The 57,671-nt window shown below is 34.5% G+C and carries 44 protein-coding genes, 1 other RNA gene and 1 pseudogene (1 of these 46 cut by a window edge); 18 read left to right on the forward strand and 28 right to left on the reverse strand.

Annotation, left to right across the window (positions count from 1 at the left end; translation table 11 throughout):
• Positions 1–244 precede the first annotated feature (244 nt).
• Together rnpB and ACE38P_RS04030 are read right to left on the reverse strand one after the other, a co-directional pair.
• An RNA gene (rnpB, locus tag ACE38P_RS04025) (RNase P RNA component class A) lies at positions 245–594 on the reverse strand.
• Positions 595–751: 157 nt separating this feature from the next.
• A complete protein-coding gene (locus tag ACE38P_RS04030) occupies positions 752–2,893 on the reverse strand; it encodes a hypothetical protein (RefSeq protein ID WP_374699551.1) in 2,142 nt (713 codons plus the stop codon).
• An 85-nt stretch (positions 2,894–2,978) separates the two neighbouring features.
• On the opposite strand from ACE38P_RS04030, the gene ACE38P_RS04035 reads away from it, so the two are divergent.
• Positions 2,979–4,436, forward strand: a complete 1,458-nt coding sequence (locus ACE38P_RS04035) for an IS4 family transposase (RefSeq protein WP_374699293.1) — start codon at positions 2,979–2,981, stop codon at positions 4,434–4,436.
• A gap of 5 nt (positions 4,437–4,441) precedes the next feature.
• Here ACE38P_RS04035 and ACE38P_RS04040 read toward each other — a convergent pair.
• The 6 genes and pseudogenes from ACE38P_RS04040 to ACE38P_RS04065 all read right to left on the reverse strand — a co-directional run.
• A pseudogene (locus tag ACE38P_RS04040) lies at positions 4,442–5,291 on the reverse strand (IS630 family transposase); the annotation flags it as partial.
• A gap of 283 nt (positions 5,292–5,574) precedes the next feature.
• Positions 5,575–5,997 (reverse strand): hypothetical protein, encoded by a 423-nt coding sequence (locus ACE38P_RS04045; protein ID WP_374699552.1) that lies wholly within the window; start codon positions 5,995–5,997, stop codon positions 5,575–5,577.
• Positions 5,961–6,800, reverse strand: coding sequence for an ankyrin repeat domain-containing protein (locus ACE38P_RS04050; protein ID WP_374699553.1), 840 nt, complete (start codon positions 6,798–6,800; stop codon positions 5,961–5,963). Before ACE38P_RS04050 ends, ACE38P_RS04045 begins: the two co-directional genes overlap by 37 nt.
• Before the next feature lie 176 nt (positions 6,801–6,976).
• The gene (locus tag ACE38P_RS04055) at positions 6,977–7,555 is read right to left on the reverse strand and encodes an RlmE family RNA methyltransferase (protein WP_007302033.1); all 579 of its coding nucleotides are present in this window, start codon (positions 7,553–7,555) and stop codon (positions 6,977–6,979) included.
• A 75-nt stretch (positions 7,556–7,630) separates the two neighbouring features.
• Positions 7,631–8,146: a PopZ family protein gene (locus ACE38P_RS04060; RefSeq protein ID WP_010402496.1), complete on the reverse strand. Its 516-nt coding sequence runs from the start codon at positions 8,144–8,146 to the stop codon at positions 7,631–7,633.
• Positions 8,147–8,156: 10 nt separating this feature from the next.
• Positions 8,157–9,380 carry a TolC family protein gene (locus tag ACE38P_RS04065; RefSeq protein WP_374699554.1) on the reverse strand — a complete coding sequence of 408 codons (1,224 nt, stop codon included), beginning with the start codon at positions 9,378–9,380 and terminating at the stop codon, positions 8,157–8,159.
• A gap of 119 nt (positions 9,381–9,499) precedes the next feature.
• Here ACE38P_RS04065 and rplM point away from each other — a divergent pair, with 119 nt between their 5' ends.
• The 3 genes from rplM (at position 9,500) to ACE38P_RS04080 (ending at position 10,855) form a co-directional block, all read left to right on the forward strand.
• Complete coding sequence (rplM, locus tag ACE38P_RS04070; RefSeq protein WP_006014941.1) at positions 9,500–9,958, forward strand: 50S ribosomal protein L13; 459 nt, start codon at positions 9,500–9,502, stop codon at positions 9,956–9,958.
• Positions 9,958–10,407, forward strand: a complete 450-nt coding sequence (gene rpsI / locus ACE38P_RS04075; protein ID WP_010402504.1) for a 30S ribosomal protein S9 — start codon at positions 9,958–9,960, stop codon at positions 10,405–10,407. Before rplM ends, rpsI begins: the two co-directional genes overlap by 1 nt.
• Positions 10,408–10,552: 145 nt before the next feature.
• Positions 10,553–10,855, forward strand: coding sequence for an HU family DNA-binding protein (locus ACE38P_RS04080; RefSeq protein ID WP_019236673.1), 303 nt, complete (start codon positions 10,553–10,555; stop codon positions 10,853–10,855).
• A gap of 1 nt (position 10,856) precedes the next feature.
• On the opposite strand, the gene ACE38P_RS04085 is transcribed toward ACE38P_RS04080, so the two are convergent.
• Positions 10,857–11,564, reverse strand: a complete 708-nt coding sequence (locus ACE38P_RS04085) for a pyridoxine 5'-phosphate synthase (RefSeq protein ID WP_010402508.1) — start codon at positions 11,562–11,564, stop codon at positions 10,857–10,859.
• Positions 11,565–11,936: 372 nt separating this feature from the next.
• On the opposite strand from ACE38P_RS04085, the gene ACE38P_RS04090 reads away from it, so the two are divergent.
• Positions 11,937–12,392, forward strand: a complete 456-nt coding sequence (locus ACE38P_RS04090) for an Hsp20/alpha crystallin family protein (RefSeq protein WP_017532141.1) — start codon at positions 11,937–11,939, stop codon at positions 12,390–12,392.
• An 857-nt stretch (positions 12,393–13,249) separates the two neighbouring features.
• Here ACE38P_RS04090 and gltX read toward each other — a convergent pair.
• Positions 13,250–14,602, reverse strand: coding sequence for a glutamate--tRNA ligase (gene gltX, locus ACE38P_RS04095; RefSeq protein WP_265022600.1), 1,353 nt, complete (start codon positions 14,600–14,602; stop codon positions 13,250–13,252).
• A gap of 151 nt (positions 14,603–14,753) precedes the next feature.
• Here gltX and ACE38P_RS04100 point away from each other — a divergent pair, with 151 nt between their 5' ends.
• Both ACE38P_RS04100 and ACE38P_RS04105 read left to right on the forward strand, forming a co-directional pair.
• Positions 14,754–15,413: an ankyrin repeat domain-containing protein gene (locus ACE38P_RS04100; RefSeq protein ID WP_264375789.1), complete on the forward strand. Its 660-nt coding sequence runs from the start codon at positions 14,754–14,756 to the stop codon at positions 15,411–15,413.
• A gap of 61 nt (positions 15,414–15,474) precedes the next feature.
• A complete protein-coding gene (locus ACE38P_RS04105; protein WP_374699555.1) occupies positions 15,475–17,454 on the forward strand; it encodes an acetyl-CoA carboxylase biotin carboxylase subunit in 1,980 nt (659 codons plus the stop codon).
• Here the strand turns inward: ACE38P_RS04105 and ACE38P_RS04110 are convergent.
• From ACE38P_RS04110 to ACE38P_RS04135, 6 genes are read right to left on the reverse strand one after another with little or no spacing between them, the layout of a single operon-like run.
• Entirely contained in the window at positions 17,437–18,432 is a 996-nt protein-coding gene (locus ACE38P_RS04110) for a COX15/CtaA family protein (protein ID WP_374699556.1), read from the reverse strand. The genes ACE38P_RS04105 and ACE38P_RS04110 overlap by 18 nt on opposite strands.
• A complete protein-coding gene (locus tag ACE38P_RS04115; protein ID WP_374699557.1) occupies positions 18,414–20,003 on the reverse strand; it encodes a glycosyltransferase family 2 protein in 1,590 nt (529 codons plus the stop codon). Before ACE38P_RS04115 ends, ACE38P_RS04110 begins: the two co-directional genes overlap by 19 nt.
• Before the next feature lie 5 nt (positions 20,004–20,008).
• Positions 20,009–20,485, reverse strand: coding sequence for a hypothetical protein (locus tag ACE38P_RS04120; protein WP_374699558.1), 477 nt, complete (start codon positions 20,483–20,485; stop codon positions 20,009–20,011).
• 7 nt (positions 20,486–20,492) lie between these two features.
• A complete protein-coding gene (locus tag ACE38P_RS04125; protein ID WP_007302046.1) occupies positions 20,493–20,972 on the reverse strand; it encodes an ATP synthase F0 subunit B in 480 nt (159 codons plus the stop codon).
• 3 nt (positions 20,973–20,975) lie between these two features.
• Positions 20,976–21,203 carry a F0F1 ATP synthase subunit C gene (locus ACE38P_RS04130; protein ID WP_006014985.1) on the reverse strand — a complete coding sequence of 76 codons (228 nt, stop codon included), beginning with the start codon at positions 21,201–21,203 and terminating at the stop codon, positions 20,976–20,978.
• 59 nt (positions 21,204–21,262) lie between these two features.
• Positions 21,263–21,988 (reverse strand): F0F1 ATP synthase subunit A, encoded by a 726-nt coding sequence (locus tag ACE38P_RS04135; RefSeq protein ID WP_007302047.1) that lies wholly within the window; start codon positions 21,986–21,988, stop codon positions 21,263–21,265.
• A gap of 216 nt (positions 21,989–22,204) precedes the next feature.
• Here ACE38P_RS04135 and ACE38P_RS04140 point away from each other — a divergent pair, with 216 nt between their 5' ends.
• From ACE38P_RS04140 to tnpC (ACE38P_RS04150), 3 genes are all read left to right on the forward strand, one after another.
• Positions 22,205–22,474, forward strand: a complete 270-nt coding sequence (locus ACE38P_RS04140) for a hypothetical protein (RefSeq protein WP_010402566.1) — start codon at positions 22,205–22,207, stop codon at positions 22,472–22,474.
• Positions 22,475–22,584: 110 nt separating this feature from the next.
• Complete coding sequence (gene pheT / locus ACE38P_RS04145) at positions 22,585–24,924, forward strand: phenylalanine--tRNA ligase subunit beta (protein WP_374699559.1); 2,340 nt, start codon at positions 22,585–22,587, stop codon at positions 24,922–24,924.
• A gap of 78 nt (positions 24,925–25,002) precedes the next feature.
• Positions 25,003–26,385, forward strand: a complete 1,383-nt coding sequence (tnpC, locus tag ACE38P_RS04150) for an IS66 family transposase (RefSeq protein ID WP_374699286.1) — start codon at positions 25,003–25,005, stop codon at positions 26,383–26,385.
• A 26-nt stretch (positions 26,386–26,411) separates the two neighbouring features.
• Here the strand turns inward: tnpC (ACE38P_RS04150) and ACE38P_RS04155 are convergent, their stop codons facing one another.
• The 3 genes from ACE38P_RS04155 to miaB all read right to left on the reverse strand — a co-directional run bounded on the left by ACE38P_RS04155 (position 26,412) and on the right by miaB (position 34,217).
• On the reverse strand, positions 26,412–29,243 hold the full coding sequence (locus ACE38P_RS04155; protein ID WP_374699560.1) for a hypothetical protein: 2,832 nt from the start codon (positions 29,241–29,243) through the stop codon (positions 26,412–26,414).
• Between the two features lie 44 nt (positions 29,244–29,287).
• Positions 29,288–32,458, reverse strand: a complete 3,171-nt coding sequence (gene ileS / locus ACE38P_RS04160; protein ID WP_374699561.1) for an isoleucine--tRNA ligase — start codon at positions 32,456–32,458, stop codon at positions 29,288–29,290.
• A 436-nt stretch (positions 32,459–32,894) separates the two neighbouring features.
• Entirely contained in the window at positions 32,895–34,217 is a 1,323-nt protein-coding gene (gene miaB / locus ACE38P_RS04165; protein ID WP_353281360.1) for a tRNA (N6-isopentenyl adenosine(37)-C2)-methylthiotransferase MiaB, read from the reverse strand.
• 666 nt (positions 34,218–34,883) lie between these two features.
• Between miaB and recJ the strand changes: the two genes are divergently transcribed.
• Together recJ and tnpC (ACE38P_RS04175) are read left to right on the forward strand one after the other, a co-directional pair.
• On the forward strand, positions 34,884–36,623 hold the full coding sequence (recJ, locus tag ACE38P_RS04170; RefSeq protein WP_264704581.1) for a single-stranded-DNA-specific exonuclease RecJ: 1,740 nt from the start codon (positions 34,884–34,886) through the stop codon (positions 36,621–36,623).
• An 81-nt stretch (positions 36,624–36,704) separates the two neighbouring features.
• Complete coding sequence (gene tnpC / locus ACE38P_RS04175; RefSeq protein WP_374699286.1) at positions 36,705–38,087, forward strand: IS66 family transposase; 1,383 nt, start codon at positions 36,705–36,707, stop codon at positions 38,085–38,087.
• Between the two features lie 141 nt (positions 38,088–38,228).
• On the opposite strand, the gene ACE38P_RS04180 is transcribed toward tnpC (ACE38P_RS04175), so the two are convergent.
• On the reverse strand, positions 38,229–39,401 hold the full coding sequence (locus ACE38P_RS04180) for an NADH-quinone oxidoreductase subunit D (RefSeq protein WP_264685566.1): 1,173 nt from the start codon (positions 39,399–39,401) through the stop codon (positions 38,229–38,231).
• A 263-nt stretch (positions 39,402–39,664) separates the two neighbouring features.
• Between ACE38P_RS04180 and ACE38P_RS04185 the strand changes: the two genes are divergently transcribed.
• The 6 genes from ACE38P_RS04185 to ACE38P_RS04210 all read left to right on the forward strand — a co-directional run bounded on the left by ACE38P_RS04185 (position 39,665) and on the right by ACE38P_RS04210 (position 48,459).
• The gene (locus tag ACE38P_RS04185) at positions 39,665–40,186 is read left to right on the forward strand and encodes a cytochrome b (protein WP_213863969.1); all 522 of its coding nucleotides are present in this window, start codon (positions 39,665–39,667) and stop codon (positions 40,184–40,186) included.
• Positions 40,187–40,191: 5 nt separating this feature from the next.
• Positions 40,192–41,187, forward strand: a complete 996-nt coding sequence (locus ACE38P_RS04190) for an NAD(P)H-dependent flavin oxidoreductase (RefSeq protein WP_010402622.1) — start codon at positions 40,192–40,194, stop codon at positions 41,185–41,187.
• A 132-nt stretch (positions 41,188–41,319) separates the two neighbouring features.
• The gene (locus tag ACE38P_RS04195; protein WP_374699562.1) at positions 41,320–42,696 is read left to right on the forward strand and encodes a DUF350 domain-containing protein; all 1,377 of its coding nucleotides are present in this window, start codon (positions 41,320–41,322) and stop codon (positions 42,694–42,696) included.
• A gap of 104 nt (positions 42,697–42,800) precedes the next feature.
• Positions 42,801–43,166, forward strand: a complete 366-nt coding sequence (locus tag ACE38P_RS04200) for a hypothetical protein (RefSeq protein ID WP_010402638.1) — start codon at positions 42,801–42,803, stop codon at positions 43,164–43,166.
• A 54-nt stretch (positions 43,167–43,220) separates the two neighbouring features.
• Positions 43,221–45,575 carry a type VI secretion protein gene (locus tag ACE38P_RS04205; RefSeq protein WP_264375800.1) on the forward strand — a complete coding sequence of 785 codons (2,355 nt, stop codon included), beginning with the start codon at positions 43,221–43,223 and terminating at the stop codon, positions 45,573–45,575.
• Complete coding sequence (locus ACE38P_RS04210) at positions 45,556–48,459, forward strand: hypothetical protein (protein WP_374699563.1); 2,904 nt, start codon at positions 45,556–45,558, stop codon at positions 48,457–48,459. The genes ACE38P_RS04205 and ACE38P_RS04210 overlap by 20 nt, the downstream gene beginning before the upstream one ends.
• 55 nt (positions 48,460–48,514) lie before the next feature.
• Here ACE38P_RS04210 and tnpC (ACE38P_RS04215) read toward each other — a convergent pair whose 3' ends face one another.
• The 8 genes from tnpC (ACE38P_RS04215) to mnmG form a co-directional block, all read right to left on the reverse strand.
• Positions 48,515–49,897 carry an IS66 family transposase gene (tnpC, locus tag ACE38P_RS04215; RefSeq protein WP_374699286.1) on the reverse strand — a complete coding sequence of 461 codons (1,383 nt, stop codon included), beginning with the start codon at positions 49,895–49,897 and terminating at the stop codon, positions 48,515–48,517.
• A 115-nt stretch (positions 49,898–50,012) separates the two neighbouring features.
• Positions 50,013–51,395 (reverse strand): IS66 family transposase, encoded by a 1,383-nt coding sequence (tnpC, locus tag ACE38P_RS04220; protein ID WP_374699286.1) that lies wholly within the window; start codon positions 51,393–51,395, stop codon positions 50,013–50,015.
• Between the two features lie 300 nt (positions 51,396–51,695).
• On the reverse strand, positions 51,696–52,724 hold the full coding sequence (locus ACE38P_RS04225; RefSeq protein WP_374699564.1) for an ankyrin repeat domain-containing protein: 1,029 nt from the start codon (positions 52,722–52,724) through the stop codon (positions 51,696–51,698).
• Between the two features lie 90 nt (positions 52,725–52,814).
• On the reverse strand, positions 52,815–53,594 hold the full coding sequence (locus ACE38P_RS04230) for an SDR family oxidoreductase (RefSeq protein WP_374699565.1): 780 nt from the start codon (positions 53,592–53,594) through the stop codon (positions 52,815–52,817).
• Between the two features lie 5 nt (positions 53,595–53,599).
• Positions 53,600–54,244, reverse strand: a complete 645-nt coding sequence (locus ACE38P_RS04235; RefSeq protein WP_374699566.1) for an alpha/beta hydrolase — start codon at positions 54,242–54,244, stop codon at positions 53,600–53,602.
• Positions 54,245–54,341: 97 nt separating this feature from the next.
• Positions 54,342–54,707, reverse strand: a complete 366-nt coding sequence (locus tag ACE38P_RS04240) for a hypothetical protein (protein ID WP_264730177.1) — start codon at positions 54,705–54,707, stop codon at positions 54,342–54,344.
• Between the two features lie 94 nt (positions 54,708–54,801).
• Entirely contained in the window at positions 54,802–56,598 is a 1,797-nt protein-coding gene (locus tag ACE38P_RS04245) for a M24 family metallopeptidase (RefSeq protein WP_374699567.1), read from the reverse strand.
• A gap of 1 nt (position 56,599) precedes the next feature.
• Positions 56,600–57,671, reverse strand: the 3' portion of a protein-coding gene (gene mnmG / locus ACE38P_RS04250; RefSeq protein WP_374699568.1) for a tRNA uridine-5-carboxymethylaminomethyl(34) synthesis enzyme MnmG. Its footprint extends 977 nt past the window's final position; only the last 1,072 of its 2,049 coding nucleotides appear in the window; its start codon lies beyond the right edge, outside the window; the stop codon is at positions 56,600–56,602.

Below are 57,671 nucleotides of genomic sequence, written 5' to 3' on the forward strand. Positions count from 1 at the left end.
TTGCAGCAAAAAATAGAAAAGTTGGAAGCTAAGCTAAAAAGTTATAGGTAAGAAAATAAGGTTTTAGAGATAGAGAATGACGAGTTAAAGGAAAAGCTCGGTTAAAATTCAAGCTTTGTTAAGTTCAAAAGGAAATAAAAAAAGAGATAAGCCAAGAAGTAAAAGGAATATAGGTGGTCAAATTGAGCGTACAGGATATGTGAAATGTTTGATACATTTACATAGTATGGCTGACATTCATGCATTGCCTAGGTGAAATATAAGCCGAGTTCTGTTTATGTAGCTATTTATCTGGAGTAAATGTTACCATTTACTTCATGCGATTTACCCGAGTAGATATGAGAAAAACATAAAATCTACTTCTATTTAATCTTGCTCCTAGTGTTGGTTACTTGACTACCAATGTTGCCATTGTTATGGTGCGCTCTTACCACACCTTTTCACCCTTACCTAATAATATTTTAGGCGGTAATTTTCTGCAGCCCTATAACTGGAGTTACCTCCGGCGGGCGTTACCCGTCACTACCTTTTCTTGGAGCTCGGACTTTCCTCTGCTGTGTTTATCACACAACAGCAGCTACTTATTTCACCTAGAAATTATACTTTAACATTAAAATCACAAAAGCAAAAGAAAATTTCCTAACAGTCTACATACTAAAAACATTCAGACAAATAGCTAAAGGTGATATTCCGGTACATCATCGCTATCCCAAGATAAGCTTTTTTCACTTTTAGACTCTAGCTCAGTCAGTCAAGATCCTGGTCCACCGCTTGAAGACGATGAGCTACTTCTTGACCGACTACTACTCTCCACCGATATACTGTTTAGCACTGTTTCAGATTGATCCATAGTTCGCATAGATATATGTCTCATTCTGTTATTAGCGATAAAAATTTCTTCATCGCTATTGCCACTTGAAGATGATCGCCTTCTATCATTGAAATTAGTTAGTTCTAACACAGGAGCAGCATTACGACCCTTAACATATTTGTATGCTATGAATCCTATAATTCCAGCAATACTTATTATCGCTCCAACCAAAGACCCACCTATCATTCCTGCCCTATTAGACTCTATAGCAAGCTGAGTGGGCTGTGGTGAAGGAGTAGTTTGAGGAAGTAAAGTTGTAGTGAACAGAGGAATTGTTACCTTTGTTCCAGTATTTGATATAGTGGACACTGTTTGTATAGTTTTCTCTGAGTTTGTTGTTGGCGCATTAGTTGGCATTGTAGTAATCATAGTTGCTTGTGAAGTCGCAATAGTTTCAGCTACTGTTGTTGGTTCTGATGACGTACTCATCTTAGTTGTTAATTCTGTTAAAGGCTTACTCATCGTAGTACTGCTTGCTGTAAAAGTTGACTCAACAGTCGCTGCTGTAGATTTTACAGTACTTGTCTCAGTTTCCGAAGGCACACTAGTTGACGTTTTAGCAACCGTGGTCGTTTGTGAAGTAGAAGTTGTTTTTGCTACTGTTGTTGGCCCCACTGTTACTGTACTTGTTTGAATTGTTGACTCTGTTGAAGGCCTACTCGTTGTAGAAGTAGGTGCAGTGGTAGTTGATGCTACTGTTGTTGACTCCACTGTTACTGTACTTGCCTGAGTTGTTGACTCTGTTGAAGATTTACTCATTGTGGAAGTTGGTACAATGATAGTTGATGCTTCTGTTGTTAATTTGGTAGTCTTTACAGTGTCGGTTTCTGTTGTGCTAGTAATTGCAGCAGTCGTCGTTTTCTTAGAAGTCACAACCGTCTCTGTAACAGTTATAGGAGCCACAGTACTGCTGGAAATAATACTAGGCATCAATTGGCCGTTAATGATATTAACAAAATCACTGAGAGCTTTGATACTGCTTGTCGGTATTATCGTTGCTTCAGAAGATTTTCCAGAGCTCTCTCTATTAAAAGTTATAATACTCTCTCCACTTACCGCAGTGACGATAAAACCTCCTTGGCCATTGTCTTTAACGTACAATTGTTCTATAGGATCTTCACATTCACAAACAGTAAAATTTGATTTTGGTCCTTTCTTAGCAAGGCTTACTAAATGCAATTCTTGCGTATTAGAAGATTGTTTTTTTGCAAGAAAAGCAACCTGATCATCGCCTTCAGTTTGTTTCACATACTGTAAAAAGCTTATTTCATATTCTCTGGAAAGAGATAGTGCTTTATTATCTATCTGACATCTCTTACTAAGCAAACATTCATCTTTCTTTCCACTTTTTAGATCCTCAACCACTTTGGCCATATCGAACTTAAAAATATTTGTTCTTACCTCTTGATTTTCAATACTATTTTTTCCCACTTGCGAATAAAGCATCGTATTTTCATCTAGTACTAATTGCCCTGGATTATTAAACTTGAATAATTTTCTTTCTATGATGCCGTTTGCTCCAGATAAAGCTTTAAATTTTCCATTCGTGTCTGATTGTAAATACCAAGAAACTAAAGCTTGATCCTTTAAATTATGAGCAACTACAACAACATTACCATTACCAACTTTCACTGCTTTTGGTTGAAAGTAGCTATTGCCTTTATTTGCATCATTATGGTTATTAATGTTTTTTTGTAATTTTACTTTTCCTGAATGCTCAACTAAGGGAGCATTCGTTGAATGCTTGATTTCGTAAGTGTTGAATGTTAAGCCTTTGATGCACTTTCTTTCTTTGTTAGTTTCTTCTGTAGGAAAGATAACTCCAACTTTATCTACTTCAGCTGAATTTTCTATTAGTGCGGGAGATAATTGGCCCTTAAATTCATTTGCTACGTTGACACCTGTATCACACTCGTATGTTTTTGATTGATATAATGGACTAATAAGTAACTTTACTCTACTGCTTCCATTGCCGTTATCTTGATAGCTGAGTCCATAAGTAACTCCATTTCCTTCAATCAACCCTACGTTTACTGGGTTAAAACCTCACTTTTACCCACAAATAAAAAAGTGAGTAAAATGGATACCAAATAAATTTGGGATTAAAATGAGTGAAGTAAGTACAAATGTGCAATATACTGATGGCTTAGGGGATAAATGGCTGGAAAGAGAGTTAAAACACGTTAATTTAGGAGATACAAGACTTAATAAGAGACTTATTAAAACAGGCTATTGTATAGAGGGTAAGGCGTCTGGATCAATTAATCAAAGCTGTAGTGGATGGAAAGAAGCTAAGGGTGCATACAGATTATTTAGCAATGAAAAGCTTAAGGATAAGGAAATTTATTCTTCCCATTACAAAGAAACTATGGAGAGAATGAAAGGAAATCAGTTTGTTTTTTCAGTTCAAGATACAAGTTATTTGGATTTTGACTCTCATATAAAAACTAAGAGGCTAGGTAGTATTTCTAAAGCTTATACGAAGCATAAAATGGGTTTACTGTTGCACAGTGCCTTAATAGTCAGCAAAGACGGATTGCCTTTAGGTCTATCTTCTCAACAATGTTGGGCACGTTCTATTAGGGAAAAAGAAACGTCACAAGAAAAAGCAAACAGGAAATACCGTACCTCCATAGAAGAAAAAGAAAGTTATAAGTGGATAACAGCTCTCAAAGAAAGCATAAACAACCTTCCTGCAAATGTACAACTTGTTACCCTTGGTGATAGAGAGGCAGATATCTTCAAATTTTTATGGATCACTGAGACATTAGGTAGTTTTTATGTAATCCGTAATCGAACTAATAGAAGATTTATCTGTACTGAAATTGGAAAAACAGATTTGCAAACACGCATCACTCAACTGCCAGTAAAGAAGAAAATTTCTCTAGAAGTTAATAAAGGTGGAAACCAAAGATCAAGGAAAGCTAATATTGAAGTTAAGTATATGAAAGGCTATATACCTATCAGATCTTCTTCAATTTATGGATCAAAAGACACAGTGCATAAAATAAGTGATAAAATCCCTGTATATGTGGTAAGTGCAAAAGAAACAAATCCTCCTGAAGGATTGGAAGCTATTGATTGGACTTTGCTGACTAATGTACCAGTTAATAGCACTTTAGATGCTATAGAAAGGATAAATTGGTATAAGCTAAGATGGAAAATTGAGGAGTATTTCAGGGTTTTAAAATCAGGATGTAAAATAGAAAGCTCTCGTTTAACTACAAAGGAAAGGCTACAGAAATTAATTGCTATAAAGAGCATTATTGCATTTAAAATTTTATATTTAACAAAAGTCGCTTTATCAAATCCCATGGAAACCTGTACTAAAATTTTAAGCAACGAAGAGTGGAAGGCCCTTTTCATACGTGAGCATAAAGTAGCTACATTGCCAGAAGAACCTCCAAACATAAAACAAGCTATTATTTGGTTAGGAAAATTAGGTGGATTTATGAATAGAAAAAGTGATAATTTACCAGGGGCTATGACTCTATGGCGGGGCTATGAAAATCTTAAGGAGAGCATAGTTATGCTTCACATCATGACCTCTCAAAATTGTGGGTAAAAGTGAGGGTTCAGTTCAGGTGAGTATGGAGGTAAATAAATTATAGTAATATTTTCTGGAATTTTTAGACTTTTTGACTTATGCCAACTGGCACAATCCATGATAAGAAAGGCCTCTTTGTTTCCCAAGCTTTTCGACATCTGTTCTAAAAATATGTTCATACAGTCGGTATTTACATATGGAAAAAGTAAGCTACAGTCCTCTCCGCTCCTGTAATTTACTGCGCTGTAAAGATAGAAATTTTCCCTACCAATTTTTACTTTAATTTGTGTTCTTGATCCCTTTTTAAACCATCCGTGCCCAACTTTCGAGTGTGTTCCAAATCGCGATTCATCGAAGAAAAATATCTCCTTTTTTGGGTTCTTCTGTACAATTTTATTGAGATTTTTTTTTGTACTCTTCTTGCTTGTTTTTGTCTTGTTTATGGTGCACTGGACGTGGCGTGATGTAAGAAAACTTCATCTTTTGTACTTCACTGTGTACTGTAGATTTACTAATATTTAAAGCAAATTCTTTCTGGATTTTTAACCTTACTTCCTTGATAGTAATGTTTGGATTTTTCTCCACCCACATCTCGATTTGCTTGCGTTGACTCTGGTTTAATATACTTTTTTTTCGCCGTTCAGGTGGGACAAACAATCTTTCTACCCTTCCAAATTTTAAATGTTTTATCCATTCTTTCAGCGCAGTTCTTGAGATACACCATACCCTTGCTACCTCTGATATACTATATTTTTTCGCTGCAATTACAGCCTGTAATTTTTTTGAAACATATGCGTTATTTCTCACCTTTTTTAACATTTCTTTTGCCAAGTTTACAACTTTTTCATCTAATAATTTTGACCTTAGTGCCATTCTTAACCTCAATGATTATACCTGCTTGAGTATAACTTCATCACACATATTGTCTATTTGTTTGTTTTGTAACTGGAGTTGGTATCAGTTTTCTGAATCCCAGTATTGGAATAACAAGAAAGAGGGCGCTGGGATGACACCATTTGCTGTCTTCAAAATGAATGTTAATACACCTAGGATGTTTAAACCTTAATTCTGTTTTGGTGTTAAGCAAGGTATCTAGATACCTTGCTAAATAAAAAATTGGAAAAAAAGGAAGAAGAGACTTCTTCCTTCTACTTAACTACACTGTTGCGCCTAACTCTGAAGAAACTTCTGATTGTACATCAACTTCATTTAGCTTCTTACCAGGACTTGACGTTGCTTGTGCAATAGCCTCCTTTAACTCATCACAAGGCTTCAACACTTCATATATAATGCCACCAGCAACAAGTCCTGTGAGTACAGCAGCAGCCACAGCTATCCCAGCCATAGCACCTACTGATAATGATACACCAATAAAATATGCAGAAGTAACTATTATCGCAGCTACAACAGATGCAATAACAAATATACCAACACCCGAGATTATTGCTAGCATAATTGCTTCTTTAGTAAGTTCTTTATCTAGAGTTTTGTTATCACGATTATCTAATAAAGGATCAGCACCTGCTTTTAATAGAGCTCTTACTATCTTTTTATGATGTCCCCGAGCAGCAACGGACAAAGGAGTGTGTCCATATTCATTTGGAAGATTATAATACTAGGGTTCTTATCTAATATAGCCTCTACTATCTCCATTTTGCCTTTCTCAGCAGCAAGATATAAAGGAGCGCTTTCACTGCTATCTCGCAAATTAACATCTATACCTTTTACTGCTAATAGAGCGTTTACTATATTTTCATCACCTTTTCTAATAGCCAAATGTAAAGGAGTGCTTCCACTTTTATCTGGCAAATTAACACTAGCCCCCTTATTTAATAGAGCTTTTACTATTTTTTCGTCACCTTTTTCAATAGCCAAATGTAAAGGAGCTTTTCCATATACATCTTTCAAATCAACACTAGCCCCCTTATTTAATAGAGCTTTTACTATTTTTTCGTCACCTTTTTCAATAGCCAAATGTAAAGGAGCTTTTCCATATACATCTTTCAAATCAACACGAGCCCCCTTATTTAATAGAGCTTCTACTATTTTTTCATTACCTTTTTCAATAGCCAAATGTAAAAGGGTTTTGTCCAATTGATATTGGAAATTAACATTTATTCCGTCTACTGCTAATAGAGCTTTTACTACATTTTCTTGATTATCTAGAAATGCTGTACTTAATAATGTTGATTTTTTTTTGTCAGAATAACCATTATGAATAAATTTATAATTTATATCAAAATTTTTGTTGCTCCATTCTTCATAAGTAGATGAGCATCTTTCTTTTATTTGCCCTTTTATTTTTTCAACTATGTTATTACCATTCAAATCATTTTCACGATTTACTATACTTAATATCTGTTTCAACAATTCTAAATACATATCAAACTCTCCTATAAAAATAATAATATACTTTAATTATTATATACTTAAGTAATAAAGTCAAGAATTTTATTAACTATCATAAACACTCAAGCAAGAAAAAGGGGCTTTTGTGCGAGCGTTATTAATCTTCAGTTTAATAGGATAAGATTCGTCAACATTTCTGTAAGTACCTTCTATACAGAATAGTTGCCACCAATAAAGCCTAAACTTACTAAATACATTTCTGTAGATTCAGATCTACTTGACTTTGGTTTGAAGTATCTTACTGTTTTAAACATTTTTTTTAGCTCATTGCAGAAATCTTTATCAGACTCTCCTTGAAAAATTTTTACTACAAATTTGCCATCATGATTCAAAAAATGCTTTGCAAAATTGAGCGCTGCTTCGCATAAAAGCATAATTCTGATATGATCTAACGATTTTAAACCGCAAGATTCTGGTGCCATATCAGATAAAATTACATCAAATTTGTGATCCTTGAATTTTTCTCTTAAAATTTCAAGTTCGCTGATAATATCACACTGTATACACTCTACTCCACTAATTGCGTTTATTGGTTTTATGTCAACAGCAATCACACTCGCTCCTTTCTTAGATGCAACTTGTGACCATCCACCAGGAAAAGCGCCAAGATCAATAATTTTTTGCCCTTGTTGGAGTAGTTTAAATTTATCGTCTATTTCTATTAACTTATATGCCGAGCGCGATCTATAACCGTCCTTATTGGTTTTTTGCACATACTGATCATTCAAATGGCGATGTAGCCATCTTGTTGAAGATAACTTTCTACCTCTAGCTGTTTTTACTCTGGTCTTTATACTAATAACCTACTTATTATTGATTATATCTTTGAGCTCTTTTTCAACTACTTCTTTTACCAATGCATGTAGATACTTATTCAGCCACTCTGAAAGCTGAGGTTTTAAAAGAGATACAACTAATTCTTCAACAGTAAGATCCGCTCTTTTTTGTTGTTTATGCCGTAGTTCGCTTTGCATCTTTTCAAGCAATGTTTTAATTTCCTCCATATTTTCTTTTAAAACTAAATGCTCGTTACTTTGTTCTTGATAGCTCACTTTGTTATTACTCATTTGGATATTATCATACAAATTTTTCTCTTCTGAGTTGTAACTATTAAATTGGTTATTCATTTTCTCACTTTGACAATCATTCTCTTCTTCACTATTTTCTTTTTCTTCGATGTCTTCTGGGTACTCCTCTTCAAGGCATAGTACATCATCATCTTCATCGATTACTTCTGCTTTATCAACACTTGCATTTTTACCCGATATAGCTTTTTTTATATCTTCTAGGATATCTTTTACAGATTGATTATCGCTCATACCATTAAATTTAAAGGTTTATACTATTTATCATAAAAAGCAAGTTGTAAACACTAATTACATAATTGCTTTTTGCTCCAACCAGATCGGAGCGTGCTTTAAATAATGCATCTTCAGTGTCCAAAAGGTCAGATGTACTCTTTAAACTTAAGTTTACCTCTTGCTTAACTCCTTCCAATGCTAAAGCTGCTGCTTTTTCCGCTTCTTGACTTGCTTTAATAATAGCTTTTGCTGTCAGCACGTTATTCCAAGCATTTACAACTGCTCCTTCTATATTTTTTACCGTTTCATAATAATCGTAGGTAGATTTTTTTGCATCCATTTTAGCTTTACTGACACCAAAAGCATTCGCTCCTTTTTTAAAGATTGGAACATCAAGAGTAAAAACTATATGAACATTTTCTAATAGCTTGTCTAATTTTACACCATCTTTCCCAAAATTTTTGTTTGCTCTTAGATTTAAAGAAGGAAGCCACTTGGAACTTTCAGCGATCACTTCCATTCCGGCTGCTCTTTTTTGATAAACTGCTGCTTTTAGAGATAAATTATTGGTTTTTGCTAATTGTAAACATTCATTTAGCTCTGGGACAGAAGGTAGTTTATCATTAGCTTCAGAAAGTTCATCAGCATCTTCGCCAATCAAATGATAATAAGCAATATTTGCCAATTTTAATTTACCTTCAGCATCAACTCTTTCGGATATAGAAGACGAAAATTTTGCTTTTGCTAGCAAAACTTCAGCATTAGTAACTTCTCCAAGGGAAAAGCGTTTTTTCATAGCTGACAAATGTTCTAAAGAAACGCGTTCTCTATGTTCTCTCAGTTTTAATATTTCTACCTTTTGTAAAACATTAACATATGCTTTCACAGCATTAAGTGCAAGCTCTTGTTTTGACTGCTGAAATTGCATTTTTGCTGCTTTGAGAAGATTACTTGATCGACTGAATGTAGCAAAGGTGCCACCACCATCTATTATTCTTTGACTTAATATTAGATCCTTTCCAGAGTTTTCCAGGCTAAAACTACTATCGAAATTATATTGTAAATTAATGTCAGGTAAAAATCCAGCTAACCCAGAAGATTTATAATATTTTTCTGCGCTTTTATATTGGTAAAATTGAGACTTTATTTTTGAGCTATTTTTGATAGCTTTGCTTATAGCCTCTTCCAAATCGATTGCATAGCAATCTATAGCACTAAAAGCGATTACAAATATAATAATCAATCGAAACATTTTGCTTTCTAGAATATTATTAAAATTATTAGCATAAATTACTTTAATAATCAATAACTAATGTTGTTGACACTATCAAGCAACTTAGTATATCATAATCTACTGTTATGTATTGATATATGAAAACTTTTTTCTTAAAAGAGAAACAAGTCGATAAAAAATGGCTTGTTATAGATGCAGAAGGATTAGTAGTAGGAAGGCTTGCAGCGTTTGTAGCAGCGCTATTGCGTGGAAAGCATAAGCCTGAATACACACCTCATATGGATTGTGGAGATAATGTAATTATTGTTAATGCAGAAAAGGTACATTTTACCGGAAAGAAACTTAAAGATAAAATCTACTATAGGCATACAGGTTATTCTGGTGGTTTAAAGAAAACTACTCCAGATAATATTTTAAATGGCAAATTCCCTGAGCGTGTGATAAAAATGGCAGTAAAAAGAATGCTTGATGATGGTCCTATGGCACGTAGACGGTTTGAAAATTTGTATGTTTATTCTGGTTCAGAACATAAGCATCAAGGACAGCAACCTGAAAAAATAGATTTTGCCTCTTTAAATCGTAAAAATAAGAAATAATGGAGCAAAAAGTGAAAATAAATAATAATGATCAGCCAAAAAAGGCAATGATTGACTCACTTGGTCGTTCATATGCCACAGGTCGAAGGAAAGAATCTGTAGCAAGAGTATGGATAAAGCCAGGAAGTGGAAAATTTAGTGTTAATAAAAAAGATGATTTAATTTCTTATTTTAAAAGAGAATCAGTGTGTCAAATGATTAAAGCGCCATTCATAGTAACTTCTATGTTAGATAGGTATGATGTGTTTGCAACTGTAAAAGGTGGAGGACTATCTGGCCAAGCAGGTGCCTTAGCTCATGGAATAAGCAGAGCTTTAAGTAGTATAAGTCAAGATCTACACTCTATATTACGTAAGGGTGGATTCCTAACTAGAGATTCACGTGTTGTTGAGCGTAAGAAATATGGTCAACATAAAGCTCGGAAAAAATGTCAGTTTTCTAAGAGATAATTGTTTCATAATGGTATTTTTTTGTAAATATTATACAAGTTCTTACAAGGGTTTATGACATTTTCTCTTTTTATGACGAATTTAGTTGACTATTGGCATTAGCATAATATGCTGTTTATGTAATTTTTCAATATTAAGGTAATTTATGAGTAAAGAAGATATAGTAAACCAACTGAGTCAAGAGTGCTCTAGTCAAGGTATAGATATAACAAAAGCTAGTTTGGGTAAGCTTCATGATATTTTTATGGAAACAATCAAGAACGATCTAAATCGTAAAGGTGAAATACGTTTGCATGGAATAGGGACATTCTCTACTGCTATAAGTAAGGAAAGACAATGCCGTAATCCTCAAAATGGTGAGATTATGACCGTTCCTGAAAAGAAAAGAGTAAGGTTTAAAGCAAGTCAAGCTCTTTCAAGTACTTTAAATACCAAAGAGAAAGTATAAGCTACTTAGATATTGTCATTTTCATCTTTTTAGTTACACTATGTAAGCCATGAAATATAGCCTCGCTGATTAAAGAATGGCCTATATTAAGAGCTGAGATGTGAGGTATCTCTTTTATTCTTTTAGCATGTTTATAATTTATGCCATGCCCTGCGTGGCATTCTATTCCTAGCTTATTAATGTATTCTGCAGAGTTAGTAATAAGTTTTAATTTTTCTTCTGATGGATTATCACAGTAATCCCCTGTGTGAATTTCTATTATGTCAGGCTTTCTTTCTAGCTTCTCAAGATATTTTAGTTGATTAATATTTGGATCGATAAACAGTGAGACTTTTATGTCAAAGCTATGCATTTCCTCTATTATACCAGAAAGTTTACTGTGCATATTCACGATATTCAGGCCACCTTCGGTTGTTAATTCTTCTCTTTTTTCTGGTACTATACAAATCGAATAGGGTTTTACTTCTTTTGCTATTTTGAGCATTTCTTCCGTAGCTGCGATTTCAAGATTTAACTCAGTGCTAATGTTTTGTTTTAGATTGAATACATCCTCATCTCTGATATGCCTTCTGTCTTCTCGTAAGTGTACGGTGATAAAATCTGCTCCAGCATCAATAGCTATTTTTGCTGCTTTTAATGGATCTGGATAAGAAGCTCCACGTGCGTTGCGAAGGGTTGCAACGTGATCAATATTAACGCCCAATTTCACAATTTACCTCAAAAATTATTTATAAATTATACATATTATTAGATCTTATGCATGTCATTGTTTAATGCCATAGCTGAAAGACGGAGCTAGCAGTTATACCAATTCTCATTGTTGGCAAGTCAAATAAGAAACATTCAAAATTGTTTGATTGTGGAAGTGGAAAGAGAAGTAATAAATTTGCATACACTTGCCCTTTTTTACAGTTAATCTAGTTTATAGAACTACTCGTGGTAATCCAAACAAGATTTTTTCTCATAATCAAGTTATAGTAAACGGGGAAAATTTTTCGCATCTAAAAAATTTTAGATTTAGGATTGAAATTAATAAGTGGAGTGATTATGTAATGCATGTATTAGTAAAAGGAGGTACAACATGAGTAATATAGTTCATTTAAATAAAAACAATAATCGTGATAATTTTAGTGTAAGAGGGTTACAAAGAGCCGTTGATGACATATTTGATAGCTTCTTTACAGGATGGAACCCAGAGCTTTCCAAAAGAGGCAGTAGTCTACTACCAGTTTGTGATTTTTATGAAACAAAGGAAAGCTATTGCCTATCATTAGAGTTACCAGGTATTCCTAAAGAAAGCATAGACATTAGTATATCTGGCGATAACTTAATAGTGAAGGGTGAAAAAACATGTAATAATGAATCAAAAGATAAGCAGTTTTACCATAAAGAAAGGTACTATGGTTCTTTCTATAGATCTATTCAACTTCCAACAAATGTAGAGCAAGATAAGGTATCTGCCAACTTTTTAGATGGAGTATTGCATGTAACCATACCTAAATCAGAGAAACACATCAAGAAAATTGATGTAAAGTAACCAGTAAGTAATAGCAGGCTTCTGACCTTGAGGCTTGCTATTTTAATATCTGTTCAGCAGAGTGGCAAAATAAGGTAAACGAGAAAAGACAACTAAATGAGTGTCATGAAAGTAGCTGATGCTGGCTCCCTTATGAAGGTGTCATCTTAGCACCCAGACACTGATTTTTTAATTGAAAATGTTGTCTTGTTTGTGATAAATTTTGCTCGATGCCAGTGTCGAGCACTGGCATGACATTATAGAAGCTGGAATTACAGTGTCAGCTACTTGAATGACAATATTTGCTGTGTAATTTACCTTAAAAAATGAATATTCCTACAGCTACGTGTAAGCTACTTTCATGATACTCATTTACTTGTCTTTTTTGCCACTTTGCTGAACAGATATGTAAAATATTAACTTAGCAATACAAAAAATTATCTATAGATTAGACACACCATTAGATCTTATGCATAGTCATTTTTTAATTCCATAGCTGAGACGGAGCCTGCTCCCCTTATCATGAAACTGAAGTCTATATGGTACCACAGTATAATGATATAATAAAATATGAAAAAAATACCAATAAAAAAAGGCAAAAAAAGCCCGTATTAACTTTAACAATTTAAAATGATTTAATGTGAAAACCATAGGCGCCAATTGTTTTTTTAACTTAAAAATAAAAGTCAAGTATCAGGAATTCTAGACATAAACCCTCCTATATGAATAAAGAGCTAGCAAAAATAAACTTATATATTTTTTGCTGAAATTTGATTATTTGGTGAAAAAACCTGCAGGTGAAGATAGATTTTGGATCCTAAAAAATCTTCATTCTCCACTATAATGAAGCTACTAGAGTCTGTCAAGCAATTTTTTATTTAAATTGCTTGCAATCTTTTTATACACTCATCTTTACCAAGAATTACCATGATATCGATGATTCCAGGCGCATCCATTATTCCAGTTATTGGGGCGCGTAATGAGTGGTATATATCGCTCATTTTTATATTATGTAATTTTGAAAATTCCTTAATCTGAGAAGATAAAAAATTCTTATTCCAATCTTCACTACCTACACTCGAAAGAAATGATGCAAGTAACTTAATTACATTGAGGTTAGATTTGACAATTTGCTGAGCTTCTTCACTAAAATCAACTTGAATATAAAATTTTGCTAAGTCCAATAATTCGGTCAGATAGTTTGCTCTTTTTTTCAGCTCTGTCAGTCCCTGCAGTAAATAGCCCTTTTTTTTGTCAGTTAGAGTATTTTCTCTAAGCATTAGAGTCAGAATATCTTCATTGCTCATATTACTAATATAGTGGTTATTCAAATGCTCCAGTTTTTTGAAATCGAGCCGTGCAGGTGAGCGACCGATGCTTTCTAAATTAAACCACTCTATTGCTTGCTCATCGCTAATAATCTCATCGTTGCCATGACTCCAGCCAAGTCTTAGCAAGTAATTACGCATTGCCTGTGGCAATATTCCCATCTTTTCATAATCGCAAACACTTGTTGCACCATGTCTTTTAGATAGCTTATTCCCATCTTCTCCATGAATAAGCGGTACATGTGCAAAGCGTGGGACATCAAAATCAAGAGCCTGATATATTAGTAATTGTTTGAAGGTATTAGTGAGATGATCAGAGCCACGTATAATATCGGTTATTCCGGCATCATGGTCATCAACCACTACAGCAAAAATATATGTTGGAGTATTGTCAGAGCGCAAGATTACTATGTCATCAAGCTGATCGCTACTTATTGTAACTTGGCCGTATATTTTATCGTCAACAACAATATCTTCTGAGTCTGGCACTTTGAAACGGACAACAGGGTTTGCGCTTGATGTCGAATGAGTACACTTATGCTTATATATTTTTCCTTCTTCTCTTGCTCTTGCCTTCTTTTCTGCAACTTCATCTTCAGGGCAGTAACAGTGATACGCCCTACCCTTTTCAACTAAAAGATTTGCAACTTCAATATGTCTAGCTATTCTTCTCGATTGGTATATTATTTCTCCATCATAGTTTATTCCAAGCCATTTTAGCCCATCCATTATTGCATCAATTGCTTCTTGTGTTGAACGTTTTCTGTCAGTGTCTTCAATCCTTAGCAAAAACTCCCCACCATGACGCTTTGCATAGAGCCAATTAAATAACGCAGTACGAGCTCCTCCAATATGTAAAAATCCTGTTGGTGATGGAGCGAATCTAGTGACTATACCTGGCATATTTGTCTATTGTGATAACGTAACCGATGATAACTAAAATTTGCACTTGCAACAACGTGGAACTATAGTAAATTTGAAAGATCAATTTACATTTATTTTTAACAAACTGCATTGTATAATTTAATATTAGTGAATGCAGTGAGGTGTATATATGGATAATTTATTTGAAATTGCAAGAAAAGGGAATGTGGATAAATTTGTCGATTCTTGCAAGGAAAGAGTTGCTTGTGTAGCTAAGCATAGAATTGATGAAAATGGAAACCCATTTCATATAGCAGCAAGTAAAGGGTTTCTATTATCTGCGTTACAGGGGATCATAAAGTATTTAGAAAAAGATACTGAGAGCAAAGTCAAGAAAGCAAAAGAAGCTAAAGATTGGGAAAAAGTAAAAAGATTAGAAAAGGAATTTAAGAATAACAAGAAATATATTAAGGAAGCACTCCTCGATAAAAGCTATATTAAGGATAATAAGGCAGTATCACCTCTTTACTTCTTGGATCCTTCAGAGCAGAAGGAAGTTAAGCAAATTGCAGATATAAAATGTGGCTTTATATGTAATAAGAAGTTTCATATATGCTTATATATAGTAGGAGCTATAGTGTGTGCTACCGCTATGTGTGTATCTTTGTATCTTCTATTTTCGGCTTCTCAATCTCTTGCATTGGCTTCAATAGCGACAATAGCTTCTGGAGGGTCTTCATATCTGTTATTTAAGGCATGTAACGAGGTATATGGCCTCTATAACGAAAGTACTATAGTGACAGATCCTAATGTTATGCAACTTTTAGAGGGTGGTTTAGCCCCAACATGAAGTACTTGCAAGGAATAATATAGAAATTTACTTTCTTAACTTAAGAAAGTATACTGATAAGATGATAAGAAAGAAGTATAGTAAAATTTTAATAGCAAATAGAGGAGAGATTGCTTGCAGGATAATCAAAACTGCGCGCAAGATGGGTATATCTTGTGTATGCGTATATTCAGATGCAGATGTAAATTCTGTGCATGTAAGGCAAGCAGATGAGTCGAAGTACATTGGTCCTTCACCTTCTTGCCTGAGTTATTTAAATATTGAAAAAATATGCGAGGTGGCAGTTGAAACAGGTGCTGAAGCGGTTCATCCTGGCTATGGGTTTTTAGCAGAAAATCCAGATTTTCCCCGTGCTCTGGAAAAACATAACATAGATTTCATTGGTCCAAGTGCAGAAACAATAGAAGTTACAGCCAATAAAATAACAGCAAAAGAAGAGGCAAGAAAAGCTGGAGTAAATGTAGTGCCAGGATATATGGGTAAGATCGAAGATGCTGACCACGCATCCATGGTTGCTGAAGAAATTGGTTTTCCCGTTATGCTCAAAGCTGCATCAGGTGGTGGTGGCAAAGGAATGCGAATTGTACATTCCAAAAAAGAAATTGAACTAGCATTTACATCAGCAACAAATGAAGCAGAGAAAAGTTTTAAAGATGGCAGTATTTTTATAGAGAAATATATAGAGCTGCCAAGACACATTGAAATACAAATCATAGCAGATAAATATGGCAATATAGTGTGTCTTGGAGAGAGGGAATGCTCGATACAAAGGAATAACCAGAAAATAATGGAAGAAACTCCAAGTCCATTTATTAGTGAAGAAGTAAGACAAAAAATGTATGCCCAATGTGTTTCTTTGGCAAAGCAAGTTGGTTATTTTTCAGCAGGTACTGTCGAGTTTGTTGTAGATAAAGACCAAAACTTCTATTTTCTTGAGGTAAATACGAGATTACAAGTTGAGCATCCAGTAACAGAATTTATAACTGGAATAGACATAGTAGAAGAAATGATTAGAACTTCCTGTGGAGAAAAATTGAGATTCAATCAGGATGATATTAAACTTACTGGTTCTGCAATAGAAAGTAGAATTTGTGCTGAAGACCCATCAAAGAAATTTTTTCCTTCCAGCGGAAGAATCAAATATTACGACAAACCAGATGAAAATGGTCATGTAAGAATAGATGATGGAGTAGCTAGCGGTTCAGAAATCAGCATGTTCTACGACTCAATGATTGCAAAAATTATAACCTATGGAAAAGATAGAATAGAGGCGATCAGCAGAATGCAAAAAGCTTTGTCTGAGTGCTATATAGGGGAAGTAATAAACAACATAGAATTTCTAGAATCCATCTTCCATAATCCAAATTTTATTGCAGCAAAACTCCACACAAGATTCATTCCAGACCATTATCCCAGTGGGTTTCAAGGCGATTTTATCACAGAGGAATATATTAAAATATTTATTTTTGCTGCACTGTATGTTCATTTAGAAAATGAGGGAAAGTATTACAGTAAGTCAATAGATGAAGCATTCATAGTGAAAATAGACGATAATGAGTACTCCGTAAATGCAAAATATCAAGATAACACATTAACAACAGTATATAACCACAATAAATACTCTGTGGTAGGTAAGTGGAAACCAAGTTACAGGTTGTTATATATAACAATTAATGATGATACCAATATAGCACTTAAAATAGAAAGGCAAGGCAGCAAATACTTTATAAGACACGCAGGTATGAAAGCTAAATGTTGTGTATTGAAACCTCATGTAGCTAAACTAAGCAAATTAATGCTAAACAACAAAACAGAAGGGATTTCAGTAGACACTGTGAAATCTCCAATATCTGGTTTATTAGTTAAATTACACGTAAATGCTGGAGATCAGGTAGAAATAGGACAACCTCTCTTTGTTGTGGAGGCAATGAAAATGGAAAATATCATATGTGCTGAATCAGAAATGGTGATAAAAAATATCCCTGTTACAGAGGGGAAAAATGTACAGGCTGGTGATTTGGTATTAGATCTGCTTTCTTAAATAACACAAGAAATATAAACCTGACCCAAATAAGATAAATGAAAACATTTGATGGGCTATGGCAATGGCCATTGGTATATGCAGCAACAAAGTGACTACTCCTAAAATTACCTGAATAATGACGGAGAGTAGCATAATATATGCTGGTTTTACACTAGCATTTTTTATTGTGAGTATTGCTGTCAGAACTAATATCAGCAATGCCAATGCCCGGTGTATGAATTGCACTGTTACTCTATTTTCAAAGATATTTAGCCAAGCAGGCTGTAAGTAAAATAAATCTTCCGGAACAATTTGTCCATCCATTAGTGGAAAGGTATTATAAATTAAGCCAGCATTTAATCCCGCAACAAATGCACCGAAGATTATTTGTATTGTAACTAGGATTAAAATTATCCATATGTAACATGTAATGTTGCTATTAATTTTAATTATCTGTTTTGGTTTGATTTGGTAATCAAAAAATTGATATGACAATAATGCAAAAATAACCAATGCAAGCAGTAAGTGAAGTGCGAGCTTATAGTGACTAACATGAGGATTAGATACCAAACCGCTTTTTACCATATACCAACCAGCAAAAGCTTGTAAAATTCCAAATAATAGTGCTGTAGATAACCTTATTACTGCATTTTTAGGTATTCTTTTTTTTAGTGTAAAGTATATAAATGGTAAAATAAAAACTAAACCTGTCAGCCTTGCAATCAACCTATGCACATACTCTATTAAGTATATGGTGCGGAACTCTTCCATACTCATACCATAGTTAAATGCTTTATATTCAGGTGTAGCTTCATATTTTGATTTTTCTTTTAGCCAGTCTTGTTCACTCAGCGGTGGCAATGTTCCGGTGATGGGTTTCCATTCCGTGATTGACAATCCTGCTTTTGAAAGTCTGGTAAATCCACCAATTCCCACCATGCAAATCACCATGAGAGAGCAGAGAAAAAGCCAAATAGCTACAGGTTTTGCTTCCATAATCCATGCTGAGTTTTATTCCATTGCTGAGGGTGAATAACAAATTCCCACAAAGCGAGAAGAGCTGCAACGCTATGTAGTAGACTATAGACGGGAAAAAATATTGATACTATATAAAAATAAAAAGGCATTTTTTGTTGTCTGATAGCTATTATCAAAAAAATCAAGTTAATACCGTATACTATTATAAAATAATATAAGAATAATTCATTCAAAATTTGAGTCAGCACCAATGAAAGTAACAAAAAAGGAGTCGTGAAAAATATAAAAGCTGAGGAACCAACAAAAAGGTTTAATAGCAAAACTCCCTTAAGCCCAGTGTGCTTAAAAAGTAATTTTATATTTTTTAAATGAACGATATAAGTTTGCATATAACCTTTAATCCAGCGTGCTCTTTGTTTGATCCAAGCAAACACAGTAGTTGGTGATTCTTCCAATGTTTCTGAATCAATAATCCTGGTTTTATATCCCATTTGCGCAAGTCTCAAACCAAGGTCAGCGTCTTCAGTGACATTGTAAGCATCCCAAAAAAGCACTTTCTTTAAAATTTCCACTGAAAAATGGTTACTGCTACCACCCAAAGGTATTGGCATGTTCATTTTTTGAAATCCAGGCAAAAAATATTGAAACCAGTTCATATACTCGAGAGAAAAGAATTTTGTAAGAAAATTGCAACCAAAGTTATAGTAATTTAATTTCGCCTGTACACAAGCCAACTTTTCGTCGCCCTTATTAAATTCAATTAGTGCTTTTTTTAACTGCAACGGATCTGGCTTGTCATCTGCATCATATATTACCACATACTTTCCTCTAGCAAAGCTCATAGCATAATTGCATGACTTAGCTTTTGTTCTAGGCAGAGAATGAGGCACTTTTATTACTTCAAAATACTGTGGTAAAGTGCATTTTTCTATAGCTGCCAACATTTCTTGATCATCGCTCTCTATCACAAGCTTTACATCTAATTTTGATTTTGGATAATCCAAACTTTCAATGCTCTTAATCAATTGCTTTATAACCGCATTCTCTTTAAAAGCAGGCAATAAAATAGTATATATAGGTTCATTCATCTTATCATAATCTGCTTTTTGGTTAGAAATTTTACGCAAGCCAAAAATTTTAGTTACAAATTTGAATAAAGAACTAGAACATCCGATTATAAATATCAACACCAAAGCAAAATATGCATATTTTTTTGTCAGTGTTAAAGTCGAAATCATAACAAAGAAAGAGGAAAAAAAGATTGAACTGAGCCTAATGCTTTTAGCTGAAAAATTAGGATTCTTATAATATAAGTAGTTACTTGCGAATTCTGAAATACCAAAGTGTGAGTTAAGAAGATTTAAAATCTGTTTGCTATCTACTTTTATCAATACATATTCAATACCGTAATGAGATTCGACCCAAAGGTTGATATCTTGGCTTATGTCTTCAACCATAAAAAAAGTAGTATCATTTAATTTTTGCCAAGGAATTATATTAAACCTATAGTAGAAAAGTTTCTCTTGTTCTTTGCATAAACTAGAATCAAATTTAATTTTTTCTACATTATCAGTTTGAAGTACAGGCATTAAACTTAATGCAACTTTTTGCTCAAGTCACGTGAAAACGAAGATAAAACCTCACTACTACGCTTATCATCTTTACGTTCATGCATTATTTTTTTTACAGCATCAGCAGCTATACTCGCTGTGTTAGCTTGTAAATCCCCAAGAGCTTTTTCAACTTGGTCAGTAACTTTCTTCAAATTAGAATGGGCATTTTCATCTAACGTTTGATCGAGTTGCTGTCTATTATGCTTAATAATACTATTAGCCTTATCAAGTGCTTCATTCATCATTTTGTTAACTTCTGCATCTAATTTTTTGTATTTTTCAGAAGATTTTTTGTAATACTCCAACATATCTTTTCTGAATTTTTCAGTTTCTTCACTTGAAAACTTGCTTTTGTTACGTTTATTGTTAAGCGCGTTTTTTATTACCTTCCTTAGCAATTTATATGAGAGGATAAAACCTACTAAAAAAGCAAGGCTTATAACTAGTAATGTAGACATAAAAACCCTAAAATTCTTTTGACACCAAGTCAGCAACAAATTCCTCTTCAATCTCAGAATTAGTTAACTTAGTATAGTAAATCAAAGCAATACTAGTAGCCATTTGTTTTAATTCACTAATATACTTAGATTTAAATTGTACTACCTTTTCTTCAACAAGTTTAATCATCTTCTTGTCTTCCTCTTCCAATATATCCTTAACATTCGCTCTCATTTCTTCTACTTGAGCAAATGCATCATCTATGATTTTTTTTGCCCGTACTCTAGCTTGATTTAAAGCTGCATTATACTTGGCAATTTGCTCTTCTGTAAGTCTTAAAAGGTGAATAGAACTATTAAATGAATCTAACACTTCTTTACTTCTAGTGCTTATTATTTCATCTAACTTCGGTAAAAACAAACAACTCACTACAAAAAAAAGTGAAGAGAAAAAAATTAAAAACCAAAAAATTTGAGAAGAGAAAGTTGAAACATCAAGCTGTGGCATCTGTTAAGCAGCAAATATTAATAACATTGCAAGTACAAACGCAAGCAACCCCATGATTTCAACCATGGCAGCACCAATATAAACGTAACTTTTCATTTTACCTTCTGACTCAGGATTTCTCGCAATCCCATTTAACATAGCAGAGAAGATATTAGCTATACCTAAACCAGCACCGAGCATTCCAAATACAGCCAAACCAATTGCTATAAATTTTAAAGCCACTAAATCCATATATTACCTTTAACTATTTCTTTATAATATAATTGTAAAATATTCTGCAAGGAAGTCAATTACTTTACTGCATCTGACAAATATACACATGTTAATATAGTAAATATATAAGCTTGCAAAACTGCAACAAATACTTCAAATCCTATTAGTGCAATTATAAACAAAAAAGGTGCAGGTGTAAAAAATATGTTCATATTTATGACGAATCCTGCTATCACTTTGATGATTGTATGACCCGCAATCATATTTGCTGCAAGCCTTATTGATAAACTAATCGGTCTTACTAAATAAGCAAATAATTTAATAATGATGATTATAGGTGCAAGCCACGAAGGAGTTCCTTTTGGTAGCAATATGCGTAAAAATTCTACTCCTCTTTCTTTAAACCCAACAATCGTTATATAAGTAAAAACCACCATTGATAAAGCGAAGGTAACTATCACATGACTTGTAACTGTGAAACTATAAGGAAGAACACCAACTAAATTACACGATAAAATGAAAATAAATACTGTAAATATCAAAGGAATGTGCTCCAAACCTTTGCTTCCAGTGTTACTTTCTATTATTGAAACAACAAAATCATATACATATTCAACTGCAGCTTGCAAATATCCTGGTATTACTGCACCTTTTCTTATTCCAAGGAGCAAAAACAGTACCATTAATATCACCGAGATCATCATAAAAAGAGATGAGTTGGTAAAGTTTATGTCATACCCAAATAATTTTGGTAGTTCTATTATTGTATATACTTTAAATTGTTCTAGCGGATTTAACGCCATTTTGACCCTGTATACTTAAACTGCAGCAGTAAATAAAGTATAAATTTTATAAAATAAAGTCAAGAATTAAGATAAGGAGCTCTGTATTATTATAGCATTAACATATTAACAAAATATACAATTAAAATGCAAATTATAGTCAGCTACCAATCTTATTCTAAATTCTTGACTTAACATCTTATTTTAACTATAATTTAGTTTTAATATGAGGCAATTATGAACGAAATAGATTTTACTAATCCACCTTTAAATTTAGAACAGGAATGTGGTAACGGGTACATCAAGTTTACAGATTATTCTTCTAACTCAGACACTGGTCTTTTCCACATGGCAGGTGAAATGCTAAATGAAAGCCATGATGTTATAGGAAATTTCACTGGTGATGCTTACATTTATAATTTCCATATAGATGATCACAATATGAACATTCAACTCTGCATGGAAATGGACTGCAAAGGTGATATAAAGAAAATTCTTTCTTTGTAGAAAGAGTAGGCTTCTCTGTTGTTTCTTGCAATATAGAAGCCACTTATTACAACAAACTTTAAAAACATCACATTTTACATTACTATGAATTTTTGTTTCTTGTTAGATAGATGAAATTCACATTATCTTGGTTATTAGAGTACTTAGAAACCAATGCTAGTTTAGAGGAAATTACTGATAAATTAACTCACATAGGGTTGGAAGTAGAGAATGTGATCGACAATTCCAGATTGGCCGGGTTTGTTGTTGCAGAAGTATTAGAAGTCGCACCTCATCCAAATGCTGATAAATTAAAATTATGTAGAGTAAATGATGGAAGTAAAGTTCTGCAGATAGTCTGCGGAGCAAAAAATGTTAAAGAAGGCATGAAGACTGTACTTGCATCTCTTGGTAGCACATTGCCAGAAAGCAACTTTACAATTAAGCCTACAAAAATAAGAGGAGTGCTAAGTGAAGGGATGCTCTGCTCTGCCTCTGAGCTTTCGCTGACTCAAGATGAAAGTGAAGGAATAATCGAGCTTTCTGATGATTATAAAACAGGAGATAAATTTTTCAATTGCGATCCTGTAATTGACATAAACATCACTCCAAACCGTGGAGATTGCTTAGGTGTTTATGGAATAGCACGTGATCTAGCAGCAACTGGAATTGGAACGTTAAAGACTTTAATCATTCCACAACTTACCGCTTCTATGAACTCACTAATAAACGTCAAAGTCATCGATGGGGAGAGTTTTATTAGTGGAGTATATATCACTAATGTAAAAAATAAAGAGAGTCCAAAATGGCTAAAAGATAGTCTGGAATCGATAGGAATGCGCTCCATTTCTGCAATAGTTGATATTACTAATTACATCATGATATCCTTTAATCGCCCAATGCATACATATAATGCAAAAAAAATAGAAGGAGAGCTCACAGTACGTAAAGCAAACGATGGAGAAAAATTTATTGGTTTAAATGATAAAGAATACTCATTGAACAAAGACATAAGCGTTATTTCTGATGATAAAAACGTTCAGGCAATTGCTGGAATTATGGGCAGTAAGTACAGTGAATGCACTCTTGAAACTACTGATATCTTTTTAGAGTCTGCTTGGTTTGACCCCATCTCCATCACTAAATCTTCAAGGCAGCTAGGCATCTCCACAGACTCAAGTTACAGATTTGCACGTTCAATTGACCCTGAATTTACCCTTGATGGACTCAATCTTGCAGCCAAAATGATTTTGGATTTATGTGGCGGAGAAGTGTCAAGCATAGTGTCTGCTGGCAATTTGAATAAGGCTTATACCAAGATAAATTTTGATTATCAGAATGCAAACAAACTTGGAAGTGTATCTGCATCACCTAATGAGGTATTCGATATTTTAACAAAGCTAGGGTTTAGTATCGATAAAAAAACCGAAGGTAATTGGAATATACAAGTACCAAGCTGGAGACCGGACGTAACCATACCTGCTGACTTAGTTGAAGAGGTAGTAAGAATATACGGCTATGATAAAATAAAGGAAGAGCAACTAGCAGAAGACGTTACAGTAGAAGAAGAGACACAAGATGATTTGCGCATTTTAATGACAAGCAGAGGGTTTCATGAAGTGATAACTTGGTCTTTTATGAGTGAATCAACAGCTAAGAAGTTTGGTTACTTGAATAAATTATTTATTATCGACAACCCATTTAATAATGACTTTAATATAATGAGACCAAGCATCATACCAAATTTGTTAAAAGTTACTGCAGATAATACTGCCCATGGTACACCTGATTTTGCAATTTTTGAAATTGGGCCAATTTATAATAACGAAGCTCAATCTAAGTACGTTTTAAGTGGAATTAGATCAGGAAATAATTCGCCGAAAAACCACTATAACACTGATAGAAAAATAGATATTTTTGACGCAAAGGCTGACCTCATAACAGCTTTGGAACTTTTTAATGTCAATTGTGATAATTTAGCAATAGAGAGAGCAGAAAAAGAATATTATCACCCAGGAAAATCAGGCTCCTTATCTTTTAGAAGTAAAATAGTTGGTTATTTTGGAGAATTGCATCCGAGTATATTGGATTTTTTTAACATTAAACAAAAAATTGTAGGCTTTGAGTTGATATTAGAAAATATCGAAAATTTACCTATAAGTAGAAAAAAATTTATCGATTATAAATATCAAAGTGTAAAACGCGACTTTGCATTTATTGTAAATAAAGATGTAGCAGCAGGCAGTATAATCAATATGGTGAAAAAAAGCTCAGAGCTCATCACAGAAGTTTTGATATTTGATGTATATCATGGAAACAATATAGAATCGAATAAGATGTCTATAGCATTTTCAGTTACTTTCTGCTCTCCAACTCACACTTTAACTGAAGAGGAAATCCAAAAAGAATCAAATATGATAGTCAACTTAGTGTGTGAAAATACTGAAGGAACTTTGAGAGCTCATTATTAGTGTCCGTTCAGCAGAGCGGCAAAATAAGGTAGACAAAGCAAGATAATAAAGATAATCATAGGGTAAATATGAGGTAATATGGTAAACCTTTTAGAACTCTGCAAAAATTTACAGCAAAAAATAGAAAAGTTAGAAGCAAAAATAGAAAGATTGGAAAGAGAGAATGAAAGTTTAAAAGCAGAGCATGAGGCTTTAAAGATAGAGAACGCTGAATTAAAGGAAAGGCTAGGTTTAAATTCAAAAAACTCATCAATTCCCAATTCAAAAGAATTATACAAAATGAAAAAGGAAAAGCCAAAAAGCGAAAGAAAGATTGGTGGTCAAGTTGGGCATAAGGGTAATTATCGTGCTAAAATGGAAGCAGATGAGGTGATAAAGATAGAGTTGTCACCTACTTGCGAATGCGGAGGGAAGATTGCAATATGCGAAAAACCTTATATTCATCAGAAAGTAGATCTTCCGGAGATTAAGGCTTATGTAATGGAATATCAGTTGGAACATGGCCGTTGTCAGAGATGCGGAAAAAGAAGAAGTAGCAAGTTACCAGAGGGTGTTACGCCAGATACATTTGGCCCAAGGGTTAAGTCAGTAGTTGCAGCACTCAGTGGGTTTTATAAAAATTCAAAGCGCGAAGTAGCTAGCATCATAAATGATATCTTCAATTTGAACATAAGCGTCGGTAGCATATCAAATAGTGAACATAGAGTTGCTTCAAAATGCAAAAAAATGTATGAGCAGATCGAACAAGAGATAAGTAGGAGTAAAGTTCTACATATTGATGAAACGAGCCATTATAACAAAGGTAAACTCGCTTGGTGTTGGATGTTTGCAAGCAATACGGCAAGTTTTGTGAAGTTGACAGAGTCAAGGGGAATGAAAGTTTTAAAAAATAGTGTATGCTGCAATCGTAATAGCTTGGTAGTAACCGACAGATATGCAGCATACAACTACTTTGCTGATGAAAGAAGGCAAATCTGTTGGGCACACTTAGCAAGGGATTTTGAAAGATTAGCGCATAGTTGGAAATTTGAAGTTAAAGTTCTGGGCTGTTACTTGAGAAATGTAGCCACTGAGTTATTTGCACTGAAAAAAGCTTTACTAAAAAATGAGATAGATGTTTCAAGATTTATTAGACGTGCCAAGAAATTGCGAAAACGTACAAGGTATTATTTGAAGGAAATATCTCGCTTACCTGAAGCAATTGGAGCGTCTCGAGTTGCAAAGAATATTTTGAAATCTGAAAGAATGATGTGGAAATTTTTAGATGACCCAGAAAATACTCCGCTGACAAATAATCACGCTGAACGGCAAATACGGCATTATGTCGTTTATCGCAAAAATTCATATTTTACACAATCAGAACGAGGAAACTCATTCCTTGAGCAAATAATTTCGTTATACTTAACATGGAAACAGAGGAGGCTAAACCCTTTTCACAATCTTCTATCTATCGTTTCTTAAACCACTCTGCTGAACGGATACCATTATTAAGCCGTAATCGCCGTTTCCTGATTTTGCTGTGTCACGTTTACTTCATCCAATTTATTCCCTATCTTGAATTCAATATCCTTGAAAAACCTATCCCACATTCCATGCAAATGCTCTTCTACTTTAGGCCATACATCATTTTTAAATGTCGTTCCATCATCAGAAAATAAATTACCCAAAAAAACTCCTACTTCCTCATAACTTGATTGAAAATGTTGAAGAAATGTTTCTACTTCCTTATGAGTATCATGTGCCACACTCAACGCTTTTCCTTCTGTGCTCTTATCCCCACGCATTGCAACGGCAAGACCTGTTTGAATATATCCCAAGCCTGTCCTAATAGCTTTTATAGGCTGCAGCCATGAACTCTTATCACTTTTTGGTACATTATTTACTATATTTTCCACCAACCTATTTATTAAAGGAGACAATAAATCTTGACAAAAATGTTTGATATTGTCTTTTGTCTTAATCACAGGACTTTTTATGCACTTTTCTGCCAAATAGTACTCAAGTTCTGCTCTCTCTAGTAACTTCTTAATTGCTTCTTCATCAAAAATTTCATGCTCGAATGCTTTAAGTAAATCATCTTCTATTATTGCAAACTTTATTTTTTCGCGAGATTCCAGTTCTTCTCTATAATCATTTTTTGTTTCTTCATTTATCAATAATCCTTCTTTTTCTAATTTTAACTGTTCTAATGCTTTTAGAATTTCTTTGTTATTTTCTAAGTGCTTCTGTATTAGCTTTGTATTTGGATGCTTTTCTCCTTTTCTCTTTCGCTCATCTTCTAAGTACTTATTTAAATCCTCACTTTCTTCTATTACTTCTATTACTTCTCTTAACGATATAGGTTGATCTAAGCATTCTGCAATTTTCACTCGGTGCACATTAATCCTCTGTACTAAATCCGGCTCCTTTTCCTCTAACAGCTTACATGAATTCTCTATACCCTTTGCTTGACTTTTAAACAAATCTTGCGTTTTACGTTTCGTTATTTCTAAATACATCTTTGCTATAAAATCATTCACTTTACCTGAAGCTTCTTCTAAACTTTCCCCATTCAAAGGAACTTTTATCTCCTCTTCTAAATCTCGAAACTGGTCTATTAAGCTTAGTATTCCTAACAGGCTTAACTCACCCTTTGCTTTTCTCATTACTGATTTTACTAGCCTTCGCTCAACTTCTTGATCACCATACTCGAACTTAAAAAGACCTTCTAATTTCCTTTTTAAATCATTGTCTGTTAAGTTATTTTTTCCTTCATCATATATTGCTTTCAATTTTTCATGTATCCTAATATATCTTTCCTGTCCTTCTTTTTTTAAACACTCAATCTCTCTTTTAGTGTTATCTAGAGCTTTCTTCGTTTCTTGAGGATATATATCCTTATAAACATCAATGATTGTACTCTTAGCTATTTTCCCTTCTTCTTTAAGTCGTTCCCACTCTGCTTTAAATACAGGAAGTGCATCATCACTTATATCTCTTGTTATCCCACCTACTTTTCCCAATGCTTCTAATCGATCATCTTCATCAGCTAAATCAAGTGCCTCTTTATTTTTCAGTTTTTTTATATCTCCTATTATCATCTCTTTCTCATTTGGTAATTCCTTACCTTGACTTTCTAATTTCTGTTTCACTAAAGTATTTTTTATCTCATCCTCCAGTGAAAAATCTTCTCCCCGTCTATTTTGCTGAAACTTAATTGCTTGTATGAAGGCAACTTGATAAGCATTTTCTATCAAATGAGTTGTCAATTGATGGCCTATACTATCTACAACTTTCAGCCTGAATTCGTTCAACAATTCCTTCAGTTTATCATGTGTAATATCTTTCTTTTCTAGCTTCATCAGCTCTTCCATAGTTCTTGCGCATTCTTGAATCGAAGTTGCAAGCACACTCTTGATTTTATTACGCAAGGGCTTAAGACCATTTTTTAAATTGATGTTAGTTGACAATTTCAGTACAATATTGCGCTCTGAATCCCGCGTTACACTAAACCACTGATTATTTTCATTATCGCATAAATCTCTAAGTAATTGTTTAAATTGCAGTGGAAACTTTATTTCCATATCATATGCAATGCTTGACTCAGAAACCTCCATTTCATGAAAAGATACCTCTATATTTTGGTGCTTATTAGAATACTGCCCCATACTTATTCTAAGAGCAGCAACTAAAGAGTGAGATAACTCTCTATTTAAAAGATAAAAAGTAGCCAAAGCAACTGTTGCAGGAACGATTAAGGCTACAAGCACAGTCACATTAACAAAAATTGCCATTGCAGCAAGAGCGCCATATGCCAATCTTTTTGGCACACCTGTTTCACTCTTTTTTGTCTTATCTTCCACTACACCTTCTTGTGTCTTGCTATTTGCTTTAAATCTACTGTATATGACTAACCCCAGTGCAGTAAAAGCAATATAAGGGAGCATTAAAACTGACAGAGCTAAATTTAATATTTTCTTCTCTGGGCAAGCTCTGTTTATCTCTTTCAATATTTCGCTTGACATATTATACCAGGAGGTAAAAAAGTCAGAATTATAATCTTTATAATGAAATATACTGAGCGGAACATTAAAAGCAGCTATTTGTTTAATTAACCAATCCTGCTTACTTACAGCATCAAAAAACTCTTCTTCCTCTTCTGAATTAGCAAGACCTAAATCATTCCCTTCTTCTACATTAGAAACATCTTCCATAGCATCAAAAAACTCTTCTTCCTCTTCCAAAGCAACATTGGAAATAGATTCTACTTTACCTAAACCATCACTATTGTTATTTAAATCAATAACTTCTCTATGACCATCTGCAACAACTTGATTCATATCACCACCCTACTTAAAGCAATTTAAGTATAGCATAAACATTACTAACTTTGCAACTTTATTAACTTAATACCAACTGTCAAACCTTGGTATTCCTTAGAATAGAAATCGGCCTCGATCTCTTTATTAGTGTCCAAAGATAAGGCAAGGGTCTGATCTTTTATATATTCAACCCATGTATTTATTGCTTCCTTAATTTTCTCATCTTCTGCTTTGATTATTACTCTGATTCTATCTGATATATAAAAATCAGCCTGTTTTCTAGTTTCTTGAATAAGCCTCACAATATCTCTTGCCAGCCCTTCTAGAATTAGTTCATTATTTAATTCAGTATTTAGAATAACAACTCCTTTGTTATTATCAAACACAGCAGAATATTCACTGTTTGCTTTTAATAATAGTTCATATTCACCTTTTTCCATAGTATAGCTCTCTGTTTCATCTCCCAAAAATATCTGTTCGTTTTCAACTTGCTTCCACTTTCCTTCCTTAACGTATTGAACTAGTTTCTTGATTTTGTCTGGAACTTTTCTTCCAAGCACAGGAAAATTTAATTTTAACTCTAGTGATGCAACCTCTTTCAATTCACTTACTATTTCTAGTTCTTTTACATTCACCTCATCTCTTACCATCTCTTGATATTCATCTTCAAGAAAATTGCAGGAAGACTTATGATAAATAGTCATGCTACCAAGTGGCTGCCTTATACGTATGTTAAACATGTTTCTAATAGAGAGTGCAGCATTACATATTTCCCTTACCAAATCCATCTTGGCAATGAGTTCACTATTATATCTATCTAATTGTGGAAAATCAGCCAAATGAACAGATGTTTCTTTATACTTCAGCCCCTGCCATATAGTCTCTGTTATAAGTGGCAACAAAGGAGCTGCAGCCCGTAGTATGTAATAAAAAACTGTGTATAGAACATTATAAGCGTCGGTTTTATCTTGATCTAAGTCACTTTTCCAAAAACGCTCGCGACTGCGACGAATATACCAATTATTTAGCACTTCAAAAAAATCTGTCAAGATTTTGCAAGCTTCCTGAGAGTTATAGTTGTTCATAGAAGCTCGCATACCTTCCACAGCTTCAAAACATTTTGAAATCATGTAGCAATCAATAGTATTCTGATAATCCCTACAAATCTCAGCTTTAATTCCATCTGCATTTGCATACATAGTAAAAAAGTGATAACTGTTCCAAATAGGTTTTATTACGTTTTTCAGAACATCACGCACTAAATTTCCTTCTTTGTCGAGTAGTAAATTACCACCGCAGACAATGGAACCAGACAGCATAAGAAAACGCAGCGCATCAGAACCATATTTGTCAAACACTTCCATTGGGTCCGCATAATTATTCAGACGTTTGGATAATTTCTGCCCTTTCACATCAAGAACCACACCGTGGCATATGCAGTTCTTAAATGGCTCACTGTCAAATAAAGCAGTGGAAAGCACAAAAAGCGTATAGAACCATCCTCTTGTTTGTGCTATATATTCAGTGATAAAATCCGCAGGGAAATTTTTCTCGAACCATTCTTTATTTTCAAACGGATAGTGAACTTGCGCGAACGGCATCGAGCCAGACTCAAACCAACAATCAAACACATCAGGCACACGACGCATAACTGATTTTCCTGTTGGATCATCAGGATTTGGTCTCGTCAAAGTATCGATAAACGGTCTGTGCAAGTCATCTATCTTAACATTAAAGTCTCGCTCTAGTTCTGCTATTGAGCCATACACATCCACTCTTGGATATTTTGCATCGTCTGATTTCCACACAGGAATTGGAGTACCCCAGAATCGATTGCGTGAAATAGACCAGTCGTGCGCTCCTTCAAGCCATTTTCCAAATTGACCATCTCTTATATGATTTGGCATCCAATTAACTCTCTTATTTAGCTCTGTCATTCTTCCCTTAAACTTTGTCACAGCAACATACCAAGAAGGCATAGTGCGGTAGATTAAAGGAGTGTCAGTTCTCCAGCAGTGTGGATAATTGTGAATATATTGCTCAGTTTTAAACCAGCTCCCCTGCCTTTTTAATTTCTTGATTACTGTATCATTGGCATCAAAAACATGAACTCCTGCCAAATCTGAAACTTCAGTAGTAAATTTTCCAGCGTTATCAACTGGACAAACAGCTCGAATATCATGGCTTTGGCAAAGGTAAAAATCTTCTTCACCAAATCCAGGAGCAGTGTGCACAACACCAGTACCATCTTCTCCTGTAACATAATCAGCAATGAAAACACGGAACGCATTCTTTGTATCTTTAAAGTAATCAAACAGTGGTTTATAGGAAAGACCTGCAAGATCACTCGCTTTAAGTTTTGTATTACAGTTTTCATATTGAATATTGCTTTGTTCACAGTGGCTGACAAATTTCTCTAAATAACTTTCAGCAAAGATGCAGACTTCACCATTTACTAACACCATACAATACTCAATATCCTCCCCTACTGCCAGTGCAAGATTGCTCGGCAACGTCCAAGGCGTTGTAGTCCAAGCAAGTAATCTACATTTTTGTTTAAATTGCTTTGGATTTTCTAAAAGTTCAAAAGCAACAGTTACAGCTTTGCTAATTTTTTCTCTATATGCATTATCAAGCCTTGTTTCAAAATTAGAGAGTGGAGTTTCGCACGCCCAGCTATAGGGAACAACGCGTATTGATTCATACACCAGACCTTTATCATAAAGCTGCTTAAATGCCCACATGACCGACTCCATGAATGACTTATCCATAGTCTTATAGTCATTGTGAAAATCTACCCATCTTGCTTGTCTATTTACATACTTCTCCCATTCTGATGAAAATTTCATCACAGAAGTACGGCAATGATTATTGAATTTTTCAATGCCAAACTTCTCTATCTCAGTTCTGCCAGATATTCCAAGCTCCTTTTCTGCACCCATCTCAGCCGGTAGCCCATGGCAATCCCAACCAAATCTACGTTCAACCCTTTTTTGCAGCATAGTTTGATATCTTGCAAATGCATCTTTTATAAAACCGGTAAGTAAGTGTCCGTAATGCGGAAGTCCATTTGCAAATGGAGGCCCATCATAAAACACAAAACAATTATCCTTGGAACGTTTCTCGACTGACTGCTCAAAAATTTTATTTTCCTGCCAAAATTTTATGATTTCCTTTTCTAGCAATGAAAAATCAGGACTGCTGCTTGTATCAGGATAATACTTCATATTCATTTTAACTGGATAAAATCAAAGAATATAGAGCTTTCTGGAAAATTACAAATCCAAAAACTCTGTTTTTATAAACATTGATAGGTGTTGACATTATTATACAGCATATTAATAAATCAGACTTATTTACTTAAGTTAAAGATGAATAAAGACAATAACAGTTGGCCTTATCAGAAATTTCACAATGCTAACAAAAATAATAGTAAAAGCAGCGTTATTTGGAGATCGCTTTCTTATGAATATAATAATTCTGGAAAGGTTGAAAAAGTACACTATCAGTGGGAAAAGAAAAAAAATCCCGCAAATCTATTATATCAAGTCTCATATGATTGCGTAACAGAGAGTTGTAGTCCTTTAAGGATTAAATCTAGATAGCTTATAAACTTATAAAAACACACAAAGTGCTTCTACATGAGACCATGGGAGCACTTTTCTCTAATTAGGCAGCGCATCCCAACAAACTATTTTGCCGAGCTTCCAATATCCTTACATTTACTATTTTATCTTTGTATTTATCGTCAGGATCATCAACGCATACTGATTGCATGTATGGGCTTTTACCAATAATTTGATTTTGGTGTTTACCTTTTTTATCACTGAATAGAACAGGAATAGTTTTTCCTATCATACTCTGATTAAATTCAAGTTGTTGCTTGCTAATTAATTCCTGTAAACGAAGAAGACGCTCTGTTTTAACCTCTTCTGGTACTTGATCTTTTCTTTCCGCCCCTGGCGTTCCTGGCCTTGGGCTATATTTAAAACTATAAGCCTGAGCGTACTTTACTTTTTCTACTAACTTCATAGTTTCCTCAAAATCTTTTTCAGTTTCTCCAGGAAAACCAACAATAAAATCAGAAGAAAATTCGATTTCAGGTTTCAATTTGCGCAATCTGTCTATTATTCCCAAATATTCCTCTGCCGTGTGTTTTCTATTCATTGCATGCAATATTTTATTCGAACCTGACTGCACAGGTAGGTGAACAAACGGCATGAGTTTTGATTCCTCCGCATGTACCAAGTAGAGAGATTCGTGCATATCTCTTGGATGAGAAGTTGTGTAGCGGATTCTTTCTAGCTTTTCAATTTTAGCAATGTGACTAATTAATTTTCCTAAATCCCACACCTCTCCTTCGCACTCTCCATGATAAGCATTAACATTTTGACCGAGCAAATTGATTTCCCTTGCCCCATTTGCAACTAACTTCAATGTTTCACGGAATATTTCATTTACTGGTCGTGAATACTCAGCCCCGCGTGTATATGGTACCACACAAAACGTACAAAATTTATCACAACCTTCTTGTATGGCAAGAAACGCAGAAGACCCCTGGCTATTGCCATAGCATTCATCTGGCAATTTATCAAACTTCGCAACTTCTGGAAAATCAGTATTTATTACATGACCTTTACTTCTGCTTGCTTTGACTATTAACTCCGGTAAAGCAGAAATACTCTGCGGACCAACAACAATATCAACAAAAGGAGCCCTTCTGAACACTTCTTCTCCCTCTGCTTGCGCTACACATCCAGCCACCACTATGGTCATTTCCTTATTTTTTTGTGATGAATGGATTCTTCCAAGCTCTGAGTAAAGCTTTTCTGCTGCCTTTTCTCTAATATGACAAGTATTTAATATCACCAAATCAGCTTGTTCTGCATCACTAACAACGTTGAACCCTAAAGGCTTAACTATATTCTCCATTAAAATGGAGTCATAAACGTTCATCTGACAGCCGTAAGTTTTAATATATAGGCCTTTCATATTTAAAATTCTTCACACAAATTCTAGCAAATTATACGAAAAACTGAATTCTAGTACAACAGCCAATAAAGATTGCTTGACAAACCTTCTCGCTTTCCTTACTCTAACAGTAGAGGTATTTTAAGAGCTCAAAAATCTATCTTCGTCTGCAGACTTTTCAGTCAATTTTTCAAAAAAAAACGTAGTGTATCTTCTTCAGCACGTGTTCAAATTCTGTTGTATATGCGCTGCATTTTCTTTCTAATCTTTCAGGAGGATTTTATGTCCAGAATTCCAGATACTTAACCTTTATTCTTAAGCTAAAAACCGATTGGTACCTATGGTTTTTATAAAGAAAGTGCAAAAAATACTTTAAAGAATATGAAATAAAGGTAGAAAAGGTTTGAGTAACCAAAAACTGTTTCCAGGCATAAATTTGTCATGTATACCAAAAAGTAATTACACTAATATAATATTCACACTTATATGCTAATATAGATATAATACTAATTAAAGAGCATGTTATGCAAGAAGAAGTATCAGATTTTACAGATGCTCTTTGTCAAAATAAATGTGATTCCTTTCGAGTGACACTCTCCTATATCTTTCTTTAGGTTATACAGAAGTCTAACACAATTATAGAACAAGCGTAAAAGTTCTGGTAAAGTAGTTTTATTTACAAAAAATATGCTACTTGATATTGAAAAACGCAGCATAACAAATGCACTGTGGAAGTTACAAGAAGCAGATCAAAGGGAGATTTTTACTCTTATACAGAGATTTGAGTTGCCAGAAATATTAGCAAGAATATTAGTTGCTCGTGGTGTTAACATAGAAAATGCACATGACTTCTTACACCCACTAATCAGATCGCTATTACCAGATCCCTTTCACCTCCTTGATATGGATAAAGCTGTTTCTCACATAATAAAAGCAATAAACAATAATGAGAATATTGCAATATTTGGTGATTACGATGTTGATGGTGCAACGTCATCAGCATTGATTAATAGGTACCTAAGAGCGATTGGAACACGCTCTATAATCTATATTCCAGATCGTGTTGATGAGGGCTATGGATTGAACACAGATGCTTTATTACAACTTAAAAAGAATGGTATTGATTTATGTATTTCTGTTGATTGCGGTACGCTTGCATATCAACCAATAGAAGATGCAAAAGTCTTTGGACTTGATATTATAGTTGTCGACCATCACCTTGGAACAGAAAAATTACCAAGTGCTGTAGCAGTTGTTAATCCCAACCGCCTTGATGAGAGCTCTCCTTATAATAACTTAGCAGCAGTTGGAGTGTCATTTCTGCTAATTGTTGCTCTTAACAGAATCCTACGTGAGCAAGGATTTTTTACCAACAAAAAAGAACCAGATTTATTTGATCTACTGGATTTGGTTGCTCTTGGAACTGTTTGCGATGTTATGCAGATTACAGGCCTAAATAGGGCTTTTGTTTTACAAGGATTAAAAGTTATGTCAGCAAGAAAAAATGTTGGCTTACGTGTTTTGTTTGACGCTTTGGGAATCCTTGAAAAACCAAGTGTTTCACGATTAGGGTTTAGTATTGGGCCATGTATAAATGCCGGAGGAAGAATTGGAGAAGCATCGCTCGGTGCAAGGTTGCTTTCCACCGATGATGATGATGATGCACATTCAATCGCGCTAAAACTAATAGATTTGAATAATGCAAGAAAAATGCTAGAAAATGAGGCTATTTTGGAAGCCACAACACAAGCGGAAAATTTTGCCCACTTAGGTGTAAATTTTATAATGGTAAGTGGTAATTGGCACCAGGGAATAATTGGTATCATTGCATCAAGACTAAAAGAGCAGTTTCACTTACCAACGATAGTGATATCTTTAAACAATGGAATAGGAAAAGCAAGCTGTAGGTCAATTTCTGGAGTAGATATTGGTGCTGCGGTTCTTTCTGCAAAATTTACCAACCTAATCATTGAAGGTGGTGGTCACAGTATGGCAGCAGGATTTTCGATTGAAGAAGATAAAATAAGTGATCTACATGATTTTTTTACTGAAAGATTTGCAAACTCCACAAACGATAAAACTATAAAAGCTGATGGTATAGTAACAGCTAAAGCAATAAACTTATCCCTTTGGAATCAACTGCAGCGCTTAGAGCCATTTGGAGCTGGCAATCCTGAACCAAGATTCATCATTCAAGGAGCAAAGATAAGAAAGCCGGAAGTTATAGGAGTTGACCATATAAAATGTTTTATTGCTGACGATAATGTTATGGTCAAAGCTATTGCGTTTCGCTGTGCAAATACTGAGCTCGGCTCTGCTATTATGCAGGGTAATGTTAAAGCCATTTTGGGTAAAATCTCTATGAATTACTGGAATGGCAATGAATTTATACAATTTATGATAGAAGATGTCTTAACCATTAGTTAAGTGTGTCCGTTCAGCAGAGCGGCAAAATAAGGTAGACAAAGCAAGATAATAAAGATAATCATAGGGTAAATATGAGGTAATATGGTAAACCTTTTAGAACTCTGCAAAAATTTACAGCAAAAAATAGAAAAGTTAGAAGCAAAAATAGAAAGATTGGAAAGAGAGAATGAAAGTTTAAAAGCAGAGCATGAGGCTTTAAAGATAGAGAACGCTGAATTAAAGGAAAGGCTAGGTTTAAATTCAAAAAACTCATCAATTCCCAATTCAAAAGAATTATACAAAATGAAAAAGGAAAAGCCAAAAAGCGAAAGAAAGATTGGTGGTCAAGTTGGGCATAAGGGTAATTATCGTGCTAAAATGGAAGCAGATGAGGTGATAAAGATAGAGTTGTCACCTACTTGCGAATGCGGAGGGAAGATTGCAATATGCGAAAAACCTTATATTCATCAGAAAGTAGATCTTCCGGAGATTAAGGCTTATGTAATGGAATATCAGTTGGAACATGGCCGTTGTCAGAGATGCGGAAAAAGAAGAAGTAGCAAGTTACCAGAGGGTGTTACGCCAGATACATTTGGCCCAAGGGTTAAGTCAGTAGTTGCAGCACTCAGTGGGTTTTATAAAAATTCAAAGCGCGAAGTAGCTAGCATCATAAATGATATCTTCAATTTGAACATAAGCGTCGGTAGCATATCAAATAGTGAACATAGAGTTGCTTCAAAATGCAAAAAAATGTATGAGCAGATCGAACAAGAGATAAGTAGGAGTAAAGTTCTACATATTGATGAAACGAGCCATTATAACAAAGGTAAACTCGCTTGGTGTTGGATGTTTGCAAGCAATACGGCAAGTTTTGTGAAGTTGACAGAGTCAAGGGGAATGAAAGTTTTAAAAAATAGTGTATGCTGCAATCGTAATAGCTTGGTAGTAACCGACAGATATGCAGCATACAACTACTTTGCTGATGAAAGAAGGCAAATCTGTTGGGCACACTTAGCAAGGGATTTTGAAAGATTAGCGCATAGTTGGAAATTTGAAGTTAAAGTTCTGGGCTGTTACTTGAGAAATGTAGCCACTGAGTTATTTGCACTGAAAAAAGCTTTACTAAAAAATGAGATAGATGTTTCAAGATTTATTAGACGTGCCAAGAAATTGCGAAAACGTACAAGGTATTATTTGAAGGAAATATCTCGCTTACCTGAAGCAATTGGAGCGTCTCGAGTTGCAAAGAATATTTTGAAATCTGAAAGAATGATGTGGAAATTTTTAGATGACCCAGAAAATACTCCGCTGACAAATAATCACGCTGAACGGCAAATACGGCATTATGTCGTTTATCGCAAAAATTCATATTTTACACAATCAGAACGAGGAAACTCATTCCTTGAGCAAATAATTTCGTTATACTTAACATGGAAACAGAGGAGGCTAAACCCTTTTCACAATCTTCTATCTATCGTTTCTTAAACCACTCTGCTGAACGGATACATAATTTCGTTATACTTAACATGGAAACAGAGGAGGCTAAACCCTTTTCACAATCTTCTATCTATCGTTTCTTAAACCACTCTGCTGAACGGATACAGTTAAGTTACTATTTTAAAATAATTACCTATCAATCTCACCAAAGACTATGTCGAGTGAACCGATAATTGCTGCAATGTCAGCAAGCATGTGTCCTTTTGCCATGAAATCTAAGGCCTGTAAATGCGCAAAGCCAGGTGCTCTTATTCGACATCTATAAGGTCTATTGGTACCATCTGAAACTATATATACTCCAAACTCACCTTTTGGCGCTTCAACAGCCACATATGCCTCACCTTCTGGCACATGATATCCTTCTGAATAAAGCTTAAAATGATGAATCATAGCCTCCATAGATTCTTTCATTTCTGCTCTTGGCGGTGGAGAAATTTTTCTATCTTCAGTTTTTATTGGCCCTTTAGGAATTTTCTCTATGCATTGCTTCACCAAGCTAATAGATTGCCTAATCTCCGCCATTCTTACTAAATAACGGTCATAACAGTCACCATTTTGGCCGATAGGTATATCAAAATCTAACTGATCATATATCTCATATGGCTGGCTTTTCCGCAGATCCCAAGCAAGCCCAGCAGCACGGAGCATTGGTCCACTAAAGCCCCAATCAAGCGCCTGTTTTATTGATATTTCACTAATTCCTACAGTGCGTTGCTTCCATATCCTATTTTCCGTTAAAAGTTCATCAACATCATCTATATACTTTGGAAATTGCTCTATAAATTTTGCAATATCTTCAATCAAACCTTCTGGGATATCTGCTGCAAGTCCACCTGGCCTTATATAAGCTGCGTGAAATCTTGCACCTGAGGCCCTTTCATAGAACTCGAGTATTTTTTCTCTCTCTTCAAAGAGCCATAAAAGAGGAGTCATCGCCCCAACATCAAGTGCTTGGGAAGAGATATTTAGTAAATGATTTAGTATTCTTGTCAGCTCACAAAATAGAACACGCAAATATTTTGCCCTAATCGGAACTTCGCACTGCAATAATTTCTCTACACATAACGAATATGCATGCTCTTGTGACATTGGTGACACATAATCAAGGCGGTCAAAATAAGGCAGAGCTTGAAGATACGTTTTATGTTCTATTAACTTCTCAGTGCCACGGTGCAAAAGCCCAATATGGGGATCTGCCCTCTCGATCACTTCACCATCCATCTCTAAAACAAGACGTAACACCCCGTGTGCAGCTGGGTGCTGAGGGCCAAAATTTAGCATCATTGTCTTTAGATCAGGCATGCTTTGGTAGCTTAAGGTATTGGAATTGTATAGGGTAAAATGTGCTTAAAGTCAATAGGCTTCTTGTACAAGCTATAACTCATCGTTACAATAGAAAAACTCCTTAAAAGTTCACCATCTCCTCATGATCTGATAGACAATATTTATTTGAACTACAATTATTGCACTTATGTTGATCAAGGCAGCGAAATTATGTATAGATAATTTTGATTGAGAAATAGTTTTTCTACTATATAAATTCTACTTTAGAGTAATCAAAATTAATGAAAGACAATAAATATAGTTTAGGTTTAAGGATCATTCATTGGTTAATGTCTGCTTTTATTATTGGCATGCTTTGTTCTGGGCTGTACATGAAAAGTTTGCCGATTAGCAGTGAAATTAAATTCAGCATATACGCTGTTCATAAGGCTTGTGGTATCACCGTTCTTGGATTAATTATAGTACGTATATTTTTTCGCGTCTTTACTTATGTTCCGCCATTACCAGCCAATTTTTCTCGATTTGTAATCAATGCGAGCAAAACGATACACTTTGGTTTATATGCTTTGATGGTGCTAATGCCACTATCTGGTTATGTCATGTCTTCTGCTTCTAGCAAAGAGATCAAATATTTTTTCCATATCCCTTTATTAATTAACCATAATGAAGATCTAGCTAGTGCAGCTAATCAGTTACACTCGATACTTGCATATTTTATGATACTCTTTATAGCCTTGCATATAATTGGTGCTTTAAAACACACATTTATAGATAAACAAAACATTTTTAAACGTATGATATAGGTTGTATGTTAAGTAGCCTCTGGAAAAAAGGAACAAATTTTCTCGGTAGTGAGTTTGCCATAATGGGTGGTGCTATGAGCTGGGTTTCAGAGAGAAATTTGGTTTCAGCAATCTCAAATGCTGGTGGATTTGGCGTGATTGCTTGCGGTGCAATGTTTCCAGACTTACTGAAAAAAGAAATCATAGAGACACAGAAATTAACTAACAAACCATTTGGTGTAAATCTAATTACTATGCACCCAAAGTTGAGTGAGTTGATAGATGTGTGCATTGAAACGAAAGTAAGCCATATAGTGCTTGCCGGTGGACTACCAACGAAGCCTAATATAGAAAAAATCAAGAGTGCGGGCATTGAAGTTATGTGTTTTGCACCAGCATTAAGCCTCGCGAAAAGGTTAGTAAAAATGGGAGTAGATGCGTTAATAATAGAAGGTATGGAAGCAGGAGGACATATCGGTCCTGTTAGCACTTCTGTTCTCGCACAAGAGATATTACCTCATTTTAAAAATGAGAAAACACCGGTGTTTGTTGCAGGTGGAATAGGAAGAGGCGAAATGATAGTGAACTACCTAGAAATGGGAGCAAGTGGCTGTCAAATAGGTACATTATTTGTCTGCACGAATGAGTCAATCGCTCACAAAAATTTTAAAGAAGTATTCATCAAATCAGCTGCGCGTAATGCTGTATCTTCTGTGCAGATTAGTGCTGATTTCCCTGTAATTCCAGTAAGGGCTATAGTTAACAAAGCAAGTGACGATTTTATGGAGCATCAAAGAGACATTATTGATAAATATCAAAATGGAGAAATCTCAAAAGAAGATGGGCAGCTTGAAATAGAAAAGTTCTGGGCTGGAGCTTTAAGAAGGGCAGTAATTGATGGAGATGTTGAAACAGGATCTTTAATGGCCGGTCAAAGTGTTGGCATGGTTGATAGAGAAAAGCCTGTAAAAGAAGTGATAGATATGTTAGTTCAACAGGCAAGCAATTATGTTGAAATGTAAAATCAGTAATCAGCAAAGAAAATAGTTAGCAAATTGCTATAATTATCCGCAATAAGGCATAACTGCCCAGTTTTAATGTAAAATTAACGCTAAAGAGGTATTCATACATTTTGTTATGTATGGAGAAATGTTATGCTAAGTCGTTTTGCAAAACATCAGAAGAGTGAAGATATTAATCAACAATTGTACAATGCTATATACAAAAAGGTCACAAAAAAAACACATAATCATGGAAATCTAAAAAAGGGAGATGGAACTATCGCAAAATGCATAGAGTTGTTTAACAAAGGAGCTGATCCCAACGTATTAATTGAATTAGAAAAGTCATTGAGAAAACAAGAAGAATATTATAAATATTATATTGACAACTTCCTTCCAGCATTGAAAACAAAAGTGATAGAGTCAGAGGAATTAATGAAATCTTCAGTACTTAACAATGAAGAAAAATCATCACAAAGATCACCAACAAGAAGAGGAAAAATATTAGAAATAATTTTAGAGATTACAGGGATTACTAATAAAAGTAGTGACAAAGATCATTCTAGTAGCACTATTCAAAATCAGAAAAGTCTTAGAAGTAATCAAGCAAATAGACAAAATAATACTATGGAACTATTTAACAAACAAATTCTTTCTGGTGAAGTTGAAATTCCCAAAAATTCAGGTATTAATCCTCTGGAAAAGGATTCTTTAGCTAAGGGTGTAAGTGGAAAAGGAATCTCTGGAACATATAATTCCTTGAGAAGTTTAGATAGTTATGATGCTTCAACAATTCTTACATCAAAACAATCGCAAGCAAGAAAGAAGATCACACAATCACAATTGAATAGTCAATCTGATCTTTCGATTGATAGTAAAGATTTAAAAAATGAAAAGCCTAATATAACTGTGAATGCTGTAGAAGTGCCAAGTGGTGCAAATACTTCTAAACTCAGTAGTAGTAGTAGTGATTTAGATAGTCGAATAAATTCATCTAGCTTGGCATCAAGTAGCAGAAGGAACAGCTTAACTTCAGTAACAAGCATTTCATCTGAGGAAAGTGTACACTTAAAATTAAACCCTGCTGAGGAAGATAATAGTTTGCAACTAGAAGATGAAGGAAAAACAAAATTAGCACATCCGAACAAAACAAGGCCCAAAGGCCCAAGCGGAAGAAGATCCCCTTCTAAACATTATAAGAAGACTGAAGAAGGGCCTCATTGTGTGATCTCAGTGACAGGCAGTAAGGTAAAAGATACAATGCAATCCAATAATTATGAAAATAATAGTAAAATCAAAAACAAAAATCTTCACGTCGCACTTGTAACAAGTTCTGCTCTCTTAGCAATAGGGTGCATTTTTGCAGGAGCAATGACATCAGGATTAGTAGGAGCAGGACTGTTTGTGGTGGCTGCAGTGTTTGCTACAGCTGCTGCTGCTGCTGCTGAATTTTGTTCAAATATTCTGTCAAGTAAATTGATATCCATTAGTGTGAGTCCTCTTGTTGATAATAAAGGGCTAACACAGTGATAAAAGTTAAATATGAGTTACTTATGGTGAGCAAGTGAATTCGGTTCTTGCCTATTGATGTAAAAATTGTTACAGTTAAGGAGTATCTTAAAGGTATTTAGCTGATGCGTATTCAATTGGGTAGAGTTTTTGCTATTGTAGCCCTGTTAAGTTTTATCTTCATGTCATGTTCTAGCAAAGCAAGTGATGAATTGAAAAATATACCAGGAACGTTGAAAGAACTTATTTCTTCATTTTCAGTTAAAGATACTATGGAAAATATGAATCCTTCGACAATTATAGGGTTATGTATAGCTACAGTGATACTTGCAGTAGTGTTCAGAGGTCTAATTTTCTTCATGATACTGTTTGGTGTACTGATCATGATGTTTGGGAGTACAGAAAAAGCAACAGATTACTTGAAAGAAAAATTCAACTTTGCAAAAGATATAAAATTACAGCCCGACAGCGAAAAAAAAGATAAAAATTAAGATAGTATTTTTATGTTTTTTAATTATCTTTTTATTGAATACACATAATGTTGTATGCAACCAAAAGTACCGGCCACTAGCTCTAATTCTGAAAAAAAGAACAATTTAGCGTTACTAGAAAGTATTAATTTAGATTTTATCCCTTATGCTTGCCACTACGATGAAGAAACTATACTAACAAAACAGGGGGAATTGTTAAAAATAATCAAGTTAGAAGACTATTCTTCAGTTGATAACTATGGTGATCTTAGAACTGAAATTAGAAAAAGTATATCAAAAAATATCCAGAGTTTATATTTTACAGTTTGGATTCACACTGTCCGTAAGCGCAATAAACTGAGCTTACAGTGGAATAAAACTGCAGACTTTTCCGATCAGCTACACTCAACGTGGTTTAATAAACTAGTTGATAGTAAACTACAGTATATAAATGAGTTATACATTGTGGTGTTACTTAGTGATTTTGGCAAACATATTAATAATGCATTTTTTTTTGGCAGGATAAAGAATAGGCACAAGTTATTTTTACAAAAAAATCATCAAGAATTACAAAAAATAACTGACCTGATTCAAAAAGATTTAGAACCTTTTGGAGCTAAAAAACTGGGCCTTAGGTCTAGTGAAGGCAAAATATATTCTCAAATGATGGAATTTCTCCATTACATTATTACATTAACGCACAAAGATTATCCAATATGTGAAAGGGATCTATCGCAGCATGTTAAAAATTTAAAAGTAGCTTTTGGTTTCAATAAATTTCAAACATCGTTTGAAGGTCAACAGAAGTTTGGTTCTATTTTTTGCATAAAGGAATATCGAGAAATCCCCTTAGAAAATATAGATAGGTGTTTGCAACTTGACTCTGAGCTTATCATCACAGAAATAATAATATTTACTAGTAATAATAAAGCAGTAAAAGAATTTAAAAAACAAATTAATATACTGCAAATCAGTGAGGACAATACCTTACTTCAAAACTCAGGAATAAATGAAATAATAGAGCTTGAAAAAATTTCTGCTATGGATTTTTGTCAACAGAAAATTATTGTTACAATCTTTGCAGATGATAAGAATAGGTTAGCTAAAAATATCAGCGATTTATCCTCTGTAATGTCGTTAATCGGGTTGATGATGTTTAGAACTGATCTGCACATGGAAAATCATTTTTGGGCACAGCTTCCTGGAAACTTTGCTTTTGTTACACAACCAAAAAATATATTAGAAAAATATGCTTGCAGCTTTGCTATGTTGCATGATTTTACATCAGGTACGTTAAAAGGAGGAAGATGGAAAGAAGCAGTAACAGTTTTTTTTTCAAAAAAAGGCAGTCCTTACTTTTTTAACTTTCATGGAAAGAAAAATAATGGTCATACCACAATACTTGGAGCTCCAAATTCAGGTAGAACCTCACTGATCAATTTCTTACTTTCGGAATCAAGAAAATTTAACCCTAGGATTGTTATATTGGATAATACTGGAAAATCAATAATATTTACTAAAGCAGTAAGCGGCCAATATTACATAATTGATCCAAAATATAAAGATAAAAGTCTAAAATTTAACCCACTGAACATTGAAGATAGTGCTTCTAATCGCAATATGCTTGTTGAATTGATCAAAAGGATGGTTGCAGATGCAAGTTTGGTAGACGTAGAAGAAAAGACAAAAAAAATTGTAGATTCTATATTTGCTATACCAAGAGAATCGCGATCTATTTCTCAAATTTCTGAAGTGCTTTTACTTCTTGGAGGCAAAATAAGTAAATGGTGTGGTGAAGGTGAATTTGCTTACTTATTCCAAGATGGTGATGAGTCAGATATTGACTGGGGAACAAAAACTATATCCCTCAATACTGCAAATCTCACTAAGCAAAAAGAATGTATGTCCGTGATACTTTACTATTTCTTATACTCTTTCGAAGCAAAATGTGATGGCTCACCTGCAATACTTGTTTTGGATGAAGCATGGGAGATAAGTAATATTTTTCCTACAGAGGGAGAGTTTGACGACTGGATGCAAAGAATGACAAAGTTAAATGTTGTAGTAATTCTAAGTACTGAAAACTTAAACCTAGCATTTGCTAGCAAGTTTACTCAATATTTAGATAAGCATGTCGATACGAGAATCCTGATGCCGAACATAAATGCAAACAGGTTATACATGAAAGCATTTTCTCTGTCGAAAGAGGAACTGAATGTCATTTTGCAAACACCAACACAGGAAGGTTTATTTTTGATAAAGCAATACAAAGGTTTAGTAACTTTAAATCTAGATTTGAAGAATATGAAAGAAATACATGTACTTTCAGCTAATAAAGAGACTATAAAGTATATGTATGAAGCAATAAAGGAAAAAGGCGAAAAAGTGAGTAAGTGGTTACCGGCGTTCTATGAAAAATGTAAAGCTTAATTTTTTATTGATATTCTCCTTGATATTTTGTCTTTCTTATCAAGGATATGCTGATTGTCCGCCTCTTGTAGAGAGTAATACTACACTTGAAGCTGGAGGCAAAAAAGCTTTGGAGGGTTTTTTAGCAATTTTTACTTTTGGTACTAAAGGTAGTTTTAAAGTTGATGAAAAGCTATACCAATATATTACAGTAAGACAAGTAAAAGACCAAGGAATTGATGGTTATTTTAATCCAAAGATTAAGGTCTGCGACTACGAAGGGAACGACAACTGTTATATATTATCCAGTGGAACATCTTGCCACAAAATATATGGCACACAAGCCACAGGTGCTGGAGTTTCTGCAGCAGCTTTTATCGATTGGGAAGGAGATAGAATGTTAGCTGATGGAACAATTAAGACAGATAACAGTAAAGAAATCAAAGAAGGAATTGCGAAACGCCTTGAATGGGAATGGGCAGATGGTGTTACTGATGAAGAAAAAGTAAAATTTGTTAATGCCCCTAAAATATGCGCTTGTAGTCAAAAGGGGGCTTGTATGTCAGGAATTTCTTCATGGGGCTCTAGAGTATTTTCTGGGGAAAATATTTTTCGTCCTGGAGAGATGGAAAAAGCTTGTGATACATGCTATCAAACAAAAGTAAAGTGTGCCCCTGTGCAACTTGCACCTGGCCCACCTCCATTTTGTGAACAACTTGCGATGTCACCACCACAAGTTAGAATTGTTCCTATAACAAATGAAGAAAATGATTATTTCCATCCAAGAGTTGGAGTCATTATTGGTGAGCTGAAAGAAAGAAGAGAGCTACCTTTTCCACGCGTTATTTCAAGTAATAAAAACATTCAAAGTGCTACATACTCTATTCCAGATAAAGATACCCACCATCACTTTAAAACTTATAGAAAAAAAGGTCAGCTCTGCGCTGAATACTATGGTACTGAGGAAGAAGAGTCCGAAAGAAAATTACAATTTCCTGCTCGCTGCTTCCCAGCGCCACCTGCTCCAAAGATTGAAGAAGTGAGCATACCAAAGCCTAATGAGGGTAAAGGCGAAAATACGCTAAAAGTAAAAATGAAGATGAGTGAGAACGTTTGTACTTATGACGCACGTGGAACTCACAGTAATGGCATCTGTACTTTTTATGTTAATAAAAATTCTCCTACATATGTTGGCCATCTACCTTTAAAAGTAGTAAAGCCAGCAATAGTGGCAAAAACAACTGATAGCAGTAACAGTAAAAGCGACATCGATAGCGTAATAGAAGGTATATTAAAAAATAATTCGCAATTTGAAGTTCTAGAAAAATATGGATATGTTCCCGATATTGAAACAGAATGTAAAGAGCTTCAGAATGGTAAGTGCAAACTAGATGGCTCAGGATATCCAAAAGTAGAAATAAAATATAAAGAAAATTCTAAAAGTAAAATGCTCTGCCTTTCTGGGTGGCAACCAGAACCAGAGGAGTTTGTTCTTAAAAAAGAAAGTAAGCTAATATCGCTAAAATCAATGGGGGCAAGATACAATAAATACAATACTGTTTATTCAAAGGAGTCTGATCAGCTTTATTATTTTCCCTGTAACGAAACAATTGAGGTTTTAGCAAAGTCACAAGATGCACTGAATGAAATAATATTTAATAAAAAAGGATATATTTCCATTCCTGCTGAAAATAAGTCTAGAGATAACTGCATAGCAAAAGAGGATAAAGAGGTAGATACAAAACAAAATTGTGACAAATGCAAAATAGTATATGAGTTAACAGATGGAAAGTATGAAGAAAAAAACTGTAATCACGGTGATGATGGTTGCCTCTGCTTTGATGGAGTATGTAGTCGCTCAACACAGTATGTAGATAAGAATGATAAACTATTTTACTTAAGATATGAAGAAGTGGATTGCAAGGATAAGGATGGTAAAACAGTAAAAAACGAGAAAGGTGAAATACAAAAGTGCACACAATTAAAAAATCAACCGATTAAAGCAAATAGAACAGAAGTCTTTTATGCTGATAAATTGTGTAGGTTCGATTTAGAGGGTTTAAAAAAGAGATTACGTGAAATAATAATAGCACAATTGAAACATAAGAAGCAGATTATTGAAAACAGGGATCAAAAACTTTATGAGCTTGGAGATGGCTATACAGATGATCTGTCAATGTATGATTACGTTGAAATAGAAGCATGGGGAGGTGGTGAAGCTGGTCATATAGCTGATAAAGCTCAGTCTACTGTAAGTAGACTAGGAATGCCAGGTGATTACATTAAAGCTAAACTAAAAATCAACCCCAATTATCCCTATATTAAAGTAAAAGTGACAGAAGGAGGTGGTGGACAAGAAGATGATGAATCTAACAAGGATGGGGGACCAACTTTAATAAAAATGTGCAGAGACTCTTCAGAAACAATTTGTAAAGATTTAATTACTGTTGCAGGCGGAGGTACATACAGAACCTATGGGGGAAAGAATTACAAAGATACAATAATTCATGAACAAAGTTTAAAATTAAAAGAAGAAATTAAGAAAGGGGACAAGCTAAACTCTAGTAAAGATAATAAAATAGCATATATAGAAAATGGTGAGATTGGGTATAAAGATGTAACAAAATGTAGTAAAAACTACGTGAATAAAACATATGGTGCTGGTGGTTGTATCAACGAAAGCAGCAAAAGTTATAGCAAGGGCGCTCCTGGTTACGCAAACATTAAACCTATATTTGATGAAATTAATAAAGAAAGAGTAAAAAAAATAGATGATGCTATTGAAAAAATGATACAAAATCCAGATGACATCACAGGTATTGATGATTCCTTAATAAATAAACTTGATCAAAAGATTATTGATACAATTAAAGAAGAAATTAGAAAAGAATTGTTAGGATTATAGTCAAAGGACCCTGATGGTTGCAAATGGGGTAAAGGTATCCGTTCAGCAGAGTGGTTTAAGAAACGATAGATAGAAGATTGTGAAAAGGGTTTAGCCTCCTCTGTTTCCATGTTAAGTATAACGAAATTATTTGCTCAAGGAATGAGTTTCCTCGTTCTGATTGTGTAAAATATGAATTTTTGCGATAAACGACATAATGCCGTATTTGCCGTTCAGCGTGATTATTTGTCAGCGGAGTATTTTCTGGGTCATCTAAAAATTTCCACATCATTCTTTCAGATTTCAAAATATTCTTTGCAACTCGAGACGCTCCAATTGCTTCAGGTAAGCGAGATATTTCCTTCAAATAATACCTTGTACGTTTTCGCAATTTCTTGGCACGTCTAATAAATCTTGAAACATCTATCTCATTTTTTAGTAAAGCTTTTTTCAGTGCAAATAACTCAGTGGCTACATTTCTCAAGTAACAGCCCAGAACTTTAACTTCAAATTTCCAACTATGCGCTAATCTTTCAAAATCCCTTGCTAAGTGTGCCCAACAGATTTGCCTTCTTTCATCAGCAAAGTAGTTGTATGCTGCATATCTGTCGGTTACTACCAAGCTATTACGATTGCAGCATACACTATTTTTTAAAACTTTCATTCCCCTTGACTCTGTCAACTTCACAAAACTTGCCGTATTGCTTGCAAACATCCAACACCAAGCGAGTTTACCTTTGTTATAATGGCTCGTTTCATCAATATGTAGAACTTTACTCCTACTTATCTCTTGTTCGATCTGCTCATACATTTTTTTGCATTTTGAAGCAACTCTATGTTCACTATTTGATATGCTACCGACGCTTATGTTCAAATTGAAGATATCATTTATGATGCTAGCTACTTCGCGCTTTGAATTTTTATAAAACCCACTGAGTGCTGCAACTACTGACTTAACCCTTGGGCCAAATGTATCTGGCGTAACACCCTCTGGTAACTTGCTACTTCTTCTTTTTCCGCATCTCTGACAACGGCCATGTTCCAACTGATATTCCATTACATAAGCCTTAATCTCCGGAAGATCTACTTTCTGATGAATATAAGGTTTTTCGCATATTGCAATCTTCCCTCCGCATTCGCAAGTAGGTGACAACTCTATCTTTATCACCTCATCTGCTTCCATTTTAGCACGATAATTACCCTTATGCCCAACTTGACCACCAATCTTTCTTTCGCTTTTTGGCTTTTCCTTTTTCATTTTGTATAATTCTTTTGAATTGGGAATTGATGAGTTTTTTGAATTTAAACCTAGCCTTTCCTTTAATTCAGCGTTCTCTATCTTTAAAGCCTCATGCTCTGCTTTTAAACTTTCATTCTCTCTTTCCAATCTTTCTATTTTTGCTTCTAACTTTTCTATTTTTTGCTGTAAATTTTTGCAGAGTTCTAAAAGGTTTACCATATTACCTCATATTTACCCTATGATTATCTTTATTATCTTGCTTTGTCTACCTTATTTTGCCGCTCTGCTGAACGGACACGGGTAAAGTTGAATTGTATCCGTTCAGCAGAGTGGTTTAAGAAACGATAGATAGAAGATTGTGAAAAGGGTTTAGCCTCCTCTGTTTCCATGTTAAGTATAACGAAATTATTTGCTCAAGGAATGAGTTTCCTCGTTCTGATTGTGTAAAATATGAATTTTTGCGATAAACGACATAATGCCGTATTTGCCGTTCAGCGTGATTATTTGTCAGCGGAGTATTTTCTGGGTCATCTAAAAATTTCCACATCATTCTTTCAGATTTCAAAATATTCTTTGCAACTCGAGACGCTCCAATTGCTTCAGGTAAGCGAGATATTTCCTTCAAATAATACCTTGTACGTTTTCGCAATTTCTTGGCACGTCTAATAAATCTTGAAACATCTATCTCATTTTTTAGTAAAGCTTTTTTCAGTGCAAATAACTCAGTGGCTACATTTCTCAAGTAACAGCCCAGAACTTTAACTTCAAATTTCCAACTATGCGCTAATCTTTCAAAATCCCTTGCTAAGTGTGCCCAACAGATTTGCCTTCTTTCATCAGCAAAGTAGTTGTATGCTGCATATCTGTCGGTTACTACCAAGCTATTACGATTGCAGCATACACTATTTTTTAAAACTTTCATTCCCCTTGACTCTGTCAACTTCACAAAACTTGCCGTATTGCTTGCAAACATCCAACACCAAGCGAGTTTACCTTTGTTATAATGGCTCGTTTCATCAATATGTAGAACTTTACTCCTACTTATCTCTTGTTCGATCTGCTCATACATTTTTTTGCATTTTGAAGCAACTCTATGTTCACTATTTGATATGCTACCGACGCTTATGTTCAAATTGAAGATATCATTTATGATGCTAGCTACTTCGCGCTTTGAATTTTTATAAAACCCACTGAGTGCTGCAACTACTGACTTAACCCTTGGGCCAAATGTATCTGGCGTAACACCCTCTGGTAACTTGCTACTTCTTCTTTTTCCGCATCTCTGACAACGGCCATGTTCCAACTGATATTCCATTACATAAGCCTTAATCTCCGGAAGATCTACTTTCTGATGAATATAAGGTTTTTCGCATATTGCAATCTTCCCTCCGCATTCGCAAGTAGGTGACAACTCTATCTTTATCACCTCATCTGCTTCCATTTTAGCACGATAATTACCCTTATGCCCAACTTGACCACCAATCTTTCTTTCGCTTTTTGGCTTTTCCTTTTTCATTTTGTATAATTCTTTTGAATTGGGAATTGATGAGTTTTTTGAATTTAAACCTAGCCTTTCCTTTAATTCAGCGTTCTCTATCTTTAAAGCCTCATGCTCTGCTTTTAAACTTTCATTCTCTCTTTCCAATCTTTCTATTTTTGCTTCTAACTTTTCTATTTTTTGCTGTAAATTTTTGCAGAGTTCTAAAAGGTTTACCATATTACCTCATATTTACCCTATGATTATCTTTATTATCTTGCTTTGTCTACCTTATTTTGCCGCTCTGCTGAACGGACACGTTGAATTTACATCACTGAGAGTATCTGTTCAGATGCATGTCAAACCAGTGTTTCTTTTCTTGTATCTCAGTTCCCATAATGTCATCCCAGTGCGTGACACCCATTTCTTTCTAGTGCTTCCTTCCTTGTCATCACAGCTTCCATAATGTCATTCCAGTGCTTGACACTGGAATCCATGTAAATTTAACTGGACGCCAATGTCACAAACTAGTTTTCTCATCTATCTTATTTTGCTACTCTGCTGAACAGATACGTCAATTTCATCTACTGATGAGCTAGGTTTGTTGTTCTTCACATGTTGTGACAAAAGCTCCTTAACTCCTTTTTTCACAAGAAGTACTGAATTTGTATCCTTTTCAAGCATAAAAACTGTAGAGTTTTCAATTATCTCAGCTATTTGTAAAGGAGTATCTCCTGAATGGTTTTTAATATTAGCATCAGCTCCTTTTGCTAATAGTAATCTTGCTATTTCTTTGCGGCCTGTTATAGCTGCTATATGTAGAGGTGTATTGCCAATCTTATCGCCAATATTGACATTTATTCCTTCTATACTAAGTAATAACTCAACTATTTTCTTATGGCCATTCTTGATAGCTACACTTAAAGGATCTCTATCGACATTACAGCCATTGACCTTTGCACCATTATCAAGAAGCAACTTGACTACTGCTTCATGCCCATTCTGAGCAGCTAGATACAAGGGTGTGACATTATTTTTTTTATCTACTATGTTAACATCAGCATTTTTTGTGCTAATTAATAGTTCAACTATTTCAGTATGTCCGTTCTGAGAGGCTAAGTACAGAGCTGTTATACCAAATTCATTGTCTTTAGCATCAATCTCAATTTCTTGAGTATTAAGTAACACCTTTACAACTTCTACAAGTCCATTTTGAGCAGCAATATGTAAAGGTGTCTTACCATCAGTACAGTCTTTTATATTGGGATCAGCTCCCGCTTTAATTAACTCCTCTACTATAGCTTTGCTTTTAGCTACAACAGCAAAGTGTAAAACTGTACTGCCTTTAGTAGTTCTTGCATGAATATTAGCTTCTTTACTGATTAGTAACTTTACTACGTCTAAATGTCCTGAATAAACAGCAAAATGCAAGGCTGTAAATCCTTTTTTATCCTTGATATTGATATCAGTTTTTACATTAAGTAATAACCTAACTTCATTTATGTTACCATTATAAGCGGCTTGATGTAATAGAATATTTTCAACCGGGAGCGATTGATTGCTGAACATATTTACCTCTATATAATAGTATGCCTAGTGGTACTACATCAAAACAAGGAACATTCAAGAAAAATTTTTGCATCTGGCAATCTATTTTCTCTATTCTAATATATACAAACTCTTTAAACCCACCTTGTAATCAGGATAAACTAGAGAGACACCAAGGTCTTTTTTAATTTTAGTATTGCTTACTTTTTTTGACCCTAAATAAAAACCCCGTGCGTAATTTGGTACGGAAGAAATCTCAACTGGCTCTGGAGGGCTAATATTGAGAAGCTCGGCTGCATACGTGACCACTTCAGATTGCGTAGCAGGTAAATCATCTGCACAATTGTATATCTCATAAGGCTTTATATTTTGCATGGAAGAAAATAAAATATTCGATATATCTTCAACATGAACACGAGAAAAAATTTTTTTCACATTTCTTGCTTTGCCAAGCTGCAGGTCAATTAGCGCATTTCTACCAGGACCATATATCCCAGCCAAACGAAAAATATGTACAGGCAATTTGCTACTTAGCCACTTCTTTTCAGACTCAAGGCGCTTTTCTCCTCTAATTTCTATAGGCTTTGTTTCAGATTCCTCATTCACCCAATTACCACAGTGGTCACCATAAACATTAGTTGCAGACAGATAACCAAGCCATTTAATACTCTCCAGACAATGACCGTATCTCTCCATAACATCATCGCCGTCTGGAGGAATAGAAACTAAAACATGCGTTACGCTTTTAAGCAGATCTTGATCAACCTTTTCATAATCAAAAAGTTGTATATCTTTATTTCTTGATGTACCGTTAACTTTCCAGCCTAAATTTAGCAATTTTTTCGATAGAAATTTAGCTACATATCCGTAACCAAAGCAAAACAAGTGCATGGAAATTAATTTCCAAAATTCTTCTTGATAAACTCAACCCCTAACCTTATTCCTTCTTCATTAATAATATGGCCTAATCCATGAATTGGGTATCCTTGAGCGTTTACTCCATTTTCTTTCAGAGCTTTAACCGCTAAATCAAGGGAAGAAAAAGGTACCACATCATCAGCGTCACCATGAATAATACATATGTTAGGTTTTGATTTGATCTCCGGTGCAGTTTTTGAAGGCGAAAGAAATCTACCAGAATACGCAACAACTGACGCATAAGACTGAAGCCGGGTAAGAGCCACATGTATTGCAAGCATTGCCCCTTGAGAAAATCCAACTAAAGAAAGCTGAGTATCTTTTAAATTAAGCTCCTTTAATTTTGTATCAATAAAATGATTTACAATTGATGCAGCATTTTTCACCCCATTATATAGTGCTTCTTCACTACGATCCTCTAAACTAAACCACTGATAACCATCACCTATTTCCCTCTCAAACGGAGCATTCGGTACCACAAAACATGAATCGGGTAAAAATTTGCTCATAACTTTAGCAAGGTGAGCGAAATTATCGCCACTTGAACCCCAACCATGAAAAAAAATAATCAAATTTTTCTTATTTCCATTTGGACAAATTTCTTGGCTTTGTAGTTCAATCATCTCTTCATCCCTTTATGTTTATATTTAACTTTATGGTAATACTAAATTTGAGGAACAAGACCTCACTACTGCTATAGCTCTTTGATATGAATAAATACTACTTAGCTTCAACTTTCTCTATCAATTTCTTGACCAAGCCTCTCAATCTTCTGCTGGAATCATCAAGCTCTTGAATTTGTGAAACATCTTTTCTCATGAGCTCTTTGTGATTACTCTTTATGTAATCATACATTTCCTTCATCTGAGCAATCATCTTGTTGATATCCATACCACCCATATCAGGTATCATGCTAGGCATATTTCCTTCTAGCATACCGCCAGCCATAAGTTGCTGAGACATTTGCATGAATGGCTTTAAGGTCTGTTGAAGCAAATTAGGGTCGCTTGCCAATTTTTCTATTTGCTCTTTGCAAGTATCCATGTACTGCTTCATAAATTCATCATCTTGCATTTTATCTGTCATAATTACACCTATTTGAAACTAATATTATATATTGTTTTTAATTAAAAACAATACAAGAACAACTATATTAATACTTGATTAAATGACAAATTAACTATTTTAAAGGTTCACATACTCTCTTTAACCATTCCTTATCTTTTATGCCATTTTCTATATTTTTATAAACAAATTGGTGATAGCTATTTATCCATTTAACTTCATCTTCAGTAAGCATTTGTATATCTATTAGCTTTTTATCATAAGGAACAGAGGTCAATTGTTTAAAGCTTAAAAAGACGTTTTCTCGCCTTTCAATATACATCAGATTCTCAATTCTTATTCCATACTTTCCTGGAATATAATAACCAGGCTCGTTAGAAAGTATCATGCCTGGAATGAGTTCCACTTTATTTCCTCTTGATATTGCTTGCGGTCCTTCGTGTACCGAAAGGTAACTTCCTACTCCATGTCCTGTACCGTGCATGTAATCCATTCCAAATTTCCATAAATGTATACGCGCTAATATGTCCAATTCTCCACCAGTAGTGCCAGAAGGAAAGACCGCACTTGCTATCGCAATGTGAGCTTTTAGTACTATTGTGTAGTGAGCTCGTTGCTCATTGGTTGGACTACCAACTGCTATAGTTCTTGTAATATCGGTTGTACCATCAAGGTACTGACCACCAGAATCGATCAAATATAGTCCATCTTTTTTAATAGCTTTATTTGTCTTATTGCTTGCACGATAATGAATGATTGCTCCATTCTCGTTGAATGCTGAAATTGTTGGAAAACTCGATTGCTTAAACAAATTCTGCTCTTTTCTGTATTCTAAAACTTTTTCTTCAGCTTCAAGCTCAGTAATTTCACTGTCAATATTGTTTTCAAGCCAATATAGAAAATTTATAACTGCTACTCCATCTTTGATGTGCGCACTTATAGCTCCAGTTATTTCAGTTTGATTTTTTACTGCTTTGTGAATCAAACAAGGATCCTCCTTCTCAATTATCTGCTTATTTTCTATTAGACCTCTTTCATTACTTATTGTCATCCCAGTGCTTGACACTGGGATCCATGCTTTTTTATTTCTGGTCAAGCACTGGAATGACACCGAAGCTGATTTTTCATTTAAATAATGGTTATACAAGGGATCTATTGCATTCATAATGCTCATTGGAGTCGTGCTTGGATCTATCACCACCAAATTTAACTTATGTAGTGAATTTTCTAGCTCACTAATATCAAAAACATTTATATGGTTATCAAAATTTGCTTCTATAGTTGAATGTTCTTTATCTTGAATAAATAAATCAACATTGCCGTTTTTATAAAGTATTGCACGACCCAATATACAAGGAGTATATTCAGAACTTTCATTTCTTAAATTTAATAACCACGAAATTGAATTTGGATCAGTCAGAAGCACTGCTTCAGCCTCTATGTTTTTAGCTACTCTTTCACATTTATCCTTACCACTCTCACCAGATACATGTGAGACTATTGTTTGTGCTTTATGACTACTATCTTTTTTAATTAAGTATGGTACTAGTTTACAAATGCCTTCATATTTTCTTATGTCCTTCATAGTAAAATATTGCGGATAGTAACCCAGTGAGGTAGTCAATGTTAAGTTTGCTTTTACCCATTTGTGTGGATCCTCTTCTTGTATATTATATACTCGAAAACTGCCCTGATCGAGCTGACTGCGAGCTTGTGTGATATAGCGTCCATCTGTAAAAAATGGGCACTTATTACTCTTTGTAACGATAAGTAGCCCATTTGTTCCCGTGAAGCCACATAACTCTGCTAACTCTTTTGAATATTCATTTAAATACTCGTCTTTAGTATGCAACATAAATGCATCAACATTTATTTCGTGCATAAAAGAGCGAAATTCTTCGATTTTTGACATGTTACGCAGAATTAGCAGCTATTTTCGTTTTCTTATTCCTAAGGTACACTAATATGCTAACTATCGCTGCTGGAGTGATACCTTGTATTTGCTTCGCAATACCAATTGTTGCTGGCTTTATTGACTGCAACTTTTCTATCACTTCAGTTGACAAGCCTTTAATCTGTGAGTAGTTGAAATTAGTTGGAATTTGAGTATTAACTTCCTCTTGTAGAAACTTCATATCGGCTTCTTGTCTTACTAAATAAGGCTTGTATTTTGCTTCAATTGCAACTGCTTCATATATTTCATTCTTGGCTATGCTATCAGTTATAGTGTTATTCCAGCACATGACGCTGGAATCTACATTTTTTTCAGTGTCAACTGCATCCATTCTATCATCATTCAAGTACTGGATCCCAGTGTCAGCTACTTGGATGACAGGAAGAGGTGCTTTGGTGTTATGCAAGTAGCTGACACTGGAATCCATGTTTAACTCTGGCCATATTTCTCGTAATTTATTCCAGTCAATATTTGGATAACCGAGCAAATTTAATGCTGTTTTTCTTATTCCATCATAAGATATTTTAATGCCATAGGACCTGAGCTGCTCAGGAGTAATTGTTAGGCTCTCTAATTTCTCCTCAAGTTGCTTAATGGATTTAAGTTTACCCTGCAAAACAGAGTATCTCTCATGCGACACAAGAGAGATGTCATAACCTTTTTGTGTCAATCTTCTATCTGCATTATCTGACCTGATTGCCAGTCTATATTCTGCACGCGAGGTGAATAATCTGTAAGGCTCAGCAATTCCCTTAGTGACCAAGTCGTCTATCATTACACCGATATATGAGTCTGTACGATGAAGAACAAAACTTTTTTGAGATAAAGAGAATGCTGCATTGATTCCGGCAATAATTCCCTGCCCGGCTGCTTCTTCATATCCAGTGGTACCATTAATTTGACCAGCAAAATATAGTCCTTTAACTTTCTTAGTTTCGAGAGTATGAAATAGCTCTCGTGGATCGATATAATCGTATTCAACTGCATATCCAGGTCTTAATATTTCTGCATTTTCAAGCCCTTTTATACTC

Origin of the sequence: Wolbachia endosymbiont (group A) of Limnophora tigrina, from assembly GCF_964263225.1 — a bacterium.
Lineage (GTDB): Bacteria > Pseudomonadota > Alphaproteobacteria > Rickettsiales > Anaplasmataceae > Wolbachia.

What these genes read in the sequence shown, in the direction of transcription:
- ACE38P_RS04035 (WP_374699293.1), top strand. Translation starts at nt 2,979, where the DNA reads ATGAGTGAAGTAAGTACAAATGTGCAATATACTGATGGCTTAGGGGAT.
- ACE38P_RS04050 (WP_374699553.1), bottom strand. Translation starts at nt 6,800, where the DNA reads ATGTATTTAGAATTGTTGAAACAGATATTAAGTATAGTAAATCGTGAA.
- ACE38P_RS04060 (WP_010402496.1), bottom strand. Translation starts at nt 8,146, where the DNA reads ATGAGCGATAATCAATCTGTAAAAGATATCCTAGAAGATATAAAAAAA.
- ACE38P_RS04065 (WP_374699554.1), bottom strand. Translation starts at nt 9,380, where the DNA reads ATGTTTCGATTGATTATTATATTTGTAATCGCTTTTAGTGCTATAGAT.
- rplM (WP_006014941.1), top strand. Translation starts at nt 9,500, where the DNA reads ATGAAAACTTTTTTCTTAAAAGAGAAACAAGTCGATAAAAAATGGCTT.
- rpsI (WP_010402504.1), top strand. Translation starts at nt 9,958, where the DNA reads ATGGAGCAAAAAGTGAAAATAAATAATAATGATCAGCCAAAAAAGGCA.
- ACE38P_RS04080 (WP_019236673.1), top strand. Translation starts at nt 10,553, where the DNA reads ATGAGTAAAGAAGATATAGTAAACCAACTGAGTCAAGAGTGCTCTAGT.
- ACE38P_RS04090 (WP_017532141.1), top strand. Translation starts at nt 11,937, where the DNA reads ATGAGTAATATAGTTCATTTAAATAAAAACAATAATCGTGATAATTTT.
- gltX (WP_265022600.1), bottom strand. Translation starts at nt 14,602, where the DNA reads ATGCCAGGTATAGTCACTAGATTCGCTCCATCACCAACAGGATTTTTA.
- ACE38P_RS04100 (WP_264375789.1), top strand. Translation starts at nt 14,754, where the DNA reads ATGGATAATTTATTTGAAATTGCAAGAAAAGGGAATGTGGATAAATTT.
- ACE38P_RS04105 (WP_374699555.1), top strand. Translation starts at nt 15,475, where the DNA reads ATGATAAGAAAGAAGTATAGTAAAATTTTAATAGCAAATAGAGGAGAG.
- ACE38P_RS04110 (WP_374699556.1), bottom strand. Translation starts at nt 18,432, where the DNA reads ATGGAAGCAAAACCTGTAGCTATTTGGCTTTTTCTCTGCTCTCTCATG.
- ACE38P_RS04115 (WP_374699557.1), bottom strand. Translation starts at nt 20,003, where the DNA reads ATGCCTGTACTTCAAACTGATAATGTAGAAAAAATTAAATTTGATTCT.
- ACE38P_RS04120 (WP_374699558.1), bottom strand. Translation starts at nt 20,485, where the DNA reads ATGTCTACATTACTAGTTATAAGCCTTGCTTTTTTAGTAGGTTTTATC.
- ACE38P_RS04125 (WP_007302046.1), bottom strand. Translation starts at nt 20,972, where the DNA reads ATGCCACAGCTTGATGTTTCAACTTTCTCTTCTCAAATTTTTTGGTTT.
- ACE38P_RS04130 (WP_006014985.1), bottom strand. Translation starts at nt 21,203, where the DNA reads ATGGATTTAGTGGCTTTAAAATTTATAGCAATTGGTTTGGCTGTATTT.
- ACE38P_RS04135 (WP_007302047.1), bottom strand. Translation starts at nt 21,988, where the DNA reads ATGGCGTTAAATCCGCTAGAACAATTTAAAGTATATACAATAATAGAA.
- ACE38P_RS04140 (WP_010402566.1), top strand. Translation starts at nt 22,205, where the DNA reads ATGAACGAAATAGATTTTACTAATCCACCTTTAAATTTAGAACAGGAA.
- pheT (WP_374699559.1), top strand. Translation starts at nt 22,585, where the DNA reads ATGAAATTCACATTATCTTGGTTATTAGAGTACTTAGAAACCAATGCT.
- tnpC (WP_374699286.1), top strand. Translation starts at nt 25,003, where the DNA reads ATGGTAAACCTTTTAGAACTCTGCAAAAATTTACAGCAAAAAATAGAA.
- ACE38P_RS04155 (WP_374699560.1), bottom strand. Translation starts at nt 29,243, where the DNA reads ATGAATCAAGTTGTTGCAGATGGTCATAGAGAAGTTATTGATTTAAAT.
- ileS (WP_374699561.1), bottom strand. Translation starts at nt 32,458, where the DNA reads ATGAATATGAAGTATTATCCTGATACAAGCAGCAGTCCTGATTTTTCA.
- miaB (WP_353281360.1), bottom strand. Translation starts at nt 34,217, where the DNA reads ATGAAAGGCCTATATATTAAAACTTACGGCTGTCAGATGAACGTTTAT.
- recJ (WP_264704581.1), top strand. Translation starts at nt 34,884, where the DNA reads ATGCTACTTGATATTGAAAAACGCAGCATAACAAATGCACTGTGGAAG.
- tnpC (WP_374699286.1), top strand. Translation starts at nt 36,705, where the DNA reads ATGGTAAACCTTTTAGAACTCTGCAAAAATTTACAGCAAAAAATAGAA.
- ACE38P_RS04180 (WP_264685566.1), bottom strand. Translation starts at nt 39,401, where the DNA reads ATGCCTGATCTAAAGACAATGATGCTAAATTTTGGCCCTCAGCACCCA.
- ACE38P_RS04185 (WP_213863969.1), top strand. Translation starts at nt 39,665, where the DNA reads ATGAAAGACAATAAATATAGTTTAGGTTTAAGGATCATTCATTGGTTA.
- ACE38P_RS04190 (WP_010402622.1), top strand. Translation starts at nt 40,192, where the DNA reads ATGTTAAGTAGCCTCTGGAAAAAAGGAACAAATTTTCTCGGTAGTGAG.
- ACE38P_RS04195 (WP_374699562.1), top strand. Translation starts at nt 41,320, where the DNA reads ATGCTAAGTCGTTTTGCAAAACATCAGAAGAGTGAAGATATTAATCAA.
- ACE38P_RS04200 (WP_010402638.1), top strand. Translation starts at nt 42,801, where the DNA reads ATGCGTATTCAATTGGGTAGAGTTTTTGCTATTGTAGCCCTGTTAAGT.
- ACE38P_RS04205 (WP_264375800.1), top strand. Translation starts at nt 43,221, where the DNA reads ATGCAACCAAAAGTACCGGCCACTAGCTCTAATTCTGAAAAAAAGAAC.
- ACE38P_RS04210 (WP_374699563.1), top strand. Translation starts at nt 45,556, where the DNA reads ATGAAAAATGTAAAGCTTAATTTTTTATTGATATTCTCCTTGATATTT.
- tnpC (WP_374699286.1), bottom strand. Translation starts at nt 49,897, where the DNA reads ATGGTAAACCTTTTAGAACTCTGCAAAAATTTACAGCAAAAAATAGAA.
- tnpC (WP_374699286.1), bottom strand. Translation starts at nt 51,395, where the DNA reads ATGGTAAACCTTTTAGAACTCTGCAAAAATTTACAGCAAAAAATAGAA.
- ACE38P_RS04225 (WP_374699564.1), bottom strand. Translation starts at nt 52,724, where the DNA reads ATGTTCAGCAATCAATCGCTCCCGGTTGAAAATATTCTATTACATCAA.
- ACE38P_RS04230 (WP_374699565.1), bottom strand. Translation starts at nt 53,594, where the DNA reads ATGCACTTGTTTTGCTTTGGTTACGGATATGTAGCTAAATTTCTATCG.
- ACE38P_RS04235 (WP_374699566.1), bottom strand. Translation starts at nt 54,244, where the DNA reads ATGATTGAACTACAAAGCCAAGAAATTTGTCCAAATGGAAATAAGAAA.
- ACE38P_RS04240 (WP_264730177.1), bottom strand. Translation starts at nt 54,707, where the DNA reads ATGACAGATAAAATGCAAGATGATGAATTTATGAAGCAGTACATGGAT.
- ACE38P_RS04245 (WP_374699567.1), bottom strand. Translation starts at nt 56,598, where the DNA reads ATGTCAAAAATCGAAGAATTTCGCTCTTTTATGCACGAAATAAATGTT.